The organism is Vibrio neptunius (genome assembly GCA_019339365.1).
GTDB classification, from domain to species: domain Bacteria; phylum Pseudomonadota; class Gammaproteobacteria; order Enterobacterales; family Vibrionaceae; genus Vibrio; species Vibrio neptunius.
The window spans coordinates 2768231-2825901 of the sequence record CP079859.1 but is presented as its reverse complement, the minus strand read 5'-3'; the positions used below and the strand labels follow the sequence as shown (position 1 = coordinate 2825901).

The 57671-nt window shown below is 45.1% G+C and carries 34 protein-coding genes and 6 pseudogenes (2 of these 40 running past the window's edge); 25 read left to right on the top strand and 15 right to left on the bottom strand.

What is annotated here, in order from left to right; genetic code table 11:
* The 3 genes in view from KW548_13225 to KW548_13215 are tightly spaced (at most 4 nt apart) and all read right to left on the bottom strand, a layout consistent with a single transcriptional unit that may run on beyond the window.
* Positions 1 to 2166, bottom strand: partial view of an AMP-binding protein gene (locus tag KW548_13225; GenBank protein QXX06076.1) — the 5' portion only. It extends 228 nt beyond the left edge of the window; 2166 of the gene's 2394 nt are visible here — the first part of the coding sequence; its start codon is at positions 2164 to 2166; its stop codon lies off the left edge, out of view.
* A gap of 4 nt (positions 2167 to 2170) precedes the next feature.
* Positions 2171 to 5608 carry an amino acid adenylation domain-containing protein gene (locus KW548_13220; protein ID QXX06075.1) on the bottom strand — a complete coding sequence of 1146 codons (3438 nt, stop codon included), beginning with the start codon at positions 5606 to 5608 and terminating at the stop codon, positions 2171 to 2173.
* Between the two features lie 2 nt (positions 5609 to 5610).
* Positions 5611 to 15762, bottom strand: a complete 10152-nt coding sequence (locus KW548_13215) for an amino acid adenylation domain-containing protein (GenBank protein QXX06074.1) — start codon at positions 15760 to 15762, stop codon at positions 5611 to 5613.
* 683 nt (positions 15763 to 16445) lie between these two features.
* Here KW548_13215 and KW548_13210 point away from each other — a divergent pair.
* From KW548_13210 to KW548_13140, 15 genes and pseudogenes are all read left to right on the top strand, one after another.
* Positions 16446 to 17174, top strand: a complete 729-nt coding sequence (locus KW548_13210; protein QXX06073.1) for a 4'-phosphopantetheinyl transferase superfamily protein — start codon at positions 16446 to 16448, stop codon at positions 17172 to 17174.
* Between the two features lie 547 nt (positions 17175 to 17721).
* Positions 17722 to 18875, top strand: a pseudogene (locus KW548_13205) (IS3 family transposase).
* Between the two features lie 435 nt (positions 18876 to 19310).
* Positions 19311 to 20297 carry a peptidoglycan-binding protein gene (locus tag KW548_13200; GenBank protein QXX06072.1) on the top strand — a complete coding sequence of 329 codons (987 nt, stop codon included), beginning with the start codon at positions 19311 to 19313 and terminating at the stop codon, positions 20295 to 20297.
* Positions 20258 to 20656 carry a hypothetical protein gene (locus KW548_13195; protein QXX06071.1) on the top strand — a complete coding sequence of 133 codons (399 nt, stop codon included), beginning with the start codon at positions 20258 to 20260 and terminating at the stop codon, positions 20654 to 20656. The genes KW548_13200 and KW548_13195 overlap by 40 nt, the downstream gene beginning before the upstream one ends.
* Positions 20653 to 21264 carry a hypothetical protein gene (locus tag KW548_13190; GenBank protein QXX06070.1) on the top strand — a complete coding sequence of 204 codons (612 nt, stop codon included), beginning with the start codon at positions 20653 to 20655 and terminating at the stop codon, positions 21262 to 21264. The genes KW548_13195 and KW548_13190 overlap by 4 nt, the downstream gene beginning before the upstream one ends.
* Before the next feature lie 79 nt (positions 21265 to 21343).
* On the top strand, positions 21344 to 21496 hold the full coding sequence (locus KW548_13185; GenBank protein QXX06069.1) for a hypothetical protein: 153 nt from the start codon (positions 21344 to 21346) through the stop codon (positions 21494 to 21496).
* On the top strand, positions 21493 to 22104 hold the full coding sequence (locus KW548_13180; GenBank protein QXX06068.1) for a hypothetical protein: 612 nt from the start codon (positions 21493 to 21495) through the stop codon (positions 22102 to 22104). The genes KW548_13185 and KW548_13180 overlap by 4 nt, the downstream gene beginning before the upstream one ends.
* Positions 22105 to 22252: 148 nt before the next feature.
* Complete coding sequence (locus KW548_13175) at positions 22253 to 22864, top strand: hypothetical protein (GenBank protein ID QXX06067.1); 612 nt, start codon at positions 22253 to 22255, stop codon at positions 22862 to 22864.
* Between the two features lie 156 nt (positions 22865 to 23020).
* Positions 23021 to 23689: pseudogene (locus KW548_13170) on the top strand (IS3 family transposase).
* 381 nt (positions 23690 to 24070) lie between these two features.
* The gene (locus tag KW548_13165; protein QXX06066.1) at positions 24071 to 24310 is read left to right on the top strand and encodes a hypothetical protein; all 240 of its coding nucleotides are present in this window, start codon (positions 24071 to 24073) and stop codon (positions 24308 to 24310) included.
* 86 nt (positions 24311 to 24396) lie between these two features.
* Positions 24397 to 24726: pseudogene (locus tag KW548_13160) on the top strand (transposase).
* 341 nt (positions 24727 to 25067) lie between these two features.
* Entirely contained in the window at positions 25068 to 26417 is a 1350-nt protein-coding gene (locus KW548_13155; GenBank protein ID QXX06065.1) for a peptidoglycan-binding protein, read from the top strand.
* On the top strand, positions 26414 to 26989 hold the full coding sequence (locus KW548_13150) for a hypothetical protein (protein ID QXX06064.1): 576 nt from the start codon (positions 26414 to 26416) through the stop codon (positions 26987 to 26989). Before KW548_13155 ends, KW548_13150 begins: the two co-directional genes overlap by 4 nt.
* A gap of 227 nt (positions 26990 to 27216) precedes the next feature.
* Entirely contained in the window at positions 27217 to 27792 is a 576-nt protein-coding gene (locus tag KW548_13145) for a hypothetical protein (protein ID QXX06063.1), read from the top strand.
* Between the two features lie 242 nt (positions 27793 to 28034).
* Positions 28035 to 28314, top strand: a pseudogene (locus KW548_13140) (IS3 family transposase).
* A 227-nt stretch (positions 28315 to 28541) separates the two neighbouring features.
* On the opposite strand, the gene KW548_13135 reads toward KW548_13140, so the two are convergent.
* From KW548_13135 to KW548_13110, 6 genes are all read right to left on the bottom strand, one after another.
* Positions 28542 to 30548 (bottom strand): flavohemoglobin expression-modulating QEGLA motif protein, encoded by a 2007-nt coding sequence (locus tag KW548_13135; GenBank protein ID QXX06062.1) that lies wholly within the window; start codon positions 30546 to 30548, stop codon positions 28542 to 28544.
* The gene (gene gshB / locus KW548_13130; GenBank protein ID QXX06061.1) at positions 30529 to 31569 is read right to left on the bottom strand and encodes a glutathione synthase; all 1041 of its coding nucleotides are present in this window, start codon (positions 31567 to 31569) and stop codon (positions 30529 to 30531) included. The genes KW548_13135 and gshB overlap by 20 nt, the downstream gene beginning before the upstream one ends.
* Entirely contained in the window at positions 31569 to 31919 is a 351-nt protein-coding gene (locus KW548_13125; protein QXX06060.1) for a DUF413 domain-containing protein, read from the bottom strand. Before KW548_13125 ends, gshB begins: the two co-directional genes overlap by 1 nt.
* Before the next feature lie 311 nt (positions 31920 to 32230).
* On the bottom strand, positions 32231 to 32569 hold the full coding sequence (locus KW548_13120) for a cytosolic protein (protein QXX06059.1): 339 nt from the start codon (positions 32567 to 32569) through the stop codon (positions 32231 to 32233).
* A 353-nt stretch (positions 32570 to 32922) separates the two neighbouring features.
* Positions 32923 to 35355, bottom strand: coding sequence for a ricin-type beta-trefoil lectin domain protein (locus tag KW548_13115; GenBank protein ID QXX06058.1), 2433 nt, complete (start codon positions 35353 to 35355; stop codon positions 32923 to 32925).
* Positions 35356 to 36002: 647 nt separating this feature from the next.
* The gene (locus KW548_13110) at positions 36003 to 36890 is read right to left on the bottom strand and encodes an NAD(P)H-binding protein (protein QXX06057.1); all 888 of its coding nucleotides are present in this window, start codon (positions 36888 to 36890) and stop codon (positions 36003 to 36005) included.
* Positions 36891 to 36983: 93 nt separating this feature from the next.
* Between KW548_13110 and KW548_13105 the strand changes: the two genes are divergently transcribed.
* Positions 36984 to 37895, top strand: coding sequence for a LysR family transcriptional regulator (locus tag KW548_13105; protein ID QXX06056.1), 912 nt, complete (start codon positions 36984 to 36986; stop codon positions 37893 to 37895).
* 87 nt (positions 37896 to 37982) lie between these two features.
* On the opposite strand, the gene KW548_13100 is transcribed toward KW548_13105, so the two are convergent.
* Positions 37983 to 38255, bottom strand: coding sequence for a helix-turn-helix transcriptional regulator (locus KW548_13100; GenBank protein QXX06055.1), 273 nt, complete (start codon positions 38253 to 38255; stop codon positions 37983 to 37985).
* A gap of 146 nt (positions 38256 to 38401) precedes the next feature.
* Here KW548_13100 and KW548_13095 point away from each other — a divergent pair, with 146 nt between their 5' ends.
* Entirely contained in the window at positions 38402 to 38701 is a 300-nt protein-coding gene (locus KW548_13095) for a YciI family protein (protein QXX06054.1), read from the top strand.
* 204 nt (positions 38702 to 38905) lie between these two features.
* Here the strand turns inward: KW548_13095 and KW548_13090 are convergent, their stop codons facing one another.
* Positions 38906 to 39079, bottom strand: coding sequence for a hypothetical protein (locus KW548_13090; protein ID QXX06053.1), 174 nt, complete (start codon positions 39077 to 39079; stop codon positions 38906 to 38908).
* 441 nt (positions 39080 to 39520) lie between these two features.
* Between KW548_13090 and KW548_13085 the strand changes: the two are divergent.
* Positions 39521 to 41687: pseudogene (locus KW548_13085) on the top strand (S9 family peptidase).
* Positions 41688 to 41977: 290 nt separating this feature from the next.
* Positions 41978 to 43792, top strand: a complete 1815-nt coding sequence (locus tag KW548_13080) for a ricin-type beta-trefoil lectin domain protein (GenBank protein ID QXX06052.1) — start codon at positions 41978 to 41980, stop codon at positions 43790 to 43792.
* Positions 43793 to 43859: 67 nt separating this feature from the next.
* Here KW548_13080 and KW548_13075 read toward each other — a convergent pair whose 3' ends face one another.
* A complete protein-coding gene (locus KW548_13075) occupies positions 43860 to 45863 on the bottom strand; it encodes a M4 family metallopeptidase (GenBank protein QXX06051.1) in 2004 nt (667 codons plus the stop codon).
* 577 nt (positions 45864 to 46440) lie between these two features.
* On the opposite strand from KW548_13075, the gene KW548_13070 reads away from it, so the two are divergent.
* From KW548_13070 to KW548_13050, 5 genes and pseudogenes are all read left to right on the top strand, one after another.
* Positions 46441 to 47574 carry an efflux RND transporter periplasmic adaptor subunit gene (locus KW548_13070; GenBank protein ID QXX06050.1) on the top strand — a complete coding sequence of 378 codons (1134 nt, stop codon included), beginning with the start codon at positions 46441 to 46443 and terminating at the stop codon, positions 47572 to 47574.
* Positions 47567 to 48838 (top strand): TolC family protein, encoded by a 1272-nt coding sequence (locus tag KW548_13065; protein QXX06049.1) that lies wholly within the window; start codon positions 47567 to 47569, stop codon positions 48836 to 48838. The genes KW548_13070 and KW548_13065 overlap by 8 nt, the downstream gene beginning before the upstream one ends.
* Positions 48835 to 50048 (top strand): annotated as a pseudogene (locus tag KW548_13060) (ABC transporter permease). Before KW548_13065 ends, KW548_13060 begins: the two are co-directional and overlap by 4 nt.
* Before the next feature lie 3 nt (positions 50049 to 50051).
* Positions 50052 to 51335, top strand: a complete 1284-nt coding sequence (locus KW548_13055) for an ABC transporter permease (protein QXX08069.1) — start codon at positions 50052 to 50054, stop codon at positions 51333 to 51335.
* A gap of 25 nt (positions 51336 to 51360) precedes the next feature.
* Positions 51361 to 52065: an ABC transporter ATP-binding protein gene (locus KW548_13050; GenBank protein QXX06048.1), complete on the top strand. Its 705-nt coding sequence runs from the start codon at positions 51361 to 51363 to the stop codon at positions 52063 to 52065.
* 27 nt (positions 52066 to 52092) lie between these two features.
* On the opposite strand, the gene KW548_13045 is transcribed toward KW548_13050, so the two are convergent.
* The 3 genes from KW548_13045 to KW548_13035 form a co-directional block, all read right to left on the bottom strand.
* Positions 52093 to 52326: a hypothetical protein gene (locus KW548_13045; protein ID QXX06047.1), complete on the bottom strand. Its 234-nt coding sequence runs from the start codon at positions 52324 to 52326 to the stop codon at positions 52093 to 52095.
* A 10-nt stretch (positions 52327 to 52336) separates the two neighbouring features.
* Positions 52337 to 54379, bottom strand: coding sequence for a hypothetical protein (locus tag KW548_13040; GenBank protein ID QXX06046.1), 2043 nt, complete (start codon positions 54377 to 54379; stop codon positions 52337 to 52339).
* Between the two features lie 369 nt (positions 54380 to 54748).
* Positions 54749 to 55930 (bottom strand): lytic polysaccharide monooxygenase, encoded by a 1182-nt coding sequence (locus tag KW548_13035; GenBank protein ID QXX06045.1) that lies wholly within the window; start codon positions 55928 to 55930, stop codon positions 54749 to 54751.
* A gap of 438 nt (positions 55931 to 56368) precedes the next feature.
* Between KW548_13035 and KW548_13030 the strand changes: the two genes are divergently transcribed.
* Positions 56369 to 57671, top strand: the 5' portion of a protein-coding gene (locus KW548_13030) for a methyl-accepting chemotaxis protein (protein ID QXX06044.1). It continues 581 nt past the right edge of the window; 1303 of the gene's 1884 nt are visible here — the first part of the coding sequence; its start codon is at positions 56369 to 56371; its stop codon lies beyond the right edge, outside the window.

The following is a 57671-nucleotide window of genomic DNA, read 5'->3' as shown; positions in this document are numbered from 1 at the left end:
TTTGAATAGGTACGTATCACCCTGAGTTTTACCCTTTTCAGCCATATACAAGTTGCGTGACATACTGGAATGATGGCTAATGGCAACCCCCTTAGGGCGTCCAGTCGTGCCAGATGTGTATATGATGTATGCCAAATCACTGGTTGCACAGTGTTGAGTAGGATTGACTTCAATACCAGATTCTCGGCATCGCTCTGATAATACCACTTCTGGGCATAGACTTGTCTCTCCACAGATGGCATCGATGAATGAGCAATGAGTTTGGTCAGTAACAATCATCGAGGCACCTGAATCGTCAATTAGGTATTTTACTCGATCTCTTGGGTGTTCGGGTGATATGGGAACGTATGCCGCACTAGTTTTCAGTACTGCAAGTATTGAGATCAACATTTCACTTCCCCGATCTAAGTAAAGTGCTATTCTCGACCCCGCTGATATCGGTTTGCCATAACGGCCCTGATAAGTTTGAATGAGTTCATGAGCGAGTTTGTTTGAAAGAATATTCAGTTCACTATATGTAAGCGACTCTTGCTGAAAAACAACCGCCGTTTTGTTAGGTGAGAGCAATACTTGCTGTTCAAAAGCCTGAGCCAATGTCATTTCTGAGCGTTGGAGGTCAACATTACTTGGGATAATAGTCAGTAGCTGCTTCTTATCTAATGCATCTAGAAACTCGATCTGTTTTAACCGTTTTTTAGGTGATTTTACGAATTGCTTTAATACCCGCACATACACTTCCGAAATCTGATTTATGCAGTGAGAAGCAAAAAGGCTTGTAGCATAGTTGAAGGTTAGACTCAGCTCATTTGAGTTATCGCTTACATAGAGACTCAGGTCGAACTTGGCAGGGGAATAGACACCTGACTTACTATCTAATTGCACAGGAACCCAGGGTAAGCATTGTGTGTCTTCACCAAAATGCTGCAAGGTAAACATAACTTGAAAAATAGGATGGAGCGCTGGATTCCTTGCGATTTCAAGAGAATCAACCAACAAATCAAACGGTAAGCTCTGATGCTTTTTAGCCTCAGCCACCGTTTGGTGTATTTTTCCGATCAATTCCGATACGGTGTGCTGATGATCTAGTTTTGCTCTCATCACGATAGAGTTTGCAAAAAAACCAATCAGTGACTGTGTTTCAGGAAGTGCTCTATTTTCTGAAGGAGACCCAACGACTATGTCATCTTGGTGGCAAAACGCACCTAAAGTGACAAAAAAGGCACTCAACATGACAGTATATAATGTTGTTCCTTGGTTTCTGGACAACTCTCTGAGGTCATTGGAAAGGTTGTGGCTTAGTTTTAGTTTTAAATCATTTCCGCGATAATCGAAATGTTCCGGGCGCTGGTAGTCTAAAGGCATGTCTAGTTGAGGTAACTCCGCAAGTTTCTGCATCCAGTAGTCTAAATGGGCCTGCTCTTTTTTCGAACAATGGAAAGTCTCATTCTGCCATCGTGCATAATCTGAATACTGGATAGGCAGTTTTGGGAGCTGTGGAGTTGAGCCATTCAATTTAGATTCATAAACGGTGGATAGTTCATTAATAAATAGATTTGTAGACCAACCATCAGTGGCAATGTGATGCCAGACAAACAATAAATACGCTTCTCCACCGACGAGGTAACGTGTCACCTTTAGAGGTATTTCTTCAGCTAAGTCGAATGGTTGCTGAATGCGATACCGCATGGCGTTGTACCAGTCTGTTGAGGATTTACATGTAATCGAGTTAATTATTATCGTTTGATCGATTGGGATCTGATAGTCAAGCCCCTCCTCTGTTGTTTTATAGATGGATTTCAGTATGAGATGTCGGCTCGCGACCTCATTGATAGCAGCTTCAATTTTCGCTATATCTGCGTGCTCTTCCAATCTAACTAGATAAGGGAGGTGATATGCACTTGTCCCTTGCTCAAGTCGCTCGATAAAAAGCAACCCTTTTTGAGCGTATGAAAGGGGCCAATTCAACTCTGGGTGTAACTGAGAGAAATCATCTTGGCTCGTTATCTCTAAATCGGTGAGATAAGTAATTAATGACTCTTTGTGCGCCTTGAGCTGGGCGACTAACTCAAGATCGGCACTATCAGATGAAAATGCAGCCTTTAATGCATTTTCTTCGACCCAAACGGCAGCATTGTTTTGTTTAATACGGTTTATGAGTTCTTGCATGGGATTAGATCTCGACGATGCATTGATTGTTATTTGCGTTCAATGAAGGCGCTATGTGGAGGCTCTCTATATTTGGATTGACCAAGCTCTGAGCGAGTGCTTTTATCGTGCTCTCAGTGAAGATCAAAGACAGAGGAACTTCAGTCCCCAAGCGTTGTTGAAGTAACGAACTAACTCTAACTGTCGAGATCGAGTTACCTCCAAGTCGGAAAAAGTTATCTTCGACACTGACTTGATCCACCCCCAGGACCTCTTGCCAAATCTCACATAAAGTGCGCTCTAGTGGCGAGGAGGGCGCGACATATTCACGTGTCGAGTGAATGTTAGGGGCTGGTAGGGCGTTGCGATCAAGCTTGCCATTGATCGTGACGGGAAGCTTATCCAAATAGGTGTAGCTTACCGGCAACATGTAGCTCGGAAGATGCTGTGACAAAGTTGAAGCCACGGCTTTCTCATCAAGTTCCTTTTTACTGTGAGTCACAATATAAGCAGATAGCGCGGGCTGTTCCTGAACCTCAGTAACAGTGACGACGGCATGTTTGACATCTTCGAGCCCTGCAAGCCTTTGTTCTATTTCCCCAAGCTCAATTCGTAAGCCACGAATTTTCACTTGGAAATCATTGCGGCCTAAGTACTCTAGGTGCCCATCAGGGAGCCAACGAACGAGGTCACCAGTCTTGTATAAACGCGGGGCTTGCCCATCAGTGTCAAAAGGGTTGGGAACAAAACGTTCTTGCGTTAGCTTCTCACGATGAAGGTAGCCTCTCGCAACGCCAACCCCGCCAAGGTATAGCTCACCCGGTGCACCCACTGGAACGGGTTTGCCTTGTTCAGATAAGACATAGAGCTGAATATTATCAATAGGCTGACCAATCGGAACACTGGTGCCTTTCAGCTTCTGACAGTCATAGTAAGTCACATCGATGGACGCTTCTGTTGGACCGTATAGGTTGTGAAGCTGGGCCTGAGGATGGCGTACTTGTTTGAATAAGTCACAATGAGTAGCAGAGAGCGCCTCGCCACTGGCAAAAACCCAGCGGACTGATGCTGGCAGCGAGCGGTCTTGCTCAGCTAAAAACTGGCCAAAAACCTGCAGCATCGAAGGTACGAAGTGCAGCGTTGTAACTTGATGTTGAACTATCGCCTGACAGAGTTGCTGTGGGTCCTTATGGCTATCTGGCTCAGCCATCACGATGGCCGCACCAACCCAGTTGGCCCAGAGCAGTTCCCATACCGAGACATCGAAGACGTAAGGCGTTTTTTGAAGCACGCGGTCGGCTTGGGTTAGCGGATATTGCTTCTGCATCCAGTGGATGCGGTTGACGACCCCATCGTGCTGTAGCATCACGCCTTTAGGTTGCCCAGTGGTGCCGGACGTGTACAGTATGTAGGCAAGGTCACTCGGTGACGAGTGCTCTGGAAGGTTGCTGGTTGGATGCTGCGCAAAAGCCGCGGCATCATCGATCGCAAGAACAGACGGGGGAGTATCTAACGCTGACGTCCACTCTTCCAGTTTCGGTGTCAGCGCCTGCTGAGTTAGCACGATTGACGTCTGGGTATCTTGAACCATGAACAGGGTTCGTGCCTGTGGAAACTCAGGTGCCACAGGCACATAGGCCGCTCCCGCCTTAAGTACAGCCAGTATAGCCACCACCATTTCCAGACTGCGCTCAAGATAGAGCATCACTGGTGTGTCGGGCTCTAGTGGGCGCCCATGCATATGCTGGTAGTTTTCCCGGATGGCATAAGCGAGCTGGTTAGCACGATGGTTAAGCTCCTGATAGGAGAGCTCTTGATGCTGGAAAATCAGTGCGGTGGCATCGGGAGTTCGCTCGACTTGTTGTTCAAAACATCGGTGTAAAGTGAGGTGCTTTGGAAACTCGCACTGGGTCTGGTTCCACTCAACCAAAAGGGTGTGCTCATCTTGCGGTGACATACAAGGTAACTCGGCAAGTGACTGCTGTGGGTTGGCGACAAACCCCTTAAGAACCTGCAGATAAACCGATGCAAAACGCTCAATGGTTGACTTCTCAAACAAGTGGGTTGAAAAGTTCAATACGCCGCTTAAGTTGCTTTTCGCGTCGTCGATGGCTAGGGTCAGGTCAAATTTCGCTGCGGTATAGAACGCATTAGTGCCTTGTGCATTGAGCGGCTCAAATGGCAGTGCTTGAGACGCTCTCCCAAAGCTCTGTAACATGAACATCACTTGAAAGATAGGGTGACGAGATAAGTCTCGTTCTACGGCAAGCTCATTGACGATGCGGTCAAAAGGCATATCTTGATGCTGTTTTCCATCAAGTACTGTTTGTTGTACTTGTCGTATAAGACGCTGCACTGTCAAGGTCGGTGTGACATGATTTCTGATCGCAATCGTGTTGGCAAACAACCCAATGATGGAGTGGGTTTGCTCGTTGTGCCGATTATCTGATGGGGTGCCAATGACAATATCTTTCTGTCCAGACAATGTCGCTAAAGTGACGTAGAAGGCACTGAGCATAACGGTGTATAAGGTGGTTTCTTCTGATCTCGCGAGCTCTCTGAGCTGGTCAGACAAAGCAGCACCAAGAACAAACGCGTATTCGTCACCGTCATAGCGGACCTGTGTAGGACGCGGCATGTCAGTAGGCAGTGACAGATTTTGATAACCTTTCAAATGATCTGACCAGTAGCTACTGAGTGAGGTTATGTTATCACCCGTAAGATAGTCACGTTGCCACTGAGCAAAGTCTGCGTACTGGATAGAAAGTGGTGGCCATTGAGGCTGCTGCTGCTTGCTGAGTGCAGAGTACGCACATGACAGCTCATCGAGGAAAATCTCGGTAGACCATCCATCAAATGCAATATGATGCCAAAGGAACAGCAAGTACTTCTGCTCACCTTGGATATAATGGTGAAGTCGGAACGGGTACGTTTGGGTTAGGTCGAAGGGCTGTGAGATATCACTCCTAATGATAATGTCTAGATCCGCTGATGCGTCAATCGTCGCTGAATACAGCGGGATGGTGCCAGGTACGTAGCGTTGAACTTCTCCGAGCTCGGGATGCTCTTCGTAGACGGATTTTAAGATTTGATGGCGTTCTGCAATCAGATTAATTGAGCTTAAAAGTAAATCTAGATTTGCACCGTGCCTCAGCTTTACTACATGAGGGATATGATAGGCGTTGGTACCGTTTTCCATTTTCTCAATGAAAAGCAAACTTTCTTGTATGAAAGACAAAGGCGAAAACTCTGAAGTACACTTAAAGATAGTTTTGCGATCAAAGTCTATTTGGGAAAAGACGTTATTTTCTTTTAGAAAATGCAATAAGTTTTCTTTGTTTGGCTTGATAACGTTGAGAATGAGCTCCATCGCGGAGTCGTCCTGATAACAGAGTTCTAGATTATTGTCATCGACCCAAAGTGAAATCTTAGCTTCTTTTATTTGTCTAATTAATGGCAACATGATTACAGAGTCATCCTTTTACCTGATTTTTCCAGTTGATGTTTTTGTAGTTGACTAGCTATTTCTCGATGAAGTGCTTCAATCGATTGAAAAGAAAAGAGGAGGTGTACTTCTAATCGATGAGCACACTGCAATACCGAGTTGATTTTGGCCATCACTCTGGCGGCCAGAATTGAATCGCCTCCGACTTTGAAGAAGTTGTCGCGAATACCAATTTTTTCTATACCCAACACATCTTGCCAAATTTGGCACAACTGGAACTCAAGTTCATGTCTCGGCGCAACATAACTTTCCTCTGCAATATGAGTCGGCTTTGGAAGAGCACTATGGTCAACCTTGCCATTAATCGTAAGTGGCAAGGTATCCAATGTGACAAAGTCTTTCGGGATCATGTAATCAGGTAATTGAAGTTCCAGAAGTTGCTTCAAAGACGAAGTGGATAAGTGCTTTGAGTCAACAAAGGAAACATAGGCGACGATCTTTTTGTGACCATGATCTTCAGACAAACACACGCTAGATTGTTTGACTTCGGGAAATGCATTTAAGATTGACTCTATTTCTCCCAGCTCAATACGGTAGCCTCGTATCTTAACTTGTGAGTCTTTGCGGCCAAGGAACTCCACCTTTCCATCTGATAACCAACGTACAATATCTCCTGTCCTATACATTCGCTCGTCTGCTTCAACAAAAGGGTTAGGTATAAAACTTTCCCTCGTAAGCTCGGGACGATTAAAGTAACCACGTGCTACTCCAACACCCCCAATGTGTAGTTCTCCTGGAGCCCCGATTGGCAATGGCATTTGATTCTCAGAGAGGATATATATCTGTATGTTATCGAGCGGCTGGCCAATGCAATCAACCGAAAGATCTCGACCGTCGTAAAAGCTATTAAGAGTCGTTACCGTTGTTTCCGTTGGACCATATTCATTAATCAGTCTCTCTCCCCACGTTTGTTTTAACGTTGAGGTACATTTATCGCCTCCACTGATAACTCGTTTAATTGAACGTAGATCTGACAAAGTACTGAGCTCCGCGAGGTATGCCGGAGTGGTATGAATGTGCGTAATGTTGTGTTTAGCAACGTTGTCGTAGATAAGACTCGGATCACCAACGACTTGCTTAGAAACCACTATTAATTGTGCCCCAGACAACAGAGTCATGAAGACTTGTTCAACCGATGCATCAAATACAAAAGAAGAAAGTAGTAACACACGCTCCTGATGAGAAAAATGAAACGCCTTGCGTTGAGAACAGACTAAATTCATGATGGAATGTTGTTCAATCATCACGCCTTTAGGTTGCCCAGTGGTGCCGGATGTGTACAGTATGTAGGCAAGGTCACTCGGTGACGAGTGCTCCGGGAGGTTGCTGGTTGGATGCTGCGCAAAAGCCGCGGCATCATCGATCGCAAGAACAGACGGGGGAGTATCTAACGCCGACGTCCACTCTTCCAGTTTTGGTGTCAGCGCCTGCTGAGTTAGCACGATTGACGTCTGGGTATCTTGAACCATGAATAGGGTTCGTGCCTGTGGAAACTCAGGTGCCACAGGCACATAGGCTGCTCCCGCCTTAAGTACAGCCAGTATAGCCACCACCATTTCCAGACTGCGCTCAAGATAGAGCATCACTGGCGTATCGGGCTCTAGTGGGCGCCCATGCATATGCTGGTAGTTTTCCCGGATGGCATAAGCGAGCTGGTTAGCACGATGGTTAAGCTCCTGATAGGAGAGCTCTTGATGCTGGAAAATCAGTGCGGTGGCATCGGGAGTTCGCTCGACTTGTTGTTCAAAACATCGGTGTAAAGTGAGGTGCTTTGGAAACTCGCACTGGGTCTGGTTCCACTCAACCAACAGGGTGTGCTCGTCTTGCGGTGACATACAAGGTAACTCGGCAAGTGACTGCTGTGGGTTGGCGACAAACCCCTTAAGAACCTGCAGATACATCGATGCAAAACGCTCAATGGTTGACTTCTCAAACAAGTGGGTTGAAAAGTTCAATACGCCGCTTAAGTTGCTTTTCGCGTCGTCGATGGCTAGGGTCAGGTCAAATTTCGCTGCGGTATAGAACGCATCAGTGCCTTGTGCATTGAGCGGCTCAAATGGCAGTGATCGAGACGCTCTCCCAAAGCTCTGTAACATGAACATCACTTGAAAGATAGGGTGACGAGATAAGTCTCGTTCTACGGCAAGCTCATTGACGATGCGGTCAAAAGGCATATCTTGATGCTGTTTTCCATCAAGTACTGTTTGTTGTACTTGTCGTATAAGACGCTGCACTGTCAAGGTCGGTGTGACATGATTTCTGATCGCAATCGTGTTGGCAAACAACCCAATGATGGAGTGGGTTTGCTCGTTGTGCCGATTATCTGATGGGGTGCCAATGACAATATCTTTCTGTCCAGACAATGTCGCTAAAGTGACGTAGAAGGCACTGAGCATAACGGTGTATAAGGTGGTTTCTTCTGATCTCGCGAGCTCTCTGAGCTGGTCAGACAAAGCAGCACCAAGAACAAACGCGTATTCGTCACCGTCATAGCGGACCTGTGTAGGACGCGGCATGTCAGTAGGCAGTGACAGATTTTGATAACCTTTCAAATGATCTGACCAGTAGCTACTGAGTGAGGTTATGTTATCACCCGTAAGATAGTCACGTTGCCACTGAGCAAAGTCTGCGTACTGGATAGAAAGTGGTGGCCATTGAGGCTGCTGCTGCTTGCTGAGTGCAGAGTACGCACATGACAGCTCATCGAGGAAAATCTCGGTAGACCATCCATCAAATGCAATATGATGCCAAAGGAACAGCAAGTACTTCTGCTCACCTTGGATATAATGGTGAAGTCGGAACGGGTACGTTTGGGTTAGGTTGAAGGGCTGTGAGATATCACCCCTAATGATAATGTCTAGATCCGCTGATGCGTCAATCGTCGCTGAATACAGCGGGATGGTGCCAGGTACGTAGCGTTGAACTTCTCCGAGCTCGGGATGCTCTTCGTAGACGGATTTTAAGATCTGATGGCGTTCTGCTATGGCTTCAATAGCAGAAAGCATTGTCCCCATGTTGATTCCATCGGTAAGTTGAACAAGATATGGCAAGTGATAGGCGTCGGTGCCACTTTCAAACTTTTCAATAAACAGCATGCTCTGCTGTGCAAATGAAATAGGAGACAAGACCTCACCGCGTGAAACGATTTGTTGCTCAGAGTTTTCGGTGCAGGCATCGGCTAAATTACGAATTGTTTTTTGCGTAAAGAGATCAGTCAACTGGAAGCTTATATTCGCCTTTTTCTTTGTTATTGCAAGTAATCGAATCGCAGAGATCGAGTTACCTCCAAGTCGGAAAAAGTTATCTTCGACACTGACTTGATCCACCCCCAGGACCTCTTGCCAAATCTCACATAAAGTGCGCTCTAGTGGCGAGGAGGGCGCGACATATTCACGTGTCGAGTGAATGTTAGGGGCTGGTAGGGCGTTGCGATCAAGCTTGCCATTGATCGTGACGGGAAGCTTATCCAAATAGGTGTAGCTTACCGGCAACATGTAGCTCGGGAGATGCTGTGACAAAGTTGAAGCCACGGCTTTCTCATCAAGTTCCTTTTTACTGTGAGTCACAATATAAGCAGATAGCGCGGGCTGTTCCTCAACCTCAGTAACAGTGACGACGGCATGTTTGACATCTTCGAGCCCTGCAAGCCTTTGTTCTATTTCCCCAAGCTCAATTCGTAAGCCACGAATTTTCACTTGGAAATCATTGCGGCCTAAGTACTCTAGGTGCCCATCAGGGAGCCAACGAACGAGGTCACCAGTCTTGTATAAACGCGGGGCTTGCCCATCAGTGTCAAAAGGGTTGGGAACAAAACGTTCTTGCGTTAGCTTCTCACGATGAAGGTAGCCTCTCGCAACGCCAACCCCGCCAAGGTATAGCTCACCCGGTGCACCCACTGGAACGGGTTTGCCTTGTTCAGATAAGACATAGAGCTGAATATTATCAATAGGCTGACCAATCGGAACACTGGTGCCTTTCAGCTTCTGACAGTCATAGTAAGTCACATCGATGGACGCTTCTGTTGGACCGTATAGGTTGTGAAGCTGGGCCTGAGGATGGCGTACTTGTTTGAATAAGTCACAATGAGTAGCAGAGAGCGCCTCGCCACTGGCAAAAACCCAGCGGACTGATGCTGGCAGCGAGCGGTCTTGCTCAGCTAAAAACTGGCCAAAAACCTGCAGCATCGAAGGTACGAAGTGCAGCGTTGTAACTTGATGTTGAACTATCTCCTGACAGAGTTGCTGTGGGTCCTTATGGCTATCTGGCTCAGCCATCACGATGGCCGCACCAACCCAGTTGGCCCAGAGCAGTTCCCATACCGAGACATCGAAGACGTAAGGCGTTTTTTGAAGCACGCGGTCGGCTTGGGTTAGTGGATATTGCTTCTGCATCCAGTGGATGCGGTTGACGACCCCATCGTGCTGTAGCATCACGCCTTTAGGTTGCCCAGTGGTGCCGGATGTGTACAGTATGTAGGCAAGGTCACTCGGTGACGAGTGCTCTGGAAGGTTGCTGGTTGGATGCTGCGAAAAAGCCGCGGCATCATCGATCGCAAGAACAGACGGCGGAGTATCTAACGCCGACGTCCACTCTTCCAGTTTCGGTGTCAGCGCCTGCTGAGTTAGCACGATTGACGTCTGGGTATCTTGAACCATGAACAGGGTTCGTGCCTGTGGAAACTCAGGTGCCACAGGCACATAGGCCGCTCCCGCCTTAAGTACAGCCAGTATAGCCACCACCATTTCCAGACTGCGCTCAAGATAGAGCATCACTGGTGTGTCGGGCTCTAGTGGGCGCCCATGCATATGCTGGTAGTTTTCCCGGATGGCATAAGCGAGCTGGTTAGCACGATGGTTAAGCTCCTGATAGGAGAGCTCTTGATGCTGGAAAATCAGTGCGGTGGCATCGGGAGTTCGCTCGACTTGTTGTTCAAAACATCGGTGTAAAGTGAGGTGCTTTGGAAACTCGCACTGGGTCTGGTTCCACTCAACCAAAAGGGTGTGCTCATCTTGCGGTGACATACAAGGTAACTCGGCAAGTGACTGCTGTGGGTTGGCGACAAACCCCTTAAGAACCTGCAGATAAACCGATGCAAAACGCTCAATGGTCGCTTCCTTAAACAGATGTGATGGAAAACTAATCCTTGCATGAAGCTCTGGCTTGCTGTCATCAATGGACATGCTGAGATCGAACTGCCCATCATTCACAAACTGATTCATGTCAAACTGAGCAAGGTGATGAATTTCTTCACTATCCTCCGGTTGGACTTTTTCAAATGGTAGCCCTGACTGTTCTAATGGGTTTTCAAAGTGCTGGACAGTGAATAGAACCTGACAAACAGGGTGTACATTGGGCTCTCGCTCAATACCGAGGGCACTTACTATCTGATCAAAAGGCTGTTCTTGGTTAGATTTGCCGGCAATCACATTGTCGTGCACTGCGCCAATAAACTCATTAATACGTTGGTTTGGGTCGATAACTGCTCTGATTGCCAAAGTATTGACAAAGAAACCGATCAACGACTGGGTTTGTACGTTATGTCGATTGTCTGATAGCGTGCCAACCACAATGTCATTCTGTCCTGAGGTTATGCCTAAAGAGATGTAAAATGCACTTAACATAACGGTATACAAAGTGGTTTCTTGCGTCTTGGCCAGCTCCTTCAATTGCTCACTTTGTGCTTGATTCAGTCGGAAGCTGAATTCTCCATTGCTCAATGGTGCAAGGCTGAGCGATCTGGCTGAGTCCAGAGGTAGCCCCAATTTGGATGAACCTGACAAGTGTGAGATCCAGTAATCTAGCGACTCACATGAGGCTGATGAATCGAGATTATCATTCTGCCATTGTGAGTAATCGGCGTATTGGATTTGCAGATCAGGTAAGGCAGTAGAAGTATTGAATACTTGGTCATTGTAAAGGGCGGTTAATTCACTCAGTAACAGATTCGTAGACCAACCATCGAAAGCAATATGATGAAACACTACAAGTAGATAGTGTTCTTGGTTAGATTCGTATAAACGTACTCTCATTGTGGAGTCATGAGCAAGATCAAAGGGATGGTACATATCTCTCTCTATCTGCTCCGCTAACGAGTGCGGTGTCTCGCATGTATCCAATTTATGGTCAAAGCTTGCTACCCTTGGGTATTGAACATATTCACCTTCGTTCGATTGGCGGTAAACTGTGCTCAAAATTTCATGGCGCTCATAGATACGTTCAAGTGCTTGAATTAGATATGTCTTATTTGCGTCATGGGAGAGCTTAACCAAAAAGGGCACGTGTGACGCTTTTGAGTTTGGATGAATCTGCTCCATAAAAAGCAATCTGCTCTGAGCTGAGGACAACGGTACTGAGCCTTGTGTGCAATTTGGAATGATAGTGACCGTTGTATTAGATAAACGTGAAGTGAGCGCTAAAATATTTTTACTTTCAAATAGAAGAGCTAGTGATAGTTCGATACCCAACTGTTGTTTTACACGAGCAATAAGTCGAATAGCAGAAATAGAGTTACCCCCAAGACGGAAGAAGTTGTCATTAATTCCAACTCGTTCGATACGCAGCTCTTCTGCCCACAATGTACACAATTTTGACTCTAGATCATTTCTTGGAGCGACATAATCATCTGAAGATGAAAAAGAAGGTAATGGTAAGGCTCGTCGGTCTAACTTTCCGTTAATTGTCGTGGGGAAGTTAGGTAAACACATAAAGGCTGAGGGCACCATGTAATCGGGAAGAGAGCTACTCAAGAAACTCTCCAGCTCATGGTCAGATATTTTGTGCCTGTGAGCCTGAGGAGTATTCGCAACGTCAGCCAAATTGAATGTACTGATAGGAACGATGGTGCTCCAGACATCTATTTTGCTTTGGCTAAAGTAGAGCTGGTAGGTCGCTGGCTGATTGTTTTCGGTTTCCAGCAAGACTTTGAGGTGGTAACTTTTTTGTGCAGCGAGCTCAAATAACTCTTCCAACGAACGTATGGACTTTGTCTTAAGATCCGTTTTTTGTTGAGCGTAGCACCAATCTTCCCAGACTCTAGCATTTGGGTAGCCTAGAACCGCTATATCCCTGTTTGAAGATGTCAATAATGTATCGAGAGATAGATCTGGTGTATAAGCAATCGTATCAAATGAAGCCGTATTGGCGCTCAACTCTGAATTCACCACACAACGGGTATCGATGTGCAGTATAACGTCGTAGCGGAATCGGTTCATTTCATGGTCAGCATTCCCCCGCTTTGGCAGAATTTCTATATTGCGGATATGTGAATTCTGTTGGTATAGATGGAAAAAATACTCGGGAGAAATCAGTAGTTCTGTTTCAGTATCAAAGCAATGCTTACATTCCGCTTGGATTTTTGCACTGGACCATGAAGGATGTTGGTAGCGAATGACGGATTTGTAGAACGTTTCTGCCAGTCGATAATCTCGAATATCTCCAATCATCACAGTGCCGGTACCGCGAATTGTTGAGATAGCGGATTGCAAGACATCCGATAAGTAATCAATATTTGGAAAGTACTGTGCTACAGAGTTTATTATCACCGTGTCAATATCATTTCTCTGACAATGATCTGTGACTTCATGAGCTTGGCAAACTATACACTCAACCTTATTACTCAGATCACTAGAATCTAGCTCTTTGGAGAGACGCTCAATGACCGTCGATGAAAGGTCGGTTGCAGTATAATGCGTGACCTGATTGACTAGCCCGTAGAGCAATAACCCTGTTCCGCAACCAATCTCAAGAATAGAGGCGGGTTTTTGTTCTTTAATTCTTTGAACAGTTTCATTCACCCACTCCTTCATCTGTTCATGTGGGATAGATTCTTGAGTATAAGAACTATTCCATCCCACCAAATCAAATTGTTTAGTCTGTGGTACCCCACCGTAGCTGTGATCATAAATGTTTTGCCACATAGAGATCAGTTCGGCGTCATTAAGGCTGTGGTGAGCTTTTTTATGGGTATAGTAAGCGACTATTTTCGGTGTCTCTTTCGTAGAAACAACGTTGACACAACATGCTTCGATTTGCGGGTGAGCAGCAAGCCTTTGTTCTATTTCCCCAAGCTCAATTCGTAAGCCACGAATTTTCACTTGGAAATCATTGCGGCCTAAGTACTCTAGGTGCCCATCAGGGAGCCAACGAACGAGGTCACCAGTCTTGTATAAACGCGGGGCTTGCCCATCAGTGTCAAAAGGGTTCGGAACAAAACGTTCTTGCGTTAGCTTCTCACGATGAAGGTAACCTCTCGCAACGCCAACCCCGCCAAGGTATAGCTCACCCGGTGCACCCACTGGAACGGGTTTGCCTTGTTCAGATAAGACATAGAGCTGAATATTATCAATAGGCTGACCAATCGGAACACTGGTGCCTTTCAGCTTCTGACAGTCATAGTAAGTCACATCGATGGACGCTTCTGTTGGACCGTATAGGTTGTGAAGCTGGGCCTGAGGATGGCGTACTTGTTTGAATAAGTCACAATGAGTAGCAGAGAGCGCCTCGCCACTGGCAAAAACCCAGCGGACTGATGCTGGCAGCGAGCGGTCTTGCTCAGCTAAAAACTGGCCAAAAACCTGCAGCATCGAAGGTACGAAGTGCAGCGTTGTAACTTGATGTTGAACTATCGCCTGACAGAGTTGCTGTGGGTCCTTATGGCTATCTGGCTCAGCCATCACGATGGCCGCACCAACCCAGTTGGCCCAGAGCAGTTCCCATACCGAGACATCGAAGACGTAAGGCGTTTTTTGAAGCACGCGGTCGGCTTGGGTTAGCGGATATTGCTTCTGCATCCAGTGGATGCGGTTGACGACCCCATCGTGCTGTAGCATCACGCCTTTAGGTTGCCCAGTGGTGCCGGACGTGTACAGTATGTAGGCAAGGTCACTCGGTGACGAGTGCTCCGGGAGGTTGCTGGTTGGATGCTGCGCAAAAGCCGCGGCATCATCGATCGCAAGAACAGACGGGGGAGTATCTAACGCTGACGTCCACTCTTCCAGTTTCGGTGTCAGCGCCTGCTGAGTTAGCACGATTGACGTCTGGGTATCTTGAACCATGAACAGGGTTCGTGCCTGTGGAAACTCAGGTGCCACAGGCACATAGGCCGCTCCCGCCTTAAGTACAGCCAGTATAGCCACCACCATTTCCAGACTGCGCTCAAGATAGAGCATCACTGGCGTGTCGGGCTCTAGTGGGCGCCCATGGATGTGCTGGTAGTTTTCCCGGATGGCATAAGCGAGCTGGTTAGCACGATGGTTAAGCTCCTGATAGGAGAGCTCTTGATGCTGGAAAATCAGTGCGGTGGCATCGGGAGTTCGCTCGACTTGTTGTTCAAAACAGCGATGTAAAGTGAGGTGCTTTGGAAACTCGCACTGGGTCTGGTTCCACTCAACCAACAGGGTGTGCTCATCTTGCGGTGACATACAAGGTAACTCGGCAAGTGACTGCTGTGGGTTGGCGACAAGTCCTTTAAGAACCTCTAAGTAGCAAGTTGCGAAACGCTCAAGTGTTTCTCGTTCAATCAATGTGGAATTACAACGCATCTCAACGATTATTTTCTGATGTTGTAGTTGCACAGAAAGAGTGATATCGAGCGATGTTAGTGTTTTATGTTCTGGAAAAGGGGCATCAAGCCCTACGAACAATGCTTGATAAATCGGGTGTCTATGACTGTCACCTACTTCAAGTTCTTTAGACAAACTAAAAATATCTGCGCATTCAGGTAATAATCTTCTAACCTGATTTATACGTTTAAGTAAGGTCGAAACTATCAGATCTGATTCAATAACCTGCCTTATTGGTATCGAGGTAGCCCTATCTCTTTGTTCTCCAATAACGAGATCTTTTTCGCCCGTTTGAGTCGCGAGAAAAACAAAGAAAGCGGTCAGAAAAATTTCGTCGTAAGATGTATTCAGCGACTCACATAGCAATGTCAATTTACTAGCTAAAGAGGGTGCTACCGATATTGATTGACATAACATGTTCTCTCTAGACTTTACATCGCCTAACATTTCAGTAAATAGGTTGAGATTTTGATGCCCTGTCAGATGGTCTCTAAGTATGTTTAAATTTCTATCGCTACTGTCTTCACATGACGGAAAATAATGATTTTTCATGCCAAATCCTTGGAAGTAATTCATTGTGATCAAATGCTTAAATTTAGATTAATCCTGGATCTCAGAGTTAACTTAAAACTTCTTAATTAGTGATTGTTAAATTTTGCTTAACGTGTGATTCAATATGAAAATTTAGATTGTTAGGTTCATACCTCACACCAAATATAAAGAATGCCATTTCGTTTATGAGTGAGAATTAAAGCAACTCAAATTGTTGGAGACGAATCAGCCCTTCTTTATTCGCAAATAAATAGACACACTTTTTTTGGGGAAGGTGAGGCGAGGCAATGAGGTGACAAGATCTATTGATCATTAATGGCATGGTTACATCCTAGCTACTATGCTTCTGCGTTATCTAAATTTACCGTTTTGATAACTGAAAATATTGATTGACGTTATTTGTTATTTGTATGCTTTCTAGTGATCCAAGACTATTTTCAAGTGCATAGCATGTAAGTGCATGTGCAAAATAATTTATTGATATAATGAGATTAGCAACTAATTGCACTTGAAATTTTATGAAACTCTTACAAAGTAGAGTAGTTTTATCAATTATTATGTTAGTAAGTTTGATAATGATCACACTTAAAATGTGCAATTAACCTTTCCACCCAGAAAAAAAATTCACCTTGATTTAAAAAGGCATTACGCTACTTTTTTATTTCTATTTATAAGATTGGCTTATGTATCGTGATCTCTTGGTTGGCCCACTGGACTTACCTGCAGTAGACCGTTTCCTTTCACGCATTGAGTTCTATGCCGCGATGAAAGGCAGGGCTTTCTTGTGTCAATGTGAATTTCATGTCATGAATAGTGGGGTTGCAGAAGAGCTGAACATTGCTATTCCTGAATCCATAAGGAAGAGCGTACAAAATAGACAGGCGGAGTTTATAGCTGGACGATACATGGCAAAATTGTGCCTCGAAGCATTATCGGTCGTTGATTTTGAGATTGGCATCGGCCCTCACCGTGAACCTCTGTGGCCTGACAAACTTGCTGGTGCTATTTCTCATGCTAGTAATAGGGGGATCGCGCTTGTTGCAGAAAGGACATCCTACCAATTCGTCGGAATAGATACTGAAGATTGGCTCGATGCAGAGACAGTCGAGCAGGTTTGGTTAGATATCCATAATGAAGGCGAGTTAACTCTTTTTAGAGAACAAGGAGTGAGCTTCAACATAGCAACATCGATTATATTTTCAGCCAAAGAAAGCTTATTTAAAGCAGTTTTCCCATACGTTGGTTGTTATTTTGGGTTTGAAAAAGCACGAGTGATTAGTTTTAATCAAAGTGAACAGTCAGTGGTGTTGGTACTTGATAGTTCAATTTCCCAGCACGGTTTAGCGCAGCGGATTTTTAAGAGTCGATATTTTATGAATGAATCAGGTGTTACGACCGTAATTTTAAGTTAGCATTTAAAAATCCATCAAACTGATTTTGGCTACTGTATTGTTTAGCTTACTTCATCAATACTGCTCACCAAGTTAAGAAGTTTCTCACACTTGGAGTTGTCCATGAATTGTTTATTTTCAATGTTCGAAACTAATTATTGACCACTTTCGTACCGGCATGATTTGCGTAGACGCAGCAATTCCCCCATTGTGATTCGCGTTGATTGCTGCGGGAACAAGGTTGGTGGTTCTGTCGCAAATCTAGTTAGAGGTGCGACAGTCCCATCCGACAGATACAATTATGCAGCGAGTGGGTAAAATCGCTCAAAGGCTGTCTGGTCTTCAACATCGTCCACACTTCACGCCCATGTAAACTGGCCAAAGATCCTTCCGTTGACTTCCGACCTAGCGCTTGATGTGTTTTCTTCTTCACCCAGCGGTGACTCTGTTCAACGATATTGTTCAGATATTTAATGTCCAAAATCTCTACCAATGAGAGCATGTACTGGTCTAATAGAGTCGGACACTTAATTGAGAGACAATATTTGTCAGATCAATGAGGTGAAACATGACGGAGAAAAGAGCTTACAAACGCTACTCCAAGGAATTTAAAGAAGAAGCCGTAGCGTTAGTCCGAGAGCAAAGTTATAGCGTAGCTCAGGCTGCAGAAGCTGTTGGTGTTACAGTTCTCTACAAGTGGAAGGAAAAGCTAGAAGCCCAGTTAGAAGGCACTGAGCTATCCGATGATGAACGTGATGAGCTCAAGCGACTACGTAGAGAAGTCAAAGAGTTACGTATGGAAAAGGAAATCCTAAAAAAGGCATCAGCCTTCTTCGCGAAAGAAATGAAGTAAAGTTTAACTTCATCAAAACTGAGTCAATCCGATACCCAGTAATCTTCCTTTGTCAGACGATGAGAGTAAGCCGCTCAGGTTATTACGACTGGTTGAAACGGCCAGCAAAAATGATCACTGCTGAAACGTTGAACCTTTATCGCCGGGTGAAGTTACTATTTAAACAAAGCTGACAAAGTCTTGGGAATCGTGAAGTGACAAAGAAGCTGCGTGAAGAAGGCTTTACCGTTGGTCGGTACAGGGTTCGCACTGTGATGAACAGACTCGGCCTAAAAGTAACTCAGCGAGTGGCTTGCAAAGTCACGACGAAACGCAAACACAGTGATGCCGTAGCCGATAAATTGTTGAACCAAAACTTTAATCCAGTTGCTCCTAATCAGGTTTGGGCGGGTGACGTTACTTATCTGAAGACAGGTGAAGGCTGGATGTATTTAGCTATCGTCATGGACTTGTACTCGCGGCGAGTTGTTGGCTGGTAGATTGATAGGCGAATGACAACCGACTTAGTTAGCAAGGCCTTGATAAAGGCAGATAACCTGAGACAACCAGAAAAGGTGCTTGTGTTCCACAGTGATAGAGGCTCTCAGTATACGAGCAGACAATATCGCAAACAGCTACAAGGTTATAGCATGCGAGCGAACATGGGAGATGTAAGGGCTTGCTGGGATAATGCAGTGGTCGAGCGGTTCTTCGGAAGTTTAAAGCACGACTGGTTGTTTAAAGTGCACCAGCTAACCAGAGAGCATATGAAGGAAGATGTCTCAGCCTACATGAGGTATTGCAATCTCGAAAGGCTGCATTCGGCGAACAATGACATGTCGCTGGTTAATTATGAAAAGTCTCTAAAGAAAGTGTCTGGTTGGAATTGACCAGAACAATCCTTCCTCGTATTGCTGAGCGGTTAAAAGGTTTCGTCGAGACTTTTATTCAAGGGTTTCATTAATCTTTATAACCATACAGTCCAATTAAATGAAGGCAGCCAACTAGGCTGCCTTATTGGTAACTGTTGAAAGCTACCCCACCAACCCCACTAAAGAAGCTAAAGTCACTTCGTTTTGAGTGACTTCCTTGGCCTCAAATCAAGCCAATATAACTGCAAATTAATGGTACTAAGCGCATTTAATAAACCAAGCGAAAACAGCTTATGGTGCCTGCCCCTAAATCAACCTAAATCACTAGCGGGTTAGTGAGAGTAGGGCTGATAAATAATGTTAAATCATAATAATAATGGTGATGTAGCCTGAAAACGCATTGAACGATATTTATACAATTTTAGCTCCATTTCTTATGTGAGCGAACTTAAAATGCGTTATAAATCTTTTCCAGATGAGCCAGAAGAAAGGCAAGAAACCACCCGAGAAAGAGCACAACGTCACCGTCAAGAGCGGAGAGCAGAATTAACCTATACCGCGAAAGATCGACAACGGTGGGCTGAAAATAGAGAGCGTGTTCTTGCCGAGCGCGAGGCAAATGGCACGAAAGACAGTTTAGATAAGCTTCATTTGCAGTTTTTCGCCAAGAACAGAAAACCAACACACACCATGATGTTGAAATCTTCAATATTGAAAGAGTCAAAACCTCTTAATCAGTTGGCGGAAGGCAATTTTCATGCTGTTAAACAAGGCGCTAGTGATACCGAAGAAATAAAGAAAATCCAACAGGCCTTGATGGCATTGGGTTTTGACTTGGGGAAATCTGGCGCTGATGGCGATTTTGGCCGTGCGACAGAAGGTGCAGTTAAACAGTTTCAAACCCACTATAAACCGACTCATACTACGCATAAAAGCTACCTATTCGGCGGCGTTGATGGGATTGTCGACAAAAATACCATTCTTGCTTTAGATGAGGCCGTTGTTGAAGAGTGGAAGTATTCGTTTATGTTTACACTTGAGATGCTACAAGCAGTGTACCCAAGGGTAAGCAGTAGCAAGCAAAATCTGTTGCAAGGTATTGTGGATGAGCTCAATGACCATATTGAGTTTTATAAGCTTGATACCCCTTTGCGTAGGACTCATTTCTTCGCGCAGATAATGCAAGAAACGGGGCCCACTTTGAACATGGCAGAATACACCAATTACCGGACTACGGTATTAGACACCTCTCAGTTCAAGACAGCGAGAAAGAAATACTATCCAGCAGATCATAAACTTCATCCCGGCAAACGATATATTGATGTTCTGGGTATTGATAGAAAAGAAAATGGAGTTTTTGTAAAAAAGATGGCACAAGGCCATCAGAAGATGATAAACGCATGCTGTTTAACGTTATGTACGGAAGTAGGGGAGATTTAAAGAATGGTGATTACTTAACAACGGATGACGGTTGGAACTTTAGAGGTCGAGGGTTAAAGCAGTTAACTGGTCGTGGCAATTATACCGCTTTTAATGAATGGCATGCCGCTCACCAAGCGCGCTGGCCTGATGATATTATCGATGCAGTTAATAACCCGGATATATTGTTGGAGGTTAAGTATGCCACACGCTCGGCAGCGAATTTTTGGTTGGTCAACAAAGTCTATTTGAAAGCCGATGCTGGAGCAGAGGATTCCGCTATTAACTCGGTGACGGAAATTGTTAATCGTGGTACTGATAGTTATGGTTTGCGTAGGAATAATTTTAATAAGCTATGGGAAGCTAAGGTGTTTGAATGAAATTGAGAAGGTTATTATTGGCTCTAATTGTTAACGTTGTATTTGTATCCACAGTTTATGCTCATCCGTTGATCATTAAAGAAGATGACCGTTTGAATCGGACACTCTGTCAAGATGATGAAGATATCTATTTTAATGCTCAACTAGAAAATGGAAAAATAGCGTCTTTGTGCGCTTATCTACATTACAGCCCTGATACTGGCTACGTTAAATACCGCTATGGAGATGTAGGTAGTGTAGAGTTAGAGTTCCCAAGTGATAAAAAGCCACCAAGAGGGCGTTTTTTGACCTACCACGTCCGTTTAGGGCCTAACGTGCAAGGGCATTGGGTCTACTTTTATATCAATGATTACCGATATTTACTCTCTTCAGTTAATAACGGATGTCTTGTTAGTGTGTATGATATGTCTTCAATCAAAGGCGAGAAATTATTTCTAGGGTACTGTGAAAAACAATCTGAATTGAAAGGAAAGGTGCTTACTTCTGGGTTGCTTCTTGATAAAGCTGAAGTTTATGAGAAGTTCCCAGAACAATCTCAAGACCCTACAGAGCCAGAGTTTCATCGCCCTGAATTTAATCGTATTTATGGTGAAAGGCAACGTCCATAAATACCATATTTTATTGAACTTCAATGGGTGAGTGCGCAGTGGATTGTTTCGGTAGAACAATGATTCACTAAAGGTCGCAATGGCGGCCATCTTTGCCTTATTGAAAGCCGACGCTGGAGCAGAGGATTCCGCGATTAACTCGGTAACGGAAATTGTTAATAGTGGTACTGATAGTTATGGTTTGCGTAGGAATAATTTTAATAAGCTATGGGAAGCTAAGGTGTTTGAATGAAGTTGAGAAGGTTATTATTGGCTTTAATTGTTAACGTTGTATTTGTATCCACAGTTTATGCTCATCCATTGATCATTAAAGAAGATGACACTTTGAATCGGACACTCTGTCAAGATGATGAAGATATCTATTTTAATGCTCAACTAGAAAATGGAAAACTAGCGTCTTTGTGCGCTTATCAACATTACAGCCCTGATACTGGCTACGTTAAATACCGTTATGGAGATGTGGGGAGTGTAGAGTTAGAGTTCCCAAGTGATAAAAAACCACCAAGAGGGCGTTTTTTAACTTATCACACCCGTTTGTCGCCTAGCTTGCAAGGACATTGGGTCTATTTTTATATCAATGATTCCCGATATTTGCTCTCTTCATTTAATCGTGGATGTAGCGTTAGTGTGCATGATGTCTCTTCAATTAAAAGCGTGAGATTATTTCGAGAGCGGTGTGAAAAACAATCTGAATTGAAAGTAGATAGACGCAGAACGGGGCTGCTTCTTGATGAAGCTGAAGTGTATGAAAAATTCCCAGAACAATCTCAAGACCCTACAGAGCCAGAGTTTCATCGCCCTGAATTTAATCGTATTAATGGTGAAAGGCAACGTCCATAAATACCATATTTTATTGAACTTCGATGCTTTAGTGCGCAGTGGACTGTTTCGGTAGAACAATGAGTCACTAAAGGTCGTGATAGCGGTACTGGTAGTTATAAGTTGCGTAGGGATAATTTTACAAGCTATGGGAAGCTAAGGTGTTTAAATGAAGTTGAGAAGGTTATTATCGGCTCTAATTGTTAACGTTGTATTTGTACCAACAGTTTATGCTCATCCGTCAATCCTTAAAGAAGATGACACTTTGAATCGGACACTCTGTCAAGATGATGAAGATATCTATTTTAATGCTCAACTAAAAAATGGGAAAATAGCGTCTTTGTGCGCTTATCAGCATTACAGCCCCGATACTGGCTACGTGAAATACCGCTATGGAGATGTGGGTAGTGTCGAGTTAGAGTTCCCAAGTGATAAAAAACCACCAAGAGGGCGCTTTTTAACTTATCACGTCCGTTTAGGGCCTAATTTACAAGGGCATGACGTCTACTTTTATATTAATGATTATCGATATTTGCTCTCTTCATTTAATCATGGATGTCATGTTAGTGTGCATGATGTCTCTTCAACTAAAAGCGTGAGATTATTTCTAGAGCGCTGTGAAAAACAATCTGAATTGAAAGTAGATAGACGCAGAACGGGGCTGCTTCTTGATGAAGCTGAAGTGTATGAGAAGTTCCCAGAACAATCTCAAGACCCTACAGAGCCAGAGTTTCATCGCCCTGAATTTAATCGTATTTATGGTGAAAGGCAACGTCCATAAATACCATATTTTATTGAACTTCAATGGTTTAGTGCGCAGTGGATTGTTTCGGTAGAACAATGATTCACTAAAGGTCGTGATAGCGGTACTGATAGTTATGGTTTACGTAGGAATAATTTTAAAAAACTATGGGAAGCTAAGGTGTTTGAATGAGCTTATGGTGCCTGTCCCTAAATCACTATTCATGTTCTGCTTCGGCGCGAAGGCTGGCTGGTCAATCACAAGAAAGTATTGCGAATTTACCGTGAAGAAGGCTTAAACCTGCGGAGTAAGCGTCCCAAACGCCGAGTGTCAGCGGCACATCGAATGGAACGCCCGGAAGTCACGGCACCAGATCAATGTTGGAGCATGGATTTTGTGGCGGACAACCTGTTTGACGGCAAGCGGATAAGAGCGTTAACTATAGTGGATAATTTTAGTCGTGAGTGCATGGCGATTCACGTTGATCATGGTATTCGGGGTGAGCATGTCGTTGACGTAATAAATATCATCGGACAGCTCCACGGTCGCTGTCCTGAGCGCATACAAGTTGATAATGGAAGTGAATTTATCTCTAAAGCTCTCGATAAGTTGGCGTATGAGAGACAGGTTACCTTAGACTTCTCCAGGCCAGGAAAACCAACGGATAACCCGTTTATCGAATCTTTTAATGGCAGTTTCAGGGATGAATGTTTGAATAGCCACTGGTTTTTATCATTGGAAGATGCGCAAGACAAAATTGAGAGCTGGCGAGTCGAATATAACGAGTTTCGTCCTCATTCATCACTGGAAAATCTAACACCGATCCAGTTTCGGGATCGGCATCGGGAAGCCGGAAATTTCTAGTTTTAAGTGTTTCGGTTTTTGGTAGGGGATCAAATAAACGGAATAACTCCAATTGCTAGCGACCAGTTTTTGGGGAGGGTTACAGTTCATTAGAGGATTTGTGCGGATCATGTCTCAGATAACACTCTGCCGAGTTTTTATGTGATGACATTAATTATAGCTCGGACTATTTACTCGAATTTTTAATGACTTATAATACAATTTTGGAAAGTCAGGTAGATAGAAAGACGAGACTGCCTGTTATTTAGAATGTTATTTTTCAGTCGAGAATATAATGAAAAGACTATTTTTTATACTTAGCTTGTTTTTTTAACGTCACCAATTGTGATTGCTGGTGAAGGAAGTGGGACCATTTCCAGAATCTACGTTCATGAAAAAAACATGTCATATGAAGCACCAAATGGTGTTGTAATGTTTAAAGTCACAACACATACAAACGCTCCGGCTGAATGCCCTAGTGAAGAGTGGGCGTTTTCATTGGAAACAGAAGTAGGTAAAGCTATGTATTCCTTATTACTATCCGCAGCTGCACAAAAGCAATCTGTTGTTGTTAAGGGATCTGGAGACTGCGGGGATTGGAAAGATCGAGAAAGACCTTATTATATATATGTGAATTATTAGCTTACTATGGCGTTGTTGCCTAAATCAGTTGAACCTTTTTCAAGTCCTGCTATCTGAACCTTTGCAATGGCTAGAGCGGCGGTGACATTGGTAAAGCAAAAAAGAAGATAACTCACTGGACGGAGTACAATAAGGCTCTTTGCAAACGTGGCTCGGTTACGTTCTGGATAGATAATTCAGCCGTAGATGCATGGCGATGCAAAACCCATTATGGTAAGCGTGGTAGAGGCTTTCAGTACTCTGATACAGCGATTGAAACTGCCTTGATGATTAAAAGGATATTCTCAATACCATTGCGTGCTCTTCAAGGTTTTCTCGACTCTATCTTTGAGTTATTAGATATTTCACTTATGTCCCCAGAATACACCTGTATCAGTAAACGCTCGAAGACAGTTCCGACCAAATACCGCAATAGATTTTGACCATCTAAAGTGGCTTCGCTTTAGATTTTTATTGAGTCAAATCTCTGTGTGAGCAGTGACTTGCAGTACCAGAAATTTGAAACTAAAACCCCATATCAATGAGGGAAACGTGTCCCGAAAAAGTCGCGCATAACACGTGTGCGACTAGCTCAGGCAGCTTATGGTGCCTGTCCCTAAATCATGTCCCCCTAAATCAACCTAAATCACTAGCGGGTTAGTGAGAGCAGGGCTGATAAATAATGTTAAATCATAATAATAATGGTGATGTAGCCTGAAAACGCATTGAACGATATTTATACAATTTTAGCTCCATTTCTTATGTGAGCGAACTTAAAATGCGTTATAAATCTTTTCCAGATGAGCCAGAAGAAAGGCAAGAAACCACCCGAGAAAGAGCACAACGTCACCGTCAAGAGCGGAGAGCAGAATTAACCTATACCGCGAAAGATCGACAACGGTGGGCTGAAAATAGAGAGCGCGTTCTTGCCGAGCGCGAGGCAAATGGTACCAAAGACAGTTTAGATAAGCTTCATTTGCAGTTTTTCGCCAAGAACAGAAAACCAACACAAACAATGATGTTGAAATCTTCAATATTGAAAGAGTCAAAACCTCTTAATCAGTTGGCGGGCGGCAATTTTCATGCTGTTAAACAAGGCGCCAGTGATACTGAAGAAATAAAGAAAATCCAACAGGCCTTGATGGCATTGGGTTTTGACTTGGGGAAATCTGGCGCTGATGGCGATTTTGGCCGCGCGACAGAAGGCGCAGTGAAACAGTTTCAAACCCACTATAAACCGACACATACCACGCATAAAAGCTACCCATTTGGCGGCGTGAATGGGATTGTCGACAAAAACACCATTCTGGCTTTAGATGAGGCCGTTGTTGAAGAGTGGAAGTATTCATTTATGTTTACACTTGAGATGCTACAAGCCGTGTACCCAAGGGTAAGCAGTAGCAAGCAAAACCTGTTGCAAGGTATCGTGGATGAGCTCAATGACCATATTGAGTTTTATAAGCTTGATACCCCTTTGCGTAGGACTCATTTCTTCGCGCAGATAATGCAAGAAACTGGGCCTACTTTGAATATGGCAGAATACACCAATTACCGGACTACGGTATTAGACACCTCTCAGTTCGAGACAGGGAGAAAGAGAAAATACCCAGCAGATCATAAACTTCATCCCGGCAAACGATATATTGATGTTCTGGGCATCGATAGAAAAGAAAATGGTTTTTTTGTAAAAAAAGATGGCACAAGGCCATCTGAAGATGATAAACGCATGCTGTTTAATGTTATATACGGAGGTCGGGAAGACGAGTTAGGTAACGGTGATTACTTAACAACGGATGACGGTTGGAATTTTAGAGGTCGAGGGTTGAAGCAGTTAACTGGCCGTGATAACTACACTGCTTTTAATGAATGGCATGCCGCTCACCAAGCGCGCTGGCCTGATGATATTATCGATGCGGTTAATCATCCGGAGATATTGTTGGAGGTTAAGTATGCCACACGCTCGGCAGCGAACTTTTGGTTAGTCAACAACGTCTATTTGAAAGCCGATGCTGGTGCAGAGGATTCCGCTATTAACTCGGTAACGAGAGCTGTTAATAGTGGCACTGATAGTTATAAGTTGCGTAGGGATAATTTTAACAAGCTATGGGAAGCTAAGGTGTTTGAATGAAGTTGAGAAGGTTATTATTGGCTTTAATTGTTAACGTTGTATTTTTGTCAACAGTTTATGCTCATCCGTTAATCATTAAAGAAGATGACACTTTGAATCGGACACTCTGTCAAGATGATGAAGATATCTATTTTAATGCCCAACTAAAAAATGGGAAAATAGCGTCTTTGTGCGCTTATCAGCATTACAGTCCTGATACTGGCTACGTTAAATACCGCTATGGAGATGTAGGTAGTGTAGAGTTAGTGTTCCCAAGTGATAAAAAACCACCAAGAGGGCGTTTTTTAACTTATCACTCTCGTTTGTCGCCTAGCTTGCAAGGGCATATGGTCTACTTTTATATTAATGATTACCGATATTTGCTCTCTTCATTTAATCATGGATGTAGTGTTAGTGTACATGATGTCTCTTCAATTAAAAGCGTGAGATTATTTCGAGAGCGGTGTGAAAAACAATCTGAATTGAAAGTAGATAGACGCAGAACGGGGCTGCTTCTTGATGAAGCTGAAGTTTATGAGAAGTTCCCAAAGCAATCTCAAGATCCTATAGAACCGCAGTTTCATAGTCCATAAATACCATATTTTATTGAACTTCGATGCTTTAGTGCGCAGTGGATTGTTTCGGTAGAACAATGAGTCACTAAAGCTCGCAATGGCGGTTTTTTTGCCTTATTGAAAGCCGATGCTGGAGCAGAGGATTCCGCTATTAACTCGGTGACGGAAATTGTTAATAGTGGTACTAGTAGTTATGGTTTGCGTAGGAATAATTTTAATAAGCTATGGGACGCTGAGGTGTTTGAATGAAGTTGAGAAGGTTATTATCGGCTCTAATTGTTAACGTTGTATGTGTACCAACAGTTTATGCTCATCCGTTGATCATTAAAGAAGATGACACTTTGAATCGGACACTCTGTCAAGATGATGAAGATATCTATTTTAATGCTCAACTAGAAAATGGAAAACTAGCGTCTTTGTGCGCTTATCAGCATTACAGCCCTGATACTGGCTACGTGAAATACCGCTATGGAGATGTAGGTAGTATCGAGTTAGAGTTCCCAAGTGATAAAAAACCACCAAGAGGGCGCTTTTTAACTTATCACGCCCGTTTAGGGCCTAATTTACAAGGGCATGACGTCTACTTTTATATTAATGATTACCGATATTTGCTCTCTTCATTTAATAATGAATGTCATGTTAGTGTGCATGATGTCTCTTCAACTAAAAGCGTGAGATTATTTCTAGAGCGCTGTGAAAAGCAATCTAAATTGAAAGGGGAGATTTTTAGGTCTGGTTCGCTTCTTTCTACACCTGAAATTTATGAGAAGTTCCCAGAACAATCTCAAGACCCTATGGAGCCACAGTTTCATAGTCCATAAATACCATATTTTATTGAAATTCGATGGTTTAGTGCGCAGTGGATTGTTTCGGTAGAACAATGATTCACTAAAGGTCGTGATAGCGGTACTGATAGTTATGGTTTACGTAGGAATAATTTTAACAAGCTATGGGAAGCTAAGGTGTTTGAATGAAGTTGAGAAGAGAAGTGGCCCCCAATTTTCGGACATGACTTTAAGTGATTGATCGGTTGTGATAGTACCCAGAAACATTGGAACAGATTATGACTAGAAAACGTAGAAACCACTCTCCTGAATGTAAAGCTAAGGTGGCATTAGCGGCTGCTGAAGGTGACAAAACGGTCGCTGAATTGGCTCAAAATACAACCTTCATGCCAAGATCGGTCAGTTGACCATGGAAAATGATTTTTTGGCCAGAGTACTCGGTCGTTAGACCGAGCCCAGCGAAAACTCCCGCTGGTTAAATCCACACCATTGCCAATTAAACGCCAATGTGAACTGCTCAATATTGCTCGTTCAACGGTTTACTATCAGCCTCTTGGTTAACGTTGAAGCTAATTCATGTAGCGTAGAATTGATCAAATAGCGAACAAGCTTTGTCCAATCTGTCTTTCGGGAAGATTGGTTTGCGAGTGGTCACTTTACTACGTTGAGTAGCAGTCGTTGCTCAAATTTGCAGGAATCCCCTGATGATTTTCATCAAAATCATCAGGGGATTCCATAGAACTTAGTGCTCGCTTTTTTAGGGTGGGTAGATTGGTGTGTCCTCTCTATATCACCAACGACTCAATCAAATAATCAAGTGTGTGGTCACGATTATCGGGTCTGCTTACCGTCGGTAGGAATGTCGGTTTTTTGAGCCAGCCACGGTTCATTAGCTCATCTAACAAATCGTGATAGCGGAAGCTACATTTTCCGACCATCAAGTTGTCGATTGAGCGAGATTTTTCAATGTTTAGGGCTTGTAAAAACCCTTTCAGATAGAGATGGTCTTTCGTAAAACCGCCACCGCGATATACACGAGTGGTCAGTGAAAAAGCACTTACCTTGTCAAGTTTTAATTCGTCGTGTAGATAACTGTATGTCTGGTAGAAGTTATGCTCTTTCAGCATTGAGTCTACAGCGAGCACACGTTTTGCCAGCATGTTCAAGCGTTCATGAGACAAATAGCCTGATTTATATTCCGCTAAAATCGCTAGACCTTCTTGCGATACCGTTGAGCCAGGCAGACCCAATCTCAGGATCTTCAGTTGCTGGGAGCGAGCGTTATAGTTAGTCGCCATATGTACACCAAGCTCATGTTGAGCCAACCGTTCTAGCTCTCGAGTTGAAAAAATCGCTTTGCTATTCACATACAGAGTCGGCGGGTTAGCTGTCACCATCGCCTTGGCGGCCAGAGTATTAGATCCAGTTACCTTGCATCGCATGCCCATCTTCACCGCTGCTCGTGAGAGGTGTTTTAGAGCAGTCGCTGAATCGAGTGGCTCACTATTCCCCTCATCAAGCAGCTTGGCGTATAAAAGGAATCTCGCATTATTAAGATCTTTTTCGTCTGGTCTACCATGGTAGCGGAGCGCATTATAAAGAAACGCTTCACTACCCACTGACGTCAGTAAGTCCATTTTGTCGTTTAGCTTTTGTACCATCTCGTTGTACAGATGGCGCATATCTGGGTCAGAAATGGTTTCTATCGGTAACCGGTAGAGCTTTTGTTTGAATTCACTAACGTTAATAGGAAGTTGTCGATAACGATAGTTAGGTGTGTATCGACTAGGCGCTGACTCAAAACGTTTGAACTCAGCCTGCAGATTGGTCGGATTGACGTATTTTAATGTTTCGACTTTACCTGCTAATTGATACAGCTGCTTATCAACAGTGATTAGGTTGGGTTCAATATGTGAGCTCAGCATATTGGCTTTGTTGATGCTACGTTTTTTATTGAACTTTCGATGTAGAAAAGCGCTAGTTTGGCTAAATGATGCCTTTAACCCAGATTGAAGGGCCTCTAGAACTAACGGGTATGGTGTGCCTGACTCTTCTTCCATAAACACCTTTTTGACCTCTGTTGGTAAAACCAAAGTGCGGTCAAAATGGGCATTGGTGTGTGATATCAGATAGCCTCTACCTTCAAATACACCATTGATCTCAGCGGTTGTGGTGATATTTGGTAATGAAACCTTCGCTAATTCAGAGCAAAAACGTTGTACAACTGACCCCCAACGCTCCATATCAATCTGTGCGGTACCAACGTTAAAGACTGGTGCATCACTGCTTTGGCGTTTGTAGTTATAGGAGTGCATATCAAACACCACAACGCTGCTGTGTAGGGATTCAAGCTTGGCGATGATGGCTTCGTAGATAGTATAAAACGCATTGTGTTTGCGATGGCTTTCTGCTCGATGCTTGGCGCTGAGTGGTTTCTTCCACACCAAACGATTCCATGCTGACTTGTAGTAGGTGCTTAAGGTTAATGCACGGTTAAGGTCATATTCAAATCTTGAATCAAGGCCGATGATGGTAATTGGCTGCGAAGCAATCATATCGTCTGTGAAAGGATCTTCTTCGAACAAACGCTCAGACTTATTCAGAACACAGCGATGAATTAAATCAGTTCGCAAGCGAGACCCCGCATGAATGGCAGTACAAACAACGGGAAGGTACTCATCAATTTTGACCAAACAGCCTGCATCGATGAGTTCGCCAGAGAAAGGTTGCCCTCGCTGGATCAGCGAGAGCATTTCTTTAAGTGAGTACTGATTATGGTTCAATGTGGGCATTCTCGACTGCCGTGCGGAAGGTACTCTTTCTTTGCTGTAGAACGTGTTTTGAATTCACAATGTTCTCTACAAAATCGATAACCTGACGTTGAAGACGTACGCGATTGAGCTTATTAATGCGCATAATGCCACCAGGGCTTAAAACGTTTACTTCGACCAGTTTATTGCCAATGACGTCCAGTCCGGTAAAGTAAAGGCCATCACGCACCAGTTTTGGACCGATCGCTGCGCATAGGCGCTTTTCTTCTTTGGTAATACTGTGTTTAACCACACGACCACCAGCATGCACGTTAGAGCGAAACTCTCCCGCTGCTGGGACGCGTTTCATAGCACCAATCGGCTCACCATTGAGCATTAAAATACGCTTGTCGCCTTCTTCTGCACCTTCAATATAGTCTTGGAGGATAACGTAGTTACTTTGGTCGCCCTCACCAATGTAGAAGTCTAGCAATGAACGGAAGTTTTGTTGAGCATTCTTCTCAATGACAATCACCCCATGACCACCGAAACCATTTAACGGTTTGAGGATCATTTTTTCACTGTCGCTTTCTTCAAGTACGCGTTGCAAATAATCACGGTTTTTAGATACGTGTGTTGCGGGGATAAATTTACTCGCAGCACCGCCCATGCTTGCGGTGTAGAGTTTGTTGTTTGCGAGTCTCAGACCTTCTAGATCGTTGATGATAAGAGTGTCGTCTTTGATGGAGTCTAAAAAGTTAAGTGCCAGGTTATCTAAAGGTGGATTAGCACGCATGAAGATGACGTCAAAGCCAGCCATAGGTAGACGTGCCTTTGAGAAGTCAGCTTGGCGGTAGAAAGCTGGAATTTTCTCAGAGACTTTCTGCCCTTTTTTTAAAACGTTACAGAAGCCAAATACAGTACTGTCGCGGATTGTTAATCCGCTGGTGGTTGTAATTGCTACAGTATGCCCACGTGCGGCACATTCATGAACAAGGCGAAGAGTAGTATCTGTTTCTGGGCACACACGCTCCCAAGGGTACATAAGGAAACAAATGTGCATTATTCGTCCTCGACTAAATCGTAATTGTTGTAGTCATCATCAGCGACTGCTGGCTTGCTATTGAGAGTGTGAAAACGTTTTTTACCACGAGAGAGCGTTACATACTTCATCCAAGTACGCTCTAATTTCGAACTCGCTTCTTTTTTCCCTCGCACAACCTCTAGAAAATCAGTTTCCGCTTGGCTTTCTGGTGAGAGTTCACCGCTTTCGAGTCCAAGTAGTGTGTTACCGAAGTAGGTTAGGATATCTCCTTCAGCTAACGTGAAGTCCCCGGATTTACAAAATCCGCGTGGAAAATGAACGTTATCATAGAAGTGCGTTTTACCTTGTCGAATTTCTTGAAAAGACATCGCAATCGTCTCGATTAAGTAGGGTTATTGATATGCGAAAGATATTCGTAGATAGGTCAACTGAACAACAAAATATATTTGTCGTTAAGGTTTGTTTTTTTTATCGTTTAGAGTGTTATAGAGATGTCCTTTGCTCTATTAGGGTGTGAAGCAAACGCGCGAATTATTCACGAATTAATCAGCGAATTGCGAATTAATCAGGACAGGCACCATTTACACAACGCTGGTTTTGTCTCACAGATTTTTTAGCCACTCGTTTTGCTAGGTGGTTTAAGGGGGCCATCCGCTGACTTCAACTTACCGACTAATCCTCAGTCCATGCGAGTAATAAAGGTTTGCTCGTCATCGACAAAAGCGACAAAGCCGCCGTGATAGATAAACACTCGACCACGCCCCTCGACTAAGCAGGCAAGCTGTGGATTCAAGTCTTCTTGGTCACCTTGGCGTTGAAAGGTGCCAGTATCGGTAATAATGCCGCTGAGTGTGGGCAAATATCCATAACGGCGCTTGGCTTGATCAATCAGGTTCAGTTCGCTCGCAGCAGAGAAACATGAGGGGATCGTACCTGCGTCTTCGATAAATAGAGGTTTCAGTTCTTCAAAAGCGGTAATCACCAGCCAGTCGATGCCGTTAACGTGATGGATAAACATAAAGTATCTCGGTCATTCTAATGCGGGGATTGTATCACTATCAGGGAGCAAACCTAGCAGAGATTAAGTGCTGAAAGGCGGTGATTCTGAGCGATTTTAGGGTATTCAACGGATTAATATCAAACGTGTGGTTTTCCAACCTTATGCTTGATGAATGTTCGCTCTATCTGGGGGAAGGGGGCGTAGGATAATTTTACCGCGCACAATGGCAAATACGCAGGCTTAAAATGCTAATTTTACCGATAAAAACGCCGCTGTATTAGCGGCGTTTGCTATTTAGATCAATCGGTAGTCGTTTGACTGGAACGAATCCAAACACTGACTGCGCCATCTCATTGGGTTCAATAGGGTCACTAGATGGCTTTTCGAATAATCCTTTGCGCGGGATTGGTGCTACTGCATGTTTGCAATCCAAATGAAATCACGTTGTTGTTGGTCGCCGGCTCTAAACATTGTGCTGTGCCTTGAGCTTGTATACCGCCATCACTATTTAGCTCCCATGCTTGGTTCGAGCCATAGTGGCAATTTTGTGTGCTGAGATTGCCATTTGAGTACTCTAAACATTGTCCATTTATCTTAATGCTGTTGTGTTGAGCGAGGGTAAATTGCTGGTTTGCATTCGTTTTGCTACAAGTACCAGTCGTAACCGTGCCGCCATTTGCCACTATGCATTGACCTTTAAACGTGCTTTTGTGCAGAACCAGTTGTGCCTTCAATGGGGTGGCTGGCCGCGTAAACTTCTGTCTAATCTGGTCGTTATTACATATCTGCAGTGTGACGTTACTACCACTGCCATCCACTTCCAGACAGAGTGCCTCTCCTTTGTCGTTGTTCATAAAGCTCTGAATTGAACCATTGTTCTTCAACATCCATTTCTGGTTGGCACCACCATGGCAGTTATAAGAGATGACTTTCTCGCCGACAGCCGCATTTCCTTTGAAAACATCTAGGCATAAGTTACCGACTTTTAGCGTATCATTTGGGCCAGCTTGAAATTGCTGAGTGGCATTGTTTGAGTTGCAATTGGTCGCGATCAGGCGGCTTAAATCCTGTATCGGGCCATCCAGTGCTAAGCATCGATTGTTATGGCTAGTTGAACTCAACAACACTTGAGTCGCTGTCGGGTCACCAACCAAACTGCGATTATCCCACTGTGCTGATGAGTTTTGACAATCTGTGGCGCTAAATTGTTTGTCATTGACTATTAAACACTGGCCAGTGCTGCGGTTTTTGATCTGCTTCGCTCCCCCAGGCCACGCTTGTGAGAACACCCAATGGCTGTCGGTGCTAGAGCCGTCAGTGCTGGTGGTGACGCCCATCGAGTAACTGTGCTTCAGGTACTGGTTGTATGGCGTACGTTTTATCTGATAGGTATTAAAGTTACCTGAGATGTCTCCGGACAAGTTGGCAGTGAATTGAGGCACTAACATGTAACCTTGAGGGAACTCGGGGTGTATCGAGTTAATATTATAGGTTTTAAAAGGAAGCGCTTTACCCGCCAGTTCATTGACCGGCCGGATGTAATCGACTAGGGAGATGGACTCAAGCATAGTCTTGATAGAATTGAGATAAGCTCGAACTTCACCATAGGCGACATTAAAACGTTGATTTCGCCATGATTCACATTCTCGTTTCAACTGGTCGACTTTCGATTTATAACTCCCCGTGCCTTCCATATCAGAGACATTAAACTTAACGGAACTGGCTGGTCCATAGTCTTCAGCACTGGCCCACACACGAGTGCCTATGATGAAAGTTCCGTGTCGATTCTTGCCTGATTGAAAATGTCTGAATCGAGTGTGGCACTGTCCAACGACACTTTTGCGGTATTGGTAAAGCTTTGAGGCGCCAACATTGTTAATCGCAACAGAAAGGAAGTTACTGTCTGGCCGTAGGGTGACGGTTAAACCGAGATTGGCAAGTGCTTCAGCCACTGTGCTAGTGCCAACTCTCTCAGCTAATAGATTCTTGAATCTAGAGTAGGCATCTCGGCCCAGTTCGCATCCTGCTCTATTATTACGCCACGTCATCAAGTCTTCACTCGGCCATGATTGGTCTGCGGCGGTTTTCATTGCAGCGTAATCCATTTGGCCATAGTTCGCGGCTGACGGAGTCGCCATCATGTTGATCGCGTTATTATTCCACGCATAACCGCCTCGTTGTGCACAATAGGCGTTGTATTCTAAGTTGTGGGCAAATGCGAGTATCTTAGAATGGAGCATGGCAATGACGGCGTCATTTTTTATCGCTCTGTATTTGTTGCCTGAACGACCAGAAGTTGAATTCAAAAAGTAGTTGATCGTTCCACCAAGCTTTTCAGCAACAGAATCGTATTTTCTATATCCTTCTTTATGTGCGGAATAGTCACTTTGATCAATGATCTTAGTTTTGATGTAGTTTCTATTGTTAGTAATTTCAATTTTGGCTTCACCAAACAAGTTATACTCTTCAAGTGTTGATACTCTTTGATCAAACTCCTGTAAGCAACCAACCAACTCGGCATCCGGTGCGTTGGTTTTCTCTTCGGTAAAACCTCTCAGCCACAACGAAGCAAAAGGGAAAACCTTTTCGGCGGTCGAAAGCTGTAACAAGGATAAACTAGTCGTAATAATCTGGTTGGCGGTCAGTATTGCGACACCACCGCCGTCATATCCCGTCGTGGGGTTAGAGCCAGCTTGGCGATTGACGTAGGCACCGCATTTATCTGATAGCTGAGCCATAGCTGGTGTAGAGATGCTCAAGGCTAGCGCTGTTAAGCTAAGCGCGTTTATGTTTTTTATTTTCAAAGTTATGTTCCTTGATATTATATTTTTCTGATGAAATTGCTCGTTTACTTCTTAAATTTCAATCACTTAATTATTAGTCGCCTCCTGTTTTTTAGCCCAAAATTACATGGTAAATATGACGCCATACCCCTATCTAGCGTTTAAATGAGTCATAGAAAGATTCTCATATCATCGGCTTGATAAATTAACGATAGGGTATGTAATTTCGTATTTTGTCTATGCGATAAAATTTATAACTGCCAATTATTTCTCAATAATAAGACTGTGGTTAAATAAATATGAATACAACTAAATATCACCATAATCTATCCAATGTCACATTTCATAAATTGGAATGATATGTTGTTTTCTTTATTTTCTAATTACAATCACTGGTCGGTCCAAAATATTAGTAGGTGTTAAATTAGTATTTGTTTTTAACTAGGCTTATTAAATGGGATGTCGAATCAGTACTCAGATTATTGTTCAAGATGTTCATTGCTCGATGAGCTTAAAATACCCGATGTTTCGATTTCAGTTATCGTTGTAATAAAGACGTTTGTGATCATCGCTGCTCTTTTTCACCGACAGAATCTCGAACTATGAGGACCATTACACTCAGCATGGGGACATGAACAAAGCGAGCATCAAGCTCGCTTTGATAGTGATCAGCGGCCAACCAGTGAGTCAATAACTTGATGGAGACTGATGGTCCCGGAGATGTGCTCCAGTTGTGAATCTTCTGCAAAAGCAATGTGGCCTGAGTTGAGCCCTTGTGTCATTTCAATGAATCCAGCTAAGGCTTGGGGGGAAAACTTATTCTGTGACACCGCTTGTGGCCAATCGGATTCGGCAATGGTGGCTGCCTCAATCGGCACGTTTACTTTGGTGGTTAAATGCGCTGCGACGTCATTTGGTGAATAGCTGCTAGGGCCTTCAAGATTGATCACTCGGATACCGTTCCAATCTTCGCAAAGCGTGCTAGCCGCTATTTTGCCAATGTCAGAGGTCGCGATCATAGGCAGCTTGCGGTCTGTAGGAGAGAGAAAACTAGGCAGTTGGCCTTGTTCTAAAGCGACGGTTAAGAGCGGTGCCCAGTTTTCCATGAAGTAGGCCGCACGCAAGAATGCTACCGCAGCGCCGCTATCTTTTAACGCCGTCTCGAGGAGGCGATTCATCGCGATCCAGCCGGTATTGGTCGGTTGGTCTGCACCGATTGAAGATAATACGACCACTTTTGGCAACTTGGCTTTGTTTACGGCTTGTGCAATACACTGCGCCATCAGTTCAGCCTGCGTAAACAGTGTGTGTGACTGGTATTGTGGCGGACTGACAATATAAGCTCCGTCAGCGCCGGTAAATGCCTTAGCGAGATCCGACGAGTGACTCAGATCAGCGACAGCGACTTCGGCTCCTAGGTTTATCCATTCCTGTGCTTTTGATGCATCGCGTACTATGACTCTCACCCGATGATTGGCGTTTAGCAATGTTTTGGCAGCGGCCGAACCTGTGCGTCCAGTCGCACCCGTGATCACATATAACTTACTCGTATTCATAGACTTTTTCCTGTTAAGCGTAACGTAGACTTTGATATAGGAATGGTATAGATTTGCTCAACATAATTGAAATGCATGTAGGATATAACCAGTATGCAAAAAGCGGATGTCTACCAGGTCGATTTGAATTTACTCAAATTGTTTGATGCCCTGATCAAAGAAGGCAGCGTCACTCAGGCTGGTGCTCGGCTTGGTTTGAGTCAACCTGCGGCGAGCCGGGGTTTAGGACGTTTACGCCATGTTTTAAATGACAGGATTATCGTACGAACGGCGAAAGGGTGGGAACTGACACCAAGAGCTTTAGCCTTATCGTCTCAGGTGGCTAAGTTACTAGATGACGCACGTGCAATTGTTGTCCCTGCTGAGTTTTCACCAGAAACAGCATCTGGCCAATTTAGCATCGCCACGGCCGATCACTTGGCATTTCTGTGGATGCCAGAAGTGATAAAAATGTTTGCTTGTTTAGCACCGAAAATGGACTTAATTGTGCCTCCATCAACGCGTGATAATGTTGATCTTATTGCTCAAGGAGAGGCCGATCTGGCAATCGGTCTGTTTGAAAATTTGCCAGCAAGGTTTTATAGCCGACGACTGTATGATGAAGACTACGTATGTGTTGTTCGTCAGGGGCATACTGTTGCTAGCCAGCCACTGACGCTAGATAACTACGTGGCTATGTCCCATGTGTCGGTAATTATTACGGGGCACGGACACAGTGCTGTAGATGTCGCGTTAAAGCAGCATGGACTGACTCGAAGGGTGGTTGCTAAAGTCCCCCATTTTCTCGTGGCTTTTAACATCGTGGCCGACAGTGACTTGATATTGACAACCCCCCGTCAGTTAGCCAACAAAATGGCCAAAACAATGCCAATTAAACTACTTGAATTACCGATAAACTTACCTTCATTTAGCCCTACAATGATATGGCATGAAAAACTGCACTATGATCCTGCCCATGTTTGGCTGCGCAACAAAATCTTAGAGGTCTGTCAGCAAACGGTTTAGGGTTAGCCGTTAAGCGGGCACACATCCTTGATCAAATCGACAGCCACCCAAGTTAATTGCAGGTAATGGTCAGGCTCGTTATGGCGGTTAATGCTCCAGTTCGTCTTCCCAAGCGGCTGCCCAATCTCTCAAAGGGTCGAGTGTTTGCATCAGAGAGTAGCCGAGTGGGGTCAGTGTGTAGCCTTGTTCTGTTTTGCAGACGAGCTTTGCTTCTGAAAGCTGCTTAATTCTGCTGTTCAAAACAGAAGGAGACATTCCTTCGCACTGGCTTTGCAACGCTCTAAAGGTTAATGGCTTTGCGTTGAGTTCCCATAGAATTCTCATATTCCATTTCCTTCCGAGCAAATCAAATACAGCCATAATCGCTATACCAGATGTGGAGCCTCGAACCGGTGTGTTTGGTATTGGTGTCTTCATTTCTCTTGCGCTTCTAAATTAGTAGCGTTATAGTTTGCTACGAAATAAGTAGCATTTTACAATTTAACTCATCGTAAAGCGAGGCAGAGATGTATTTGGTTGATCTAAATTTCACAGACATGAGCAAGATTACTCCAGCGTTGACGGAGCAGCATAAAAAATACTTGGAGCAGCAGTATCAGTCGAATCTACTGATGTTTGGTGGTAGAAAAGTGCCAAGAACGGGTGGTTTATTGATTTCGGCCCATCCAACCAAGGAAGAACTGGTCGACGTATTAGCGTCAGACCCATTTATCCAAAGTGGTGCAGCCAGTTACGTTATTACGGAGTTTATTCCTGTAATGGCCAGCGAAAGATACGCCGATATCGTTGAGCGGGTGGGGCCTTAAGTATACCAATTCAGACTTGATCTGACAGTTACCCACTTTTCGTCTCGGTGCCTGTCAGATTATATCTACCAATAGCGGGGTAGCCATTATTAGGGCTGTTGATTTAATTACATTATTCACAGGGTATAAAGGTGGTGTTAATCGGATTGGTCGCCATGATACGCTCGACAATGGTACGGTGGAACAGAATGTAAGCTGCCTCATTCACTTTCCTATCTCCAACTTGCCTTTTTTCGTCATTAATTCGCCGTCTGTGTTGACTAATTCGTGGTTGACCGGCGAGCCATTTTTACGGTGTACACATGGGGTGCGTGGCTTATCCTTGCCTTCGTTCTTGGCATTGGCACAGCCGCCATTTGCATTAACTGTTACAGCCATGATGCACCTTAAGTCATTGAAAGAGATGAGAGTAATGATATTAATTTGTGTGCACATTAATCTAACTGAAAGACCAGTGATAATGCATTATTTAACCTTTAAATTAACCAAATTAATGATTATTGACTGCATGTCTCAAAATCGAATGACACTCTGTTGTGTTTCTTAGTGAAATTTAGCCACTTTGCGATTCAGGTGAATGGAGGACGTATTGTTTGCCCAGTTTTAGCTTGTCAGTGATTGCTTACTTTCGACATAATAACCCTTAATACTATTTGAACCTTGAATGTATGTTTGATAGCGTAACCGACTGTTAAATATAAGATATTGGAGTTCTTTTGCTGAGTTTTATAACAGTAGCGCTTCACTATCTAAGCTGTTTTACCGATGTGTTCACTGAGTGAGATAAGTCAGCTTGATGAATGCTTTAAGGATCGATAGATGCGTTTTCCCTTAACTACATTAGCTGTATCTGTGGCGCTTATTGCCGGGTGCAGTTCCCAAGGAGTGCAAACTGTGGCTCAACCTTCTCAATTAGAATTTGCAGTACAGCAAGTTCCGGCTCCCGTTGCTAAAAAAGAACCCTATGCGCTTAATCATCACGGTGAGCGTCGTATAGATAATTACTACTGGATGCGTGACGATGAACGAAAAGATGCCGAGATATTGGCGCATCTCGAAAAAGAAAATCAATACACGGATTCGGTGTTAAAACACACTGAGCAGCGACAGGAAAAGTTATTCCAAGAGATTAAAGGACGTATCGCAAAAGATGACAGTTCAGTGCCTGTAAGAGAAGGAAGTTATTTCTATTCGAACCAAGTATCTGGCGACAATGAGTACCCTATCTACCAGCGTGCCAAAGATTTCTCAGGGACAGATAAGACCGTCATTTTAGACGTTAACGAGTTGGCGAAAGAGCATGAGTTTTTCAGCACTGGTGGTTTGTATGTTAGCCCGAATGAGAATTTGCTGGCGTATGGAGAAGATACCTTAAGCCGCCGTATTTACACTATTCGAGTCAAAGATATTGCCACAGGCGAGTATCTCAATGATGAAGTGGAAGGGGCATCGAGCGGTGTGGCTTGGCAAAATGACAACCAAGCGTTTTACTATATTAAGAAAGACCCTCAGACATTGCTGGGTTACCAAGTTTATCGACATGTGTTAGGAACGCCACAAAGCAGCGATGCGTTGATTTATCAAGAAGATGATAGTGCGTATTACATGTCGTTAGGCAAGAGTAAAGATGGCGACCAAGTCTATATCTTCCACTCAAGTACGGAGACAAGCGGGGTCTCTGTTATTGATGCCAATGATCCCGAAGCTAAGGCACAACCTTTCTACCCAAGAGAAGAAGGCATTGAGTACAGTATCGCCAAGCTCGGCGACTGGTACTATATCTACACCAATTATCAGGCTGTGAACTTTCGTTTAATGAAGGTACATAAAGATCAGGTTAATGACCGTTCAAAATGGCAGGATGTTATTGCCGCAGATAATCAAACTCAACTGGTCGATTTCACCTTGTTTAAAGACCATTTAGTGTATGAGCAGCGCAAAGAGGGCTTAACCACGGTTAAGGTGCGTCAGCTTTCCACGGGCAAGGAGTTTCCATTAGTCTTTAACGACACAGCCTTTGCCGCTTATATGACTGGCAACCTAGAGCTCGATAATTCAAAAGTTCGGATTTATTACAGTAGCCTTACCACGCCAGGCACTTATTATGATTTTGACCTTAACTCCGGTGAATCTGCAATCATGAAGCAAACGCCAGTGCTGGGTGATTTTGATGCTGATGACTATCAATCAGAACGTATTATGATCACCGCTCGAGATGGTCAGCAAGTGCCGGTTTCGCTGGTTTACCGCAAGGATAAATTCAAAAAAAGACGGCACGAATCCTATCTATCAATACGGTTATGGTTCATACGGTCACACCATAGATCCTACGTTTCGCTCAGCGCGGCTGAGTTTGTTGGATCGCGGATTCGTCTATGCCATTGCCCATATCCGTGGTTCAGAGATGTTAGGAAGACCTTGGTATGAAGACGGTAAAAAGTTAACCAAGCAGAATACGTTTAATGACTTTATCGATGTCACCAAAGGTTTAACGGAAGCTGGCTATGGTGCAGAAGATAAAGTGTTTGCTGTCGGTGGTTCGGCGGGAGGCCTACTGATGGGGGCGGTTATCAATCAGGCGCCTGAGCTGTATCGAGGTATCGCTGCTCATGTTCCGTTTGTCGACGTGGTCACAACCATGCTGGACGAGTCTATTCCACTGACAACCAATGAATACGACGAATGGGGTAACCCGAACGACAAGCAATACTACGATTACATGCTGAGCTACTCACCTTACGACAATGTCAAAGCGCAGAGCTACCCGAACATGTTAGTGACAACAGGCCTGCATGATTCGCAAGTTCAGTATTTTGAGCCAATGAAATGGGTGGCGAAATTGCGTGAATTGAAAACGGATAACAACGTGCTGCTGTTTAAAACAGACATGGAGGCAGGTCATGGTGGTGCATCTGGTCGCTTTAAGCGTTTACGAGAAGATGCATTGGAATACGCTTTTTTCTTAGATTTGCTCAGCGAAGAGTAAAAATTGACCAAGTCATCGAAATGCCCGCGTTACGCGGGCATTTTTGTTCGCACAGCAAAGTTAACAAAAATAGGGCATTGCAACTAACCTTCTCATATATAAACAAAAATAGTTCTAGATAAACCCTGAATTACCCAGCCTGTTTTTTGTTGGAATTATTCACGGTTCTGATGTTTGGTTGATTTTCTCGATTGATTTACAGAACAAAGATCACCACTCTACCTGCCGCCAAGAGTAGAGGTATCACTCTGGCTGATAAAACACGAAAACTAACAACGTAGAGTTATATAATGAAAAAAATCATCACCTTGTTGTCTATCTCGGTGCCTTTGACCGCTATTGCGGACAATACAGGCATAGATGCGTTTATGACGGATTTTCACGCCAATCCGCAAAAAGTCATGGATGCGTTACCAGAGAAAGAAGGAGACGAATATCAAACCATGAGCGCTGAGGATCTTGAGCGTTTCAGAGAGCAAATGCGCGAAACGGTTATGGAAAGAGCGGAGCCAGTTATTGCTCCTCGATTCTCTGCAAACCTCAACAACGACAACCCAGCTCGTTTGGTTGATGTCGGTAATGCGCTGATTCGTAATCTGGTTGAATTGGATAACGCTGCACCAGATTCGAAGTATCTGGATGTTCAGCCTTGGTCTGATACTTACTGGCCTCTGTACTCTGGTGCAGCGGCTTGGCGCTACTCTGACCGTGAACTTTATGCGTCAGATTGGCAGGAATACTACGACTTTTCACACACTATCAAACCGCTAGAGAGTTACTCGAATGAGCAGCGCCACTTGCTCTCTCCGGCAGAAAAGTATGATTTGTTGGTTGGCGATAAAAACTTTACGCTGACCAAGCGTTCGTGGGATTCAGGTAAAGGTTACTATGAGTCTCAGGGCAAAGTAGAGCGCTGGATGGGGCTTTGTCATGGCTGGGCAGCCGCGGCTTACATGCTTCCTCGTCCTGAAAAGTCGATTACAGTGCCTGATGCAAACGGAGAGATGCTCAAATTCTATCCGTCAGACGTCAAAGCTCTAGGCACACTGCTTTGGGCAGAAGCGCCGTTCAATACACGTTTTATTGGTGGTCGCTGTAATATTAAGGATCCTGAAAAAGACGAAAATGGCCGTGTTATCGAACCTGACTGTGTCGACAACAACCCGGCAAGCTGGCACTTATCCGTACTAAACCAGATCGGTATTACTGGTCGTAGCATGATTATGGATGCGACATACGATTACCAAGTATGGAACCAGCCTATTCTTGGTTATCAGGTTAAATACTTTAACCCAGAGACCAACCGTTCATCAGGCAATCCAGCCGATGTGACTATCGCGATGGCGGACTACAAAAAAGATAAGTTCACCCAGTATCGTGCATCACGTGCTGTCTCAGTCGTTGGTGTACAGATGGTAGTTGATTACATGGTAGAGACGAATCCAACTCATCGAAACTACGACAAGCCTAAGCTTGATGGTGTCTCGCGAGTGACGTATTACTACGACCTAGAAATTGACGCGCAAGGCAATGTCATCGGAGGCGAGTGGTATCAGAATCGTCATCCTGATTTCCTTTGGACACCGACCCCTGAAGCGGTAGCGAAGTCTTATTATGATGGCAGTGGTGAATGGGATGTGACTCAGCCAATTCCACAGAGCTGGCAAGACCGAGCGCCTAAAGCGTCTCGTTACACTCAACCTATGACTTCTGTGGTTTCAGCTTTGTTTAGCGCGGCTTCAGGCGACGAACAACCAGCCGAGCAATGGAAGCAAATTGCTACTCAGGGTAGCCAGTGTCTGGACGTTGAAGGAAGTTCTGCGACACCAGGAGCACGAGTGTATGGCTGGAGCTGTCACAGCGGTGATAACCAATTATGGCAGCTGACAGCTGAAGGCAAGATGATCAGCAAGGTAGCACCAGGTTTGTGTCTGGATCAGCAAGGGACAAGTATCACTATGGAAACGTGTAGCCAGCGCCCGAATCAGACATGGAGAATGGAAAATGGCCAGCTGAAAAATAGTGTTGATAACGCTTTGAAATGGAACTCCAATAGCTGGTTGGTCCAAGCTGATGTTGACGGCAGTCAGTGGTCTTGGAAATAAGACACTAAAACAGTAACTATGTTCTCCTGACTAAAGAGCCCGCTTGCGGGCTCTTTTTTTTATCCGATTATTGTAGGCAGCTGCCTTCAAATGACCAGTACCAATAGTTACTGTAAGGATCGGCGCCCCAGTTGGTTTGGGTAGCGATAAAGCGGTTCCCGTAGGACTGCACCTGAGTGCCTTGTGGGTAATAGTAATACGGTGACCATTCTTCTAAGTTAGCACACAAGTCCTGTGGTTCTGGTGTCGGTTGTTCGAGATAGGCACTAACGCCAACATAAGCATCTGAAGCGCTACGTGCACCTGTGACCATCACATAAACATCGGCATTCTCGACACCGCTGAAACCACAATATTCATTGTTATCACGGTTGGTGGACGCACAATCATGATCCGACAGTGAAGCAGGACGATTTATCGCAACATACATATCAACATTGCCATAACCGTTATAGGTTTGTACCCAGATATCCTCAGAGGGGGCATTCTTCAGCACGAAGTGTTGCACGTCATTACCCGCTGATTGAATCGCACTTGGCGTATTGAGTTGTAGGCTAACGATATCGGGATTCGGTGTCGGTTCAGGATCTGGCTGTCCAGCCGAACATTGTGTCACCTGAATCCCCACCTGAGCGAACGCATGGTTTACCGCCGAAGTGTCGTACCCCAGCTCATTAGCTGCTTTACAGACCCCTTCTGCACCTTGCTGAAAATCAGAGTTTGGTCGCCAGTAAAGCTGGTTAGCTGTGGCATAGGCAATAAACGCTTTTTTGATGTCCCAGTTTGAGCTGGTGGCAAGATGATAAAATGCCTTGTTGAAGACACCAGAACTATGGTGGACGTCAATACCATTGTAATACTGGTTGATATGGTCAATGGAGACGCCGTCTTTGCTTGGCTGAATAAAGTAACGCATGGCATCAGAGTACTTCATGACATGTTCGCCCATTTTCCAGTTGAAGCTACCGTGCACGTACTGGCTGAGTGCGGCCGCAGCGACATCAGAAAAGGACTCATTCATCCCACCCGACATACCACGGTATTCCAGCCCTGAGTTCTGCTCGGTAAAACCATGGCTGACTTCATGCGCAATCACATCCCATGTGGCCAGTGGATACATTGATTGGTTACCATCACCAAAGGTCATTTGGCGACCATCCCAGAACGCGTTGCCGTAGTTGGAGCCATAGTGCACACGCATGGTCAGTTTCTGGCGAATAGGTCGGGTGTTGAGCCAATCCATGTACATATCGAAAACGCGCTGACCGAAGTAGTGTGCGTCATTCATCGGCGCATAGGCACCGTTTACGCTACGGTAGTTGTTGACGTTACAGTCAAACTGATGAACTTGCCCACCGTATTGCTGATTGTTCATGTTGAGTGTGATGACATTTGGGCTATCCATTTGGCAGTATTGGTTGACTTCAAAGCCGCCATATTGGGTTTTGGGTCCGAAGTAGTAGCGGCCACTTTTCCTATTGCCGCCCGGTCCTTCGGCTTCAATGAAAGCAATCCCTTCCCATCGATCAAGCACGTCACCAGATTTGGCATCGACAAGCGTAATCGGCCTTGAAGGGCCCATTCCACTCATTTGAATAAAGTCGACTTTGTAGACCAAACGAGCGATATCTTGCTCATCTTGCCAGATCATGAGTTCTGCGTTTGGGTCGCGAATCGCTTGAGAGGCAAAACCTTGGCTATTGCCTTTTGCCAGCTCTATCGCTTGCTTCGCGTTGAGCATGGGTAAGGTAGAACCAATATCGGCGTCAATGTCGGTTAGGACTGAGCCATCAACTGGTGTCACTGTTCCTTGAGCGGAAACCTGAGCAACTAAAGACTGGCCGTAAACCGGTACACCATAATGCAGTTGTTGTTTGCGAAGTAGTGTTTGCGGGCCTGCTTTAACACGACTGGCATCCTGATACGCCAGAGGCTGGTTAGGTGCTGAAAATGCCCGTGCAGTTGGCGGATTGAGGACCTGAGAAAGGTCAACTTGCGAGTAGTCAACAACGTTGGCAGCTTGAGAAGCGAATGCCATTGGAAACAGCATCAGTAAATTAGCGTTACGCATACTTCACCTTTGGAATTATTTTTCAATTGATTGGGGTAAAAAGTGCGTGCTTAGAGTAGTGATACGTCGCTAAAAACGTAAATGCAATTGATTTTATATGATGAGTGGGTGCAAAACATTTAAACGTTTCTATGGTAAATGAGATGCCGATTCGAGAATTGATCATTCCCATTTTATGTTGGGAGCGATTTGGTCGTGTTCGCGCCAGATGTTACATATTAAAAAAACAAAAAGCCCAAAATGGACATTATATTTAACCTTTTAATTCATTGCCTTAAGTTTAAATTAACCCTTTGTATTATTTTGTGTTGATTCGCTACTTCAGCTTACTAACAGATGAGCTTAGCTGTATAAGGTTTGGCGTTCATCCATTGTCAAAATAGATTTAGATTAATTTACTTTCCTGTAGACCGGCCTGAGTGTATTACTTGAGTCGTTTTTTTAATTGTCTGAATTTGCCGACAAACTCATACAATCTGCGGATGTATTTGGTGAGCGAGTACGTTGTATGATTTTCGGAACTTAATAATCTCAGGGTAGTCAGATGGCTACACATAAAAATCATTGGAAGTAAAGCATGGCTAAACGTTGGCTTTTGTCTGCTGCGAGCATCGCGCTGCTCGGCGGTGGCGCGTATTTTTATCTACAATCTTCTGCTCAGCCGGAGGTGATGCCGACCTTGGTTGTGGAGAAAGGTACAATCGAGAAGGAAGCCGTGGCGGTAGGTAAAATTGTTCCAGCACACTCGGTGTCCATTAAATCGCAGATCGACGGTATTGTCGGAGAGATTTACGCTCAGGTCGGAGAGAACGTCAAACAGGGACAGGCGCTTATTAAAGTGCGCCCAAACCCTACGCCAAAAGCATTGACCGATGCGTCTACAGAGTTGATGAGCAGTGAGGCGGCGTTGGAGTCAGCGAAACAAAAATTGGTGAACTTAGAAAGTCTGGTTAAGCAAAATATTATTCCAAGCAACTACGATGATTACGTTAGCGCGCGATCAGAAGTCAAATCGGCACAAGCAACGGTACTGCAAAAACGTCAAAACCTTGAACTGATTCAAAGTGGTGAAGCATCGATAGGCGATGCTCGTCTGACGTCGACCATTTATGCGCCGATTGATGGCACGGTGTTGAACCGAAAAGTGGAAGTAGGCGAGCCGATTATTTCGACGGAATCGAGTCAGGCCGCCACGGAAATGATGTCTCTCGCAGACATGAATAGCTTGATCTTTAAAGGTAGTGTGAGTGAACATGACGCTGCGCAACTGACCTCGGGTATGCCGGTTGTCATCACCGTAGCGCCTTATCCTGATCTTCAAATTGAAGGGGTACTGACTAAGGTGGCCATTCAGTCGGAAAACCTAAACTCCCCACAGGACACGTCGACAGCCAAAAGTTTCGATAACGGTTTTGAAGTTGAGGTGGGTGAGTTAAACATTCCCCAAGACGTGACATTACGTTCGGGATTCTCTTCTACAGCAAAGATCACGCTCAAAAAATCTGAAAATGTACTGACTTTGCCAGAGCGAGCACTGCAATTTGAAGGTGACATGCCAAATGTATTAATCCCTGATGACTCTGAGCGCGGGTACCACAAACAGCAGGTCAAGCTTGGCTTATCTGACGGTATCAATGTTGAAGTTTTGCAAGGTGTTGAACTTGGAGAAGCTATTCTCGATAGCAGTATGGTGGGAGCCTCTCATGGTTAAACGTCACCTGTCATTGATTGGTTGCACTTTACTGTTGACGACCTTGAGCTTCCCCAGCTCTGCCATTTCGATTGAACAAGCGTGGAAGCAAGCGAAACAGAGTGATCCCGATTACGAGAAAGCCAAGATTGGCGTTCAAATCGGTGAGGTCGGGGTTGCTTCCAGCCGCAGTTCGATACTGCCTTCTTTGAGTGCGACGGCGTCATCAAACTGGAATGAAGACAGTGACAACACCAATACCTACGGTGCAACGTTATCTCAAACACTATGGGACAGCAGCCTTTGGTCTGACTTAGATGAAGCACAAGCCAACTACCTGAGAACGGAGCTTGAGCTATCTCAGGCTCACAATGAACTAGCCCAGAAGCTATTGGCGACCTATCTTGATCTTGCGAGTGCACAAGGCGACCTTCAATTGGCGAAAAATAAGCTAGAAGAAGGTAATAAACTGCTAAAGATTATCGAAAAACGTTACCAGGCTGGTAAGGTCAAATCGATTGATGTGGAGGAAATTCGGGCCACTCTGGTGACCGATAAAGCGGGTATCCTCAGCGCACAGGCGCAGTTAGAAGAGAAAAGAGCAGAGCTGGGGGCACTGATCAATCAGATGCCCGAGCGTGTGGATCAAATTCGTACCGACAACCTGATTCAGCCTCCAATGCTGGTTGCATCCCAAGAACAATGGCTTAAATTGGCGAAAGACAGTAGCCCAGAGTTGTTAGTTGCCGCGCAGAAGGTCAAAGCCAGCGAGTTTGCACGCCAATCAGCGCAAGGCGGTTATTACCCAACGTTAAAAGGCAATGTTGGCTACAGCGACGATGACAAATATTCTAACGGCGAGTTTAATGCTGGGCTCACCTTGAGTGTGCCGATTGATCTCAACGGTGCGACACGTGCTAAGGTCGACCAAGCGTCTCTGAATATATTGAGTGCTAAGCAGGACTTGCGCAGGGTTGAAATTGATATTCAGAAACGCATTGTCCAGCAGTTTACTCAGGTTGATATCAACTGGAATCAGGTTCTGATGGCCAATGAGGTGGTCGCGTCTCGTGCAAAGGTTTTGAGCAGTAAGGAGAAACTCTACGATGCTGGACTTCTGGAAGCATCGGAAGTGATTGATGCTCATAACAATCTGTTTGATGCGAAGAACCGTTTGCAAAACAACCTATATAACTACTGGCGGCAACGAGTGGGTTTGCTACAAACGGCTGGCAAGCTCGATGACAATACGATGGCTCTCATCTCTCAGGCCTTTCATTCATGAGTAGCTTGCTTCAGCAAACCTGGCAGACGCTGATCGCGCATCGGATGAAAAGCATTCTGGCGATCATTGCCATCGCCTGGGGTGTGATCTCTGTGGTAGTGCTGATAGCACTTGGTGAAGGCTTCTACCGCCATCAAAGTCAGTCTTTTTCATTTATGATCAACAACGTGCAGGTGGTTTTCCCGTCTCAAACTACTAAGCCTTGGCAAGGGTTACCAGCGCGTCGTGAAATTGCTATTCCACAAGATAAAGTCGAGATGATTAAGCAATCGGGCTTTGTTAACGACGTCGCATCTGTGTATGCCAAGTGGGATGCCAGTGTCACCAACATCAAAGGGCAAAACTTAGCTCGCGCAGTGAGTGGCATTGACCCTGCTTACTTTACTCTTGCGCAGCGTAAGCTTCAGACGGGCTCTCGCAATATTTCACCGAGTGACATTGCAAGCCACACTCGCGTTGCTGTGTTGGGCGATCAGATTGCCCAAATGGGGGGATTGGGATTGGTGAGGAGGTCAAAGTCAATGGCATTCCTTTCTTGGTTATTGGTGTACTCAGTGATGAAGACACTGGCATTTCTTTTGGTGATAGCCGCAGAGTTTTCATCCCGCAAACCACCTATCGCGACCTATGGAACGCTAAACCTTGGATGCTATTGATGAAACCAGTTGATGGCATGGACTCTGCCTCGTTTCGAGAGCGTATTGTGCGCTTTTACGCTAAGCAGCTTCACTTTGACCCAAGCGATAAAGACGCGGTGTACATGCCTGATATGAGTGAGGGGGCGGCCGTGATCAGTGGCATATTGCGCGGAATTCAAATATTTCTTGGCGCTAGCGGTGCGATGACGATGGCGGTAGGAGCACTTGGCGTGGCGAACATTATGTTCCTGTCAGTCACCGAACGAACCCGAGAGATCGGTGTGCGATTGGCGATAGGGGCAACTCAAGCATCAGTACTGAGCCAGTTTATCATTGAAGGGCTAATACTGGTCGCCGTTGGAACGGCTATAGGTTTAACCATCTCGTTTGCAGTGGTTGCGCTACTGGGCACTCTAGCATTACCAGAGTGGATTGGCTCACCAGTGATTACCCCCGATTCGATTGCATTATCGTTACTGGTTACCGTGATCTTAGCGTTAATGGCGTCTTACTTTCCCGCAAGAAGAGCATCGCGTCTGACTCCGGTGTTAGCGTTGAGTGCGAGGGCCTAAATGATGTTGCTACCAATGAGACAGATTTTTCAAGAAATGGCAGCAGAGAAGCTGAGGCTGGGGTTAACAATCCTAGCGGTTGCTTGGGCGACTTTGTGTATTGCCGCCATGTTGGCTGTAGGGGAGGGCATCCGCCAAGGAGTGTTGAAAACTGCGCAAAATGGTAATGGCAATCTGATTTACCTGACAGGTGGTATGGCAACGGTAGATTATGGCGTGTTCCATCAAGGTAAACCACTAACGCTCAAAATCGATGATTCCGATGTGGTCAGCGCGCTGCCGGAAGTCAACGCTGTAGCGCCGACAGCACTGTGGGACGAGCGTATTACGGTCGGCGATCGCGGCACATGGCGAGAGCCACTTGCCGTCACCACTGACTTTCGAGCTATGGCTAACCTTGCTCTGCTTCCGGGTGGGCGTTGGCTTAATTCGCTTGATCAGAAAGAGCAACGCAAAGTCGTGGTGCTCGGTTACTCATTGGCGGCTGATTTGTTTAACCCTGAAGATGAGTTTCACTGGTTTGCGACCGTGAAACTGAAAGTCAATCCGGTTGGAGAAAAGGTCAAAATTGGTAGTGAAGAGTTCACCGTAGTGGGGGTACTGAAAAAAAACAGTGCTGATATCGAGCAGGACGAGCCAATCAATTATTCCAGTTTTGTCCCGCTCTCTACCTGGCAGCGCTTCCATACTAGTGGTGATATAGCCGGTATCAACGTACAACCAAAAAGTGGTGTCGATAGAGTTCAGTTAGCGGCAACGATTCGTCAGGTGATTGCACGCAAGCATGGTGCCAGTGTGACTGATCAGCAGATTGTTCAAGTAGAAGATATGTTTTTAAAGCAGAAAAGCATGCAGCAGTTTCTCGTTGGCTTGCAGAGCTTTCTTGGCATCATTGGTTTTGTCACGCTCGCGGTAGCGGGCGTCGGTATTGCCAATGTGATGTACGCGACGGTGAAACGTTCAACCCGAGATATTGGTGTGCGAATGGCTGTGGGCGCGACACCGACGGCGATTCGGCTCCACTATTTAGTTCAGTCGCTGATGACGATGGTGATGGGCGGAGCGCTGGGGCTTGCCGTCACTTACGCATTGGTATCGGCGATGGGTTCTGTCAGTCTAGAAGGTAATGTTTTTTATGAACGTTTAGGCAAACCTGTCCCAGAGCTTTCTTGGGTTGTGGTGGCAATTGTGATTGCTACTCTGGTTGTCATCGGCGTGGCGTCAGCGTGGTTGCCAGCGAATCGCGCCGCTAAGGTGACACCTATGGAGGCGTTACAAAGTGAATGATGTGAGCAAAAAATCAGGAGTCATTATGTCAGATAATGCATTGGTTCAACTGACGAATCTTTGTAAGTATTACTCAAGCGGTGAAGTCGAAGTTCGTGCATTAGATGGCGTAGAACTGACGATTGAGCAAGGGGAATTTCTCTCCATTCTCGGCCCTTCAGGTTCGGGAAAGTCGACTCTGATGAATATGCTCGGCTGCTTAGATAAACCAACCAATGGCGACTATTTGCTTGATGGGCAGAACGTAGCAGCACTGAGTGCCAATGAATTAGCGGGAATACGCAACCAGAAAATCGGGTTTGTTTTTCAAAGCTTCAACCTGCTTGAATACGCCACGGCGCTTGATAATGTCGCGTTGCCTTTAGTGTATTCAGGTATAAAAGCCAAAGAACGTCGCCAGCGTGCGGCCAAACTGCTTGAGCAGGTTGGGCTGGGCGATCGCCTCGATCATAAACCGAATCAGTTGTCTGGTGGCCAAAAACAGCGTGTTGCGATTGCGCGAGCACTGGTGAACGATCCGCAGATTATTTTGGCAGATGAGCCAACCGGGGCTCTCGATTCCAAGTCAGGTGCTGAAATCGAAGCTTTGTTTAACCAGTTACATGCGCAAGGACGAACCTTGATTATCGTTACGCATGACAATGCGCTGGCTGAACGCACCAAACGCATTATTACGATTAAGGATGGTAAGGTCATATCAGACAGGCAGCCTGTTTCAGACGTTGCATAAAAAAGCGAGCCATTCGGCTCGCGTTGCTTAATTTTCATGTGGTGGAGATAAGGTGTGATTAATGGCATGAGATTGATGAGCACGGTGCCACTCCTCAAGCTTTTTACGAGTTTCCCTCGAGGAAGGCTGATTGAGGCAGTGCTCAGTCACACACTGATAGTGCTGAATGAGCTTGTCACTGGCCTGCACCGATTGTTCAGAAATGTCGGTTGTCGCTTGCTTCAGGCGTTTGGTCTTCGCTTTGTCGAATACTGATGTCATGGCGCTCTCCTTAGCTGATTTTATACACGTTGACGCGATTCAAAGCGCAGTCAGGTAGGTAAAGGGTTTGATTGTGCGCATGAAGAAGGTAGGGCATCCATAGTTCGCCTTTGCTTGGGTCAGCGCCAAATCCACTAAAGCTATCGATAAACTGGCCTTGTTGATCGAAGACTTTAATCGCGCGGTTGACCAAATCTGATACAAACAATTTACCCTCATCAAAATCGATGCTGGTTGGCAGCAAGAAGTTGTCGTTATCTGTGCCGTAACCTTGTTGGCCAAAACTGCCTACGTATTTGTCATGACGGTCATAAATGACGACTCGGTTGTTGTTCTGATCGGTAATGTATTTTTGCCCGTCTGGCGTGATAGTAATGTCCGTTGGGGTAAAGAAATCTTGGTCACCGTGGCCTTTTTGACCAAAGGTACTCACTAGGCCGGCAATTCCCTGAGCGTTTAATCGCCAACGGCAAATACGGTTGTTGCCAGAGTCAGCGACGTAGATATCTCGACTGATCGGATCCACCGCGATCCCTTGAGGTTTAAACAGTTGCCAGTCGGCGTGACCTAACCCCCCAAAGTAGCTGAAAGGCACCAATTCGCCGATCAATTCGTTGTATTGGTAAATGGTAATAATGCCGCTGATATAGTTACTTACAACCAGTAACGGGAGATCAGGGTTAAGCTGTCCAATTAAGGGCGTGACAGGCGTAAGCGAGCAGATACCCAAAGAACCAGGAAGAAGCGGTAAGCTGCCCGGTCTTGCCGCATCGGGGTGGCTGCGTTCTGTTGCTTGAAGCTGATAGTTACCGGCATCGACTAACCAAAGCAGTTGGTCTGGGTCATCAAACTGGTCGCCTAGGAAGATGCGCACCCAGGTTTGTTGCCACCTTTGCGTCCATTCGAGCTGCGTGCTCAATGTCATCGACACCCAGGATGGTGCATCGAGCTGATGGATTGAGTTGAGCCATTTATCTTGCTGCTGGAAGTGTTGATCCCACCATTCGCTGACCAAAGGGTACTGGCTGGTATATCCACCTTGCGCGGTTGGTGAGGTATCACCGGCAACCGAAGTCACAAAATGAAGCTGGCCTTTTCGAACCCGCTCATCACCTAACTGGTCGATCACTAACGTCGTTGTTGGTTGTTCTGGTGATAAGTCGGACCAATTCACTTTATGAATTTGTAGTGAAGCGAGAATGGGCTCAGTGATCAGTAATACGTCCTGATGCATCTTAGTGACCTGAATCGGTGAGAAGAACCCACTCAAACTGCCTGAGAAGTGCCCTTCAATATCGTAAACCGCAACGGAGTACGGCTTCGCCCCCGGTATGAGTATGCGGTTGTCGATGATTGACACATCTCGAGCAAGGTCGATATCGTCTAGGTACGTTTTTCCGCTGGAAAATGGGACTGGGTTTCCATCCCAGTCACAGCGAACCACAGTAGAGAACCCAGTATTCGCAACATATAAGTGTCCATTGTTATCGCAGCTAAGGCCCTGTGGCCACAGAAAATGCACCGGTTGCTGTGCATTGACAACGTTAATATCCCTTAGCCAGTTTCCATTTTCGTCGAACACGACCAAACGGCTTTCGTTGTCAGGCCCTTCGTAAAATTCATCAGCAACACATAGTTTCCCCTCATAAAACGCGAGTCCATTAGGTCCTTCGAGATGAACGGGGTCACCGGCACCGAAGCGGTGAATGGATCGAATGTTGAGCGCTTGATTGTATTCAAGGATATGGATGCGTTTGTTGGCGATGTCACTGACATAAATCCATGGTTTTTCTGGGTGAGGAAGAAGGCGAAAAGGCATATTAAACTGTTGGCTACCACTTCCCACCGAGCCGAAACTGGCGAGTAACTTTTTCATTTTTCTATCAAACACCAACAAACGATTGTGTGCCGTGTCTGCTAGCCAGATGCGGCCGAAGCGATCGATGCAATTGCCTACTGGCGTATTAAGAGAAACGTTTCCTGCCGTTCGGCAGGGGAGGTTGGGCAAGTGGGTGACCTGCTTGCCAATATAGGTATGATACGCGATTCCCATGGTTCTAGCCTTTTGACGTGATTGTTATGTAATCAAATTAATAACTCTAGCAGTCAAAAATGACAGTTCCACATTACGATTTAGATTACCTAATGGTCTTGTAATTGGAGTAATGTTTTTGCAGGTTAGGTTAAATTGTGCTCAGAGTGTTGCATATTGGTTGCGGAATAAGTTGCTATAACACTCATGGTTGTTACGTTTACATCAGGTATCCGTCGCGATGGCGACGTTTCAAACGATTATCAGCGGAGAAAGAGAAGATGAAGCGCGGTGGGGTGGTACTGAGTCTCTCTGTGGCTCCTCGATAAGCCAGCGTCCCCGAGGCGTCCTCGGGGATGAAAATAAGTACCAAAAAAGAGTAAGGTTAGACTAGCGCCAGACTCCCCAGTCGCCCGTTGTGCCGGGCTCTTCGCCACGTGTCCACCACTGTGCGGTCCATGCGCGGCCTTTGTGAGTCACTTTCTCTCCCTCAGAATAAGCCCGCTTAGCTGACCAAGCATTATCGGGCTGTGTTGGAGGAGGCGTATCCCCTTTGACTAAAGATAACTGATAGTTGAAGTTCGCCGCTGGAGCATGAACTTGATTCCTATAGATGTTGGATGAGTCGAACATGTAGTGGTTCATTTCAGCATGCCAGATTCCAATAAACCAAGATCCATTGGTGACGCTGTTAAATTGACCAGCCAGTTCTGCTGACCAAATCTCTTCACTGGTATTGTTAGCCGTGATTGCCAACGAGATGTCTTGCTGCTCGCTGCCGTTTTTATCAAAAGTACGAAAACGCACAGTGTCGCCAGACTCCAGAGGTCCAAACCCTTGTGGAACGAAATACCCTAGTGTGGAAAGATCGTTACCCGGATCGGTGGGGTCGGTTGGCTCAGTCGGTGTGCTGCCATCGCCACTGAAGGTAATGTCGCTACAATTGTAGAATCCTTCACCTGCGGGGTCTTCACGTTGCCAACGGGTATAGAGAACGGCATGCCCGTTTCTACCAGCGGGTAGAGTAACCGTAATTCGGTACTTTTGGTTTGCATCGACGGCGACATTACCTGCAGTATCAACCAAATCTAAGTCTGCCCATGTGAGTGGCTGGCTATTGTCGTATTCGGGCTTGCTCAGATAAAACTCCCAGTACGACGGGTTGTGTGGCGCTGTTGCGTTAAACACCAACTCAAATTGATTGCTGGCATCTAATGACAGCGCTGTTTTCTGCCAATGCGGTGAAGCAACATCGAGCCCAGCTTTCGCATTATCTCCGCCACTACAAAGTGTTCCGTCTCTAACAATGGCTTGTACGTGGGCCATATCTCGGTAGTTGGCGACATTTGCAGCTACCTCATTTCTCTGAACAAAGGGATAAGCACCAGACTGGTCGAATGCGGCCTGACAGGCTGAATTAGGGATACGATCATCCCAGAACCCACCATCAAGATAGCAAATATTTTGACGTGCGTTCGGGTACTCAACCCAGCCATGAGCGGCGACGTTGACTGAAGAGAGGGCCGTTAGACAACCCAAGGTAGCTAAACTGACATTCAAACAGGATTTCATAATTTTTCCTTGTAATAGTGGTAGAACAATTGAAAGCACTTGTAGCGCGCTAACAGCGATCTCAACCTAGCAAGTAATTTATAAATTCGTGATGTAATGTGGCTAATCCTTGGGCGCTTTGATGTCAAATTGCCATATTGTTCGCATGGATAAGTAATGTATTGCTGAACGTTGGTTTTCCTTTCGAGTCACTTCAAATAATTTTGTTGTTGTTTTGAGTCATGATTCGTCGCAGAGCGTTAGACCGACATTGACCCAATGAAAGCAGGCCGTATCGTGTTTTATTTTAAAGTGTGAAATAAATCCGTGATAAGCATACAAAGAATGGCTCTTAAACTAGGGGGCACAAAGCAGGTGGGTTATCTTTGCAATTGTGTAGGCGAGCAACTAAAGCTTAATACTGCATGATGATAAAAATAATCAAACAAAGGTTGTCCTATGTTTAAAAACTTGTCTTTAAAAAATAAACTGGCGTTGTCAGCCAGTGTTGCCATCATCGTGGGTGGTTTGTTGGTCGAGTTGCTGTCTTTTCGGGCGTCATTACAACGCTTAGATATCGAAGTGACTCAACGACTAGAAAGTTCTACCGCTTCTTATAACCAGTATGTGTCGGATTGGATTGAGTCGAAAGAACGAGCACTCACATCAATCGTACCGGATGCCAATATGGCGTCGATAGTGAGCAATCTCAAACAGGTGAAAAACTCTGCAGGTTTAGACAATGTGTTCCTCGCCTACCCTGACGGTTCTCAGGACAACGCCAATGGTGTCGTCCTCCCTCCAGGGAACGATGATCCGCGCAAATGGGGGTGGTATATCAATGCGATGAAAAATCCATCAAAAGTCTTTATGGACAACCCAACAGTAGCAGCGGCAACGGGGGCTAATGTGGTCTCTTTAGGCAGTGTTGTTAGCCTGGGTGGCGAAAACGTGGTGTTAGGAGCGGATGTTGAAATTACCGATATTATTTCCGGGCTAGATAAGGTAATCCTTCCAGGTGAAGGGTACATGTTTATTGCCAATCAGCAAGGCAATGTCTTTACTCACAAAGAGACTAAATTGCTAAACCAACCTGTTCAGCAGCTTGGTTTAGACTTCGGTGTTATCCAGCAAGCGATGAGCTCTGGCAGTGACGTTTATACAGATGTGAATGGCGAGTTAAGTGTTGTTTACGCAGCGCAAATTCAAGGGACGCCGCTTATCACAGTCACCGTATTGAATCGCGAGTCGCTGGTGGCGCCTTTATACAGCGCAGTGTGGGGGCAAATCGCAGTGACTATTGTGGTGGTCATTGTCTGTACTTTCTTGTTTAACATGCTGTGTGGCATCTTGTTCCGCCCACTAACCAATGTATCAAACGCGCTCGAACAGATTGCGCATGGTAGTGGCGATCTTACGCAGAGACTAAAAGTGGACAGTAACGATGAAGTCGGTCAGCTCGCCAATAATTTCAACACTTTTGTTGGTAGTATGCACCAGCTCATTGCGCATATCCGCGAACAATCACAGCAATTATCACAGCAATCGGAAGTCAGCAACCAACGTGCGAATCGAAATGTCGATGAGATAAACCACCAACAGCAGGAAATCACTATGGTGGCAACGGCTGTTACTGAGATGGCGTCTGCTACTGCCGAAATTGCTTCCCACGCAGAGCAAACCGCACAATCTGCACAAGGTTCGGCGAAAAGTACAGAAAATGGACGTGCGGTTGTGCTTGAGAACAAAAACTCGATTAACC

Coding starts and splice junctions, on each gene's coding strand:
- KW548_13220 (QXX06075.1), bottom strand. CDS start 5,608: ATGTTGCCATTAATTAGACAAATAAAAGAAGCTAAGATTTCACTTTGG.
- KW548_13215 (QXX06074.1), bottom strand. CDS start 15,762: ATGAAAAATCATTATTTTCCGTCATGTGAAGACAGTAGCGATAGAAAT.
- KW548_13210 (QXX06073.1), top strand. CDS start 16,446: ATGTATCGTGATCTCTTGGTTGGCCCACTGGACTTACCTGCAGTAGAC.
- KW548_13200 (QXX06072.1), top strand. CDS start 19,311: ATGCGTTATAAATCTTTTCCAGATGAGCCAGAAGAAAGGCAAGAAACC.
- KW548_13195 (QXX06071.1), top strand. CDS start 20,258: ATGCTGTTTAACGTTATGTACGGAAGTAGGGGAGATTTAAAGAATGGT.
- KW548_13190 (QXX06070.1), top strand. CDS start 20,653: ATGAAATTGAGAAGGTTATTATTGGCTCTAATTGTTAACGTTGTATTT.
- KW548_13185 (QXX06069.1), top strand. CDS start 21,344: ATGGCGGCCATCTTTGCCTTATTGAAAGCCGACGCTGGAGCAGAGGAT.
- KW548_13180 (QXX06068.1), top strand. CDS start 21,493: ATGAAGTTGAGAAGGTTATTATTGGCTTTAATTGTTAACGTTGTATTT.
- KW548_13175 (QXX06067.1), top strand. CDS start 22,253: ATGAAGTTGAGAAGGTTATTATCGGCTCTAATTGTTAACGTTGTATTT.
- KW548_13165 (QXX06066.1), top strand. CDS start 24,071: ATGTCATATGAAGCACCAAATGGTGTTGTAATGTTTAAAGTCACAACA.
- KW548_13155 (QXX06065.1), top strand. CDS start 25,068: ATGCGTTATAAATCTTTTCCAGATGAGCCAGAAGAAAGGCAAGAAACC.
- KW548_13150 (QXX06064.1), top strand. CDS start 26,414: ATGAAGTTGAGAAGGTTATTATTGGCTTTAATTGTTAACGTTGTATTT.
- KW548_13145 (QXX06063.1), top strand. CDS start 27,217: ATGAAGTTGAGAAGGTTATTATCGGCTCTAATTGTTAACGTTGTATGT.
- KW548_13135 (QXX06062.1), bottom strand. CDS start 30,548: ATGCCCACATTGAACCATAATCAGTACTCACTTAAAGAAATGCTCTCG.
- gshB (QXX06061.1), bottom strand. CDS start 31,569: ATGCACATTTGTTTCCTTATGTACCCTTGGGAGCGTGTGTGCCCAGAA.
- KW548_13125 (QXX06060.1), bottom strand. CDS start 31,919: ATGTCTTTTCAAGAAATTCGACAAGGTAAAACGCACTTCTATGATAAC.
- KW548_13120 (QXX06059.1), bottom strand. CDS start 32,569: ATGTTTATCCATCACGTTAACGGCATCGACTGGCTGGTGATTACCGCT.
- KW548_13110 (QXX06057.1), bottom strand. CDS start 36,890: ATGAATACGAGTAAGTTATATGTGATCACGGGTGCGACTGGACGCACA.
- KW548_13105 (QXX06056.1), top strand. CDS start 36,984: ATGCAAAAAGCGGATGTCTACCAGGTCGATTTGAATTTACTCAAATTG.
- KW548_13100 (QXX06055.1), bottom strand. CDS start 38,255: ATGGCTGTATTTGATTTGCTCGGAAGGAAATGGAATATGAGAATTCTA.
- KW548_13095 (QXX06054.1), top strand. CDS start 38,402: ATGTATTTGGTTGATCTAAATTTCACAGACATGAGCAAGATTACTCCA.
- KW548_13090 (QXX06053.1), bottom strand. CDS start 39,079: ATGGCTGTAACAGTTAATGCAAATGGCGGCTGTGCCAATGCCAAGAAC.
- KW548_13080 (QXX06052.1), top strand. CDS start 41,978: ATGAAAAAAATCATCACCTTGTTGTCTATCTCGGTGCCTTTGACCGCT.
- KW548_13075 (QXX06051.1), bottom strand. CDS start 45,863: ATGCGTAACGCTAATTTACTGATGCTGTTTCCAATGGCATTCGCTTCT.
- KW548_13070 (QXX06050.1), top strand. CDS start 46,441: ATGGCTAAACGTTGGCTTTTGTCTGCTGCGAGCATCGCGCTGCTCGGC.
- KW548_13065 (QXX06049.1), top strand. CDS start 47,567: ATGGTTAAACGTCACCTGTCATTGATTGGTTGCACTTTACTGTTGACG.
- KW548_13055 (QXX08069.1), top strand. CDS start 50,052: ATGTTGCTACCAATGAGACAGATTTTTCAAGAAATGGCAGCAGAGAAG.
- KW548_13050 (QXX06048.1), top strand. CDS start 51,361: ATGTCAGATAATGCATTGGTTCAACTGACGAATCTTTGTAAGTATTAC.
- KW548_13045 (QXX06047.1), bottom strand. CDS start 52,326: ATGACATCAGTATTCGACAAAGCGAAGACCAAACGCCTGAAGCAAGCG.
- KW548_13040 (QXX06046.1), bottom strand. CDS start 54,379: ATGGGAATCGCGTATCATACCTATATTGGCAAGCAGGTCACCCACTTG.
- KW548_13035 (QXX06045.1), bottom strand. CDS start 55,930: ATGAAATCCTGTTTGAATGTCAGTTTAGCTACCTTGGGTTGTCTAACG.